The sequence below is a fragment of the Aquibium sp. ELW1220 genome, from assembly GCF_030398385.1.
Taxonomy (GTDB): Bacteria; Pseudomonadota; Alphaproteobacteria; order Rhizobiales; family Rhizobiaceae; genus Aquibium.
Map to the genome: position 1 here is coordinate 57,672 of NZ_JAOAOQ010000003.1, position 56,381 is coordinate 114,052.

At 66.4% G+C, this 56,381-nt stretch carries 51 protein-coding genes and 1 tRNA gene (2 of these 52 cut by a window edge); 24 read left to right on the forward strand and 28 right to left on the reverse strand.

Annotated elements, in window-relative coordinates; translation table 11 throughout:
• On the reverse strand, nt 1-1,450 hold the 5' portion of the coding sequence (gene glmS / locus N1F91_RS03570; RefSeq protein ID WP_289990366.1) for a glutamine--fructose-6-phosphate transaminase (isomerizing). Its footprint begins 374 nt before the window's first position; only the first 1,450 of its 1,824 coding nucleotides appear in the window; its start codon is at nt 1,448-1,450; the stop codon falls past the left edge of the window.
• Nucleotides 1,451-1,611: 161 nt separating this feature from the next.
• On the reverse strand, nt 1,612-2,982 hold the full coding sequence (glmU, locus tag N1F91_RS03575) for a bifunctional UDP-N-acetylglucosamine diphosphorylase/glucosamine-1-phosphate N-acetyltransferase GlmU (RefSeq protein WP_289990367.1): 1,371 nt from the start codon (nt 2,980-2,982) through the stop codon (nt 1,612-1,614).
• A gap of 107 nt (nt 2,983-3,089) precedes the next feature.
• Here glmU and N1F91_RS03580 point away from each other — a divergent pair, with 107 nt between their 5' ends.
• Nucleotides 3,090-4,010 (forward strand): DMT family transporter, encoded by a 921-nt coding sequence (locus N1F91_RS03580; RefSeq protein WP_289990368.1) that lies wholly within the window; start codon nt 3,090-3,092, stop codon nt 4,008-4,010.
• Here N1F91_RS03580 and N1F91_RS03585 read toward each other — a convergent pair whose 3' ends face one another.
• Together N1F91_RS03585 and N1F91_RS03590 are read right to left on the reverse strand one after the other, a co-directional pair.
• Entirely contained in the window at nt 4,011-4,757 is a 747-nt protein-coding gene (locus tag N1F91_RS03585) for a cytochrome c biogenesis CcdA family protein (protein ID WP_289990369.1), read from the reverse strand.
• A 220-nt stretch (nt 4,758-4,977) separates the two neighbouring features.
• Nucleotides 4,978-5,751 carry a hypothetical protein gene (locus N1F91_RS03590; RefSeq protein WP_289990370.1) on the reverse strand — a complete coding sequence of 258 codons (774 nt, stop codon included), beginning with the start codon at nt 5,749-5,751 and terminating at the stop codon, nt 4,978-4,980.
• Nucleotides 5,752-5,938: 187 nt separating this feature from the next.
• Here N1F91_RS03590 and N1F91_RS03595 point away from each other — a divergent pair, with 187 nt between their 5' ends.
• The 4 genes from N1F91_RS03595 (at nt 5,939) to N1F91_RS03610 (ending at nt 10,878) form a co-directional block, all read left to right on the forward strand.
• Nucleotides 5,939-6,682, forward strand: a complete 744-nt coding sequence (locus N1F91_RS03595; protein WP_289990371.1) for a class I SAM-dependent methyltransferase — start codon at nt 5,939-5,941, stop codon at nt 6,680-6,682.
• 501 nt (nt 6,683-7,183) lie between these two features.
• Entirely contained in the window at nt 7,184-8,158 is a 975-nt protein-coding gene (locus N1F91_RS03600) for a TAXI family TRAP transporter solute-binding subunit (protein WP_289990372.1), read from the forward strand.
• Nucleotides 8,159-8,254: 96 nt separating this feature from the next.
• Complete coding sequence (locus tag N1F91_RS03605) at nt 8,255-10,420, forward strand: TRAP transporter fused permease subunit (RefSeq protein WP_289990373.1); 2,166 nt, start codon at nt 8,255-8,257, stop codon at nt 10,418-10,420.
• Between the two features lie 382 nt (nt 10,421-10,802).
• Nucleotides 10,803-10,878: transfer RNA gene (locus tag N1F91_RS03610), tRNA-Lys, on the forward strand.
• Between the two features lie 89 nt (nt 10,879-10,967).
• Here the strand turns inward: N1F91_RS03610 and N1F91_RS03615 are convergent.
• The gene (locus N1F91_RS03615; protein ID WP_289990374.1) at nt 10,968-11,582 is read right to left on the reverse strand and encodes a hypothetical protein; all 615 of its coding nucleotides are present in this window, start codon (nt 11,580-11,582) and stop codon (nt 10,968-10,970) included.
• A gap of 477 nt (nt 11,583-12,059) precedes the next feature.
• Between N1F91_RS03615 and N1F91_RS03620 the strand changes: the two genes are divergently transcribed.
• Together N1F91_RS03620 and N1F91_RS03625 are read left to right on the forward strand one after the other, a co-directional pair.
• Nucleotides 12,060-12,380 (forward strand): hypothetical protein, encoded by a 321-nt coding sequence (locus N1F91_RS03620; protein WP_289990375.1) that lies wholly within the window; start codon nt 12,060-12,062, stop codon nt 12,378-12,380.
• Entirely contained in the window at nt 12,367-12,522 is a 156-nt protein-coding gene (locus N1F91_RS03625; protein WP_289990376.1) for a hypothetical protein, read from the forward strand. Before N1F91_RS03620 ends, N1F91_RS03625 begins: the two co-directional genes overlap by 14 nt.
• A gap of 611 nt (nt 12,523-13,133) precedes the next feature.
• On the opposite strand, the gene N1F91_RS03630 is transcribed toward N1F91_RS03625, so the two are convergent.
• The 4 genes from N1F91_RS03630 to N1F91_RS03645 form a co-directional block, all read right to left on the reverse strand.
• Nucleotides 13,134-15,686 carry a DEAD/DEAH box helicase family protein gene (locus N1F91_RS03630; RefSeq protein ID WP_289990377.1) on the reverse strand — a complete coding sequence of 851 codons (2,553 nt, stop codon included), beginning with the start codon at nt 15,684-15,686 and terminating at the stop codon, nt 13,134-13,136.
• Entirely contained in the window at nt 15,683-17,569 is a 1,887-nt protein-coding gene (locus tag N1F91_RS03635) for a site-specific DNA-methyltransferase (RefSeq protein ID WP_289990378.1), read from the reverse strand. Before N1F91_RS03635 ends, N1F91_RS03630 begins: the two co-directional genes overlap by 4 nt.
• 161 nt (nt 17,570-17,730) lie before the next feature.
• Entirely contained in the window at nt 17,731-18,903 is a 1,173-nt protein-coding gene (locus tag N1F91_RS03640) for a bifunctional DNA primase/polymerase (protein ID WP_289990379.1), read from the reverse strand.
• Between the two features lie 74 nt (nt 18,904-18,977).
• Entirely contained in the window at nt 18,978-19,184 is a 207-nt protein-coding gene (locus tag N1F91_RS03645) for a helix-turn-helix domain-containing protein (protein WP_289990380.1), read from the reverse strand.
• 64 nt (nt 19,185-19,248) lie between these two features.
• On the opposite strand from N1F91_RS03645, the gene N1F91_RS03650 reads away from it, so the two are divergent.
• Together N1F91_RS03650 and N1F91_RS03655 are read left to right on the forward strand one after the other, a co-directional pair.
• Entirely contained in the window at nt 19,249-19,524 is a 276-nt protein-coding gene (locus N1F91_RS03650; RefSeq protein WP_289990381.1) for a hypothetical protein, read from the forward strand.
• Nucleotides 19,484-19,717, forward strand: coding sequence for a hypothetical protein (locus N1F91_RS03655; RefSeq protein ID WP_289990382.1), 234 nt, complete (start codon nt 19,484-19,486; stop codon nt 19,715-19,717). The genes N1F91_RS03650 and N1F91_RS03655 overlap by 41 nt, the downstream gene beginning before the upstream one ends.
• Nucleotides 19,718-19,810: 93 nt before the next feature.
• Here N1F91_RS03655 and N1F91_RS03660 read toward each other — a convergent pair whose 3' ends face one another.
• On the reverse strand, nt 19,811-20,998 hold the full coding sequence (locus N1F91_RS03660; protein WP_289990383.1) for a site-specific integrase: 1,188 nt from the start codon (nt 20,996-20,998) through the stop codon (nt 19,811-19,813).
• Between the two features lie 630 nt (nt 20,999-21,628).
• Here N1F91_RS03660 and N1F91_RS03665 point away from each other — a divergent pair.
• The 4 genes from N1F91_RS03665 (at nt 21,629) to N1F91_RS03680 (ending at nt 23,965) form a co-directional block, all read left to right on the forward strand.
• Nucleotides 21,629-21,871 carry a type II toxin-antitoxin system Phd/YefM family antitoxin gene (locus N1F91_RS03665; protein WP_289990384.1) on the forward strand — a complete coding sequence of 81 codons (243 nt, stop codon included), beginning with the start codon at nt 21,629-21,631 and terminating at the stop codon, nt 21,869-21,871.
• Nucleotides 21,868-22,143, forward strand: coding sequence for a hypothetical protein (locus N1F91_RS03670; RefSeq protein WP_289990385.1), 276 nt, complete (start codon nt 21,868-21,870; stop codon nt 22,141-22,143). The genes N1F91_RS03665 and N1F91_RS03670 overlap by 4 nt, the downstream gene beginning before the upstream one ends.
• Complete coding sequence (locus N1F91_RS03675; protein WP_289990386.1) at nt 22,140-22,298, forward strand: hypothetical protein; 159 nt, start codon at nt 22,140-22,142, stop codon at nt 22,296-22,298. The genes N1F91_RS03670 and N1F91_RS03675 overlap by 4 nt, the downstream gene beginning before the upstream one ends.
• A gap of 293 nt (nt 22,299-22,591) precedes the next feature.
• Nucleotides 22,592-23,965: a glycosyltransferase family 2 protein gene (locus N1F91_RS03680; RefSeq protein ID WP_289990387.1), complete on the forward strand. Its 1,374-nt coding sequence runs from the start codon at nt 22,592-22,594 to the stop codon at nt 23,963-23,965.
• A 9-nt stretch (nt 23,966-23,974) separates the two neighbouring features.
• Here N1F91_RS03680 and ilvN read toward each other — a convergent pair whose 3' ends face one another.
• Genes ilvN through N1F91_RS03700 form a run of 4 tightly spaced genes read right to left on the reverse strand, consistent with a single transcriptional unit; the run spans nt 23,975 to nt 27,088 of the window.
• Nucleotides 23,975-24,547 carry an acetolactate synthase small subunit gene (ilvN, locus tag N1F91_RS03685; protein WP_289990388.1) on the reverse strand — a complete coding sequence of 191 codons (573 nt, stop codon included), beginning with the start codon at nt 24,545-24,547 and terminating at the stop codon, nt 23,975-23,977.
• 31 nt (nt 24,548-24,578) lie between these two features.
• Nucleotides 24,579-24,974 (reverse strand): type II toxin-antitoxin system VapC family toxin, encoded by a 396-nt coding sequence (locus N1F91_RS03690; RefSeq protein ID WP_289990389.1) that lies wholly within the window; start codon nt 24,972-24,974, stop codon nt 24,579-24,581.
• A complete protein-coding gene (locus N1F91_RS03695; RefSeq protein ID WP_289990390.1) occupies nt 24,958-25,296 on the reverse strand; it encodes an AbrB/MazE/SpoVT family DNA-binding domain-containing protein in 339 nt (112 codons plus the stop codon). Before N1F91_RS03695 ends, N1F91_RS03690 begins: the two co-directional genes overlap by 17 nt.
• A gap of 4 nt (nt 25,297-25,300) precedes the next feature.
• A complete protein-coding gene (locus N1F91_RS03700; protein ID WP_289990391.1) occupies nt 25,301-27,088 on the reverse strand; it encodes an acetolactate synthase 3 large subunit in 1,788 nt (595 codons plus the stop codon).
• Between the two features lie 357 nt (nt 27,089-27,445).
• Between N1F91_RS03700 and N1F91_RS03705 the strand changes: the two genes are divergently transcribed.
• Nucleotides 27,446-29,350 carry an ATP-binding protein gene (locus tag N1F91_RS03705; RefSeq protein ID WP_289990392.1) on the forward strand — a complete coding sequence of 635 codons (1,905 nt, stop codon included), beginning with the start codon at nt 27,446-27,448 and terminating at the stop codon, nt 29,348-29,350.
• Between the two features lie 58 nt (nt 29,351-29,408).
• Here N1F91_RS03705 and N1F91_RS03710 read toward each other — a convergent pair whose 3' ends face one another.
• Both N1F91_RS03710 and miaA read right to left on the reverse strand, forming a co-directional pair.
• Entirely contained in the window at nt 29,409-30,185 is a 777-nt protein-coding gene (locus N1F91_RS03710) for a GGDEF domain-containing protein (protein ID WP_289990393.1), read from the reverse strand.
• A gap of 95 nt (nt 30,186-30,280) precedes the next feature.
• A complete protein-coding gene (gene miaA, locus N1F91_RS03715; RefSeq protein WP_289990394.1) occupies nt 30,281-31,258 on the reverse strand; it encodes a tRNA (adenosine(37)-N6)-dimethylallyltransferase MiaA in 978 nt (325 codons plus the stop codon).
• Between miaA and serB the strand changes: the two genes are divergently transcribed.
• On the forward strand, nt 31,236-32,123 hold the full coding sequence (gene serB, locus N1F91_RS03720) for a phosphoserine phosphatase SerB (RefSeq protein WP_289990395.1): 888 nt from the start codon (nt 31,236-31,238) through the stop codon (nt 32,121-32,123). The two genes, miaA and serB, sit on opposite strands and share 23 nt — an antisense overlap.
• Nucleotides 32,120-32,674, forward strand: coding sequence for a GNAT family N-acetyltransferase (locus tag N1F91_RS03725; protein WP_289990396.1), 555 nt, complete (start codon nt 32,120-32,122; stop codon nt 32,672-32,674). The genes serB and N1F91_RS03725 overlap by 4 nt, the downstream gene beginning before the upstream one ends.
• A gap of 72 nt (nt 32,675-32,746) precedes the next feature.
• On the opposite strand, the gene N1F91_RS03730 is transcribed toward N1F91_RS03725, so the two are convergent.
• From N1F91_RS03730 to N1F91_RS03765, 8 genes are all read right to left on the reverse strand, one after another.
• Nucleotides 32,747-34,162: a DegQ family serine endoprotease gene (locus N1F91_RS03730; RefSeq protein ID WP_289990571.1), complete on the reverse strand. Its 1,416-nt coding sequence runs from the start codon at nt 34,160-34,162 to the stop codon at nt 32,747-32,749.
• A 220-nt stretch (nt 34,163-34,382) separates the two neighbouring features.
• Entirely contained in the window at nt 34,383-34,568 is a 186-nt protein-coding gene (locus tag N1F91_RS03735; RefSeq protein ID WP_289990397.1) for a DUF2065 domain-containing protein, read from the reverse strand.
• A 1-nt stretch (nt 34,569) separates the two neighbouring features.
• Complete coding sequence (locus N1F91_RS03740; RefSeq protein ID WP_289990398.1) at nt 34,570-35,595, reverse strand: protease modulator HflC; 1,026 nt, start codon at nt 35,593-35,595, stop codon at nt 34,570-34,572.
• On the reverse strand, nt 35,595-36,701 hold the full coding sequence (hflK, locus tag N1F91_RS03745; protein ID WP_289990399.1) for an FtsH protease activity modulator HflK: 1,107 nt from the start codon (nt 36,699-36,701) through the stop codon (nt 35,595-35,597). The genes N1F91_RS03740 and hflK overlap by 1 nt, the downstream gene beginning before the upstream one ends.
• Before the next feature lie 162 nt (nt 36,702-36,863).
• Nucleotides 36,864-37,397: a dihydrofolate reductase gene (locus N1F91_RS03750; protein ID WP_289990400.1), complete on the reverse strand. Its 534-nt coding sequence runs from the start codon at nt 37,395-37,397 to the stop codon at nt 36,864-36,866.
• A gap of 3 nt (nt 37,398-37,400) precedes the next feature.
• Nucleotides 37,401-38,420: a DUF4424 domain-containing protein gene (locus N1F91_RS03755; protein ID WP_289990401.1), complete on the reverse strand. Its 1,020-nt coding sequence runs from the start codon at nt 38,418-38,420 to the stop codon at nt 37,401-37,403.
• A 152-nt stretch (nt 38,421-38,572) separates the two neighbouring features.
• On the reverse strand, nt 38,573-40,615 hold the full coding sequence (locus N1F91_RS03760) for a TonB-dependent receptor (protein ID WP_289990402.1): 2,043 nt from the start codon (nt 40,613-40,615) through the stop codon (nt 38,573-38,575).
• Nucleotides 40,616-40,834: 219 nt separating this feature from the next.
• Nucleotides 40,835-41,434 (reverse strand): helix-turn-helix domain-containing protein, encoded by a 600-nt coding sequence (locus N1F91_RS03765; protein WP_289990403.1) that lies wholly within the window; start codon nt 41,432-41,434, stop codon nt 40,835-40,837.
• A 159-nt stretch (nt 41,435-41,593) separates the two neighbouring features.
• On the opposite strand from N1F91_RS03765, the gene N1F91_RS03770 reads away from it, so the two are divergent.
• Nucleotides 41,594-42,538, forward strand: coding sequence for a chlorophyllase (locus N1F91_RS03770; protein WP_289990404.1), 945 nt, complete (start codon nt 41,594-41,596; stop codon nt 42,536-42,538).
• Nucleotides 42,539-42,593: 55 nt separating this feature from the next.
• Here N1F91_RS03770 and thyA read toward each other — a convergent pair whose 3' ends face one another.
• The 3 genes from thyA to N1F91_RS03785 all read right to left on the reverse strand — a co-directional run bounded on the left by thyA (nt 42,594) and on the right by N1F91_RS03785 (nt 45,927).
• Complete coding sequence (gene thyA / locus N1F91_RS03775) at nt 42,594-43,493, reverse strand: thymidylate synthase (RefSeq protein WP_289990572.1); 900 nt, start codon at nt 43,491-43,493, stop codon at nt 42,594-42,596.
• Nucleotides 43,494-43,664: 171 nt separating this feature from the next.
• Nucleotides 43,665-44,825 carry a CoA transferase gene (locus tag N1F91_RS03780; RefSeq protein WP_289990405.1) on the reverse strand — a complete coding sequence of 387 codons (1,161 nt, stop codon included), beginning with the start codon at nt 44,823-44,825 and terminating at the stop codon, nt 43,665-43,667.
• A complete protein-coding gene (locus N1F91_RS03785) occupies nt 44,812-45,927 on the reverse strand; it encodes an amidohydrolase family protein (RefSeq protein WP_289990406.1) in 1,116 nt (371 codons plus the stop codon). The genes N1F91_RS03780 and N1F91_RS03785 overlap by 14 nt, the downstream gene beginning before the upstream one ends.
• A gap of 151 nt (nt 45,928-46,078) precedes the next feature.
• Here N1F91_RS03785 and N1F91_RS03790 point away from each other — a divergent pair, with 151 nt between their 5' ends.
• The 3 genes from N1F91_RS03790 to N1F91_RS03800 all read left to right on the forward strand — a co-directional run bounded on the left by N1F91_RS03790 (nt 46,079) and on the right by N1F91_RS03800 (nt 50,208).
• Nucleotides 46,079-47,017 carry a LysR family transcriptional regulator gene (locus N1F91_RS03790; protein WP_289990407.1) on the forward strand — a complete coding sequence of 313 codons (939 nt, stop codon included), beginning with the start codon at nt 46,079-46,081 and terminating at the stop codon, nt 47,015-47,017.
• Nucleotides 47,018-47,172: 155 nt separating this feature from the next.
• A complete protein-coding gene (gene dctP / locus N1F91_RS03795) occupies nt 47,173-48,192 on the forward strand; it encodes a TRAP transporter substrate-binding protein DctP (RefSeq protein ID WP_289990408.1) in 1,020 nt (339 codons plus the stop codon).
• Nucleotides 48,193-48,285: 93 nt separating this feature from the next.
• On the forward strand, nt 48,286-50,208 hold the full coding sequence (locus N1F91_RS03800) for a TRAP transporter large permease subunit (RefSeq protein WP_289990409.1): 1,923 nt from the start codon (nt 48,286-48,288) through the stop codon (nt 50,206-50,208).
• Nucleotides 50,209-50,245: 37 nt separating this feature from the next.
• Here N1F91_RS03800 and N1F91_RS03805 read toward each other — a convergent pair whose 3' ends face one another.
• On the reverse strand, nt 50,246-51,025 hold the full coding sequence (locus N1F91_RS03805) for a GntR family transcriptional regulator (RefSeq protein ID WP_289990573.1): 780 nt from the start codon (nt 51,023-51,025) through the stop codon (nt 50,246-50,248).
• A gap of 222 nt (nt 51,026-51,247) precedes the next feature.
• Here N1F91_RS03805 and N1F91_RS03810 point away from each other — a divergent pair, with 222 nt between their 5' ends.
• The 4 genes in view from N1F91_RS03810 to N1F91_RS03825 are tightly spaced (at most 7 nt apart) and all read left to right on the forward strand, a layout consistent with a single transcriptional unit that may run on beyond the window.
• On the forward strand, nt 51,248-52,765 hold the full coding sequence (locus N1F91_RS03810; RefSeq protein WP_289990410.1) for an ABC transporter substrate-binding protein: 1,518 nt from the start codon (nt 51,248-51,250) through the stop codon (nt 52,763-52,765).
• A gap of 7 nt (nt 52,766-52,772) precedes the next feature.
• Nucleotides 52,773-53,717 carry an ABC transporter permease gene (locus tag N1F91_RS03815; protein ID WP_289990411.1) on the forward strand — a complete coding sequence of 315 codons (945 nt, stop codon included), beginning with the start codon at nt 52,773-52,775 and terminating at the stop codon, nt 53,715-53,717.
• Complete coding sequence (locus N1F91_RS03820; RefSeq protein WP_289990412.1) at nt 53,714-55,645, forward strand: dipeptide/oligopeptide/nickel ABC transporter permease/ATP-binding protein; 1,932 nt, start codon at nt 53,714-53,716, stop codon at nt 55,643-55,645. Before N1F91_RS03815 ends, N1F91_RS03820 begins: the two co-directional genes overlap by 4 nt.
• Nucleotides 55,642-56,381: the 5' portion of an ABC transporter ATP-binding protein gene (locus N1F91_RS03825; RefSeq protein WP_289990413.1), read on the forward strand. 283 nt of this gene lie beyond the right edge of the window; the window shows 740 of its 1,023 coding nt (coding positions 1-740); the start codon lies at nt 55,642-55,644; its stop codon lies beyond the right edge, outside the window. The genes N1F91_RS03820 and N1F91_RS03825 overlap by 4 nt, the downstream gene beginning before the upstream one ends.

Genomic DNA, 56,381 nt, shown 5'->3' on the forward strand with positions numbered 1-56,381 from the left:
GCTTCAGCGCACCTTCCATGGCGAGCGGAAAGCTGGTGTCGCGGCCAAGATAGAGCACGTGGCGGTACTGCGAGAGCTTGCGCGCCACGCGGTCGATCTGCTCCTCGAGCTTCAGCGCCATGCGCACGAAGCGCGGCGCCTCCGACAGTTCGCGCACCATGCGCTTTTCGTCCTCGGCCGTGATCGTGCCGCGCTCGCGGCCGGCGCGAACCGCCAGCGAGGCCAGCACGGACAGCTGGCTGGTGAAGGCCTTGGTGGAGGCAACGCCGATCTCGGGGCCGGCAAGCGTCGGGAAGATGCAGTCGGCCTCGCGGGCGATGGTCGATTCCTGAACGTTGACGATGGCGCCGATCGAGATGCCCTGCGAGCGGCAGTAGCGCAGCGAGGCCAGGGTATCGGCCGTCTCGCCCGACTGCGACACGAAGAAGGCGGCGCTGGCCTTGGGCATCGGCATCTCGCGGTAGCGGAACTCCGAGGCGATGTCGATGTCGACGGGCAGGCGGGCGTAGCGCTCGAACCAGTATTTCGACACCAGTCCGGCGAGATAGGCCGTGCCGCAGGCCGAGATGGCGATCCGGTCGAGCTTTGCGAAGTCGAACGGCAGCGCCTCGCGCCGCGCCCTGCCCTCGGCGAAGTCGAGATAATGCGACAGGGTGTGCGAGATCGTCTCCGGCTGTTCGTGGATCTCCTTTTCCATGAAGTGCCGGTGATTGCCCTTGTCGACCAGGAAGGCCGTGCCGACCGACTGCTGCATGCGCCGCTCGACCGGTTTGCCCTCCATGTCGAAGATCTTCACGCCGCCCCGGCGCACGACCACCCAGTCGCCGTCCTCCAGATAGGTGACGGAATTGGTGAAGGGCGACAGCGCGATGGCGTCGGAGCCCAGATACATCTCGCCCTTGCCGTGGCCGACGGCCAGCGGCGGGCCGGAGCGGGCGCCGACGATCAGGTCCTCGTCGCCGCGGAAGAGGATGGCCAGCGCAAACGCGCCCTGCAGCCGCTTCAGCGCGTTGTGCGCGGCCTTCTCGGGCGCCTCGCCGCGGTCAAGTTCGCGGGAGACGAGATGCGCCACCACTTCGGTGTCGGTCTGCGAGACGAAGTCGTAGCCGTCCGCCTTCAGTTCGTCGCGAAGCTCGGCGAAGTTCTCGATGATGCCGTTGTGGACGACCGCGACGTCCTTGCCGAAATGCGGATGCGCGTTGGTCTCGTTGGGCACGCCGTGGGTCGCCCAGCGCGTATGGCCGATGCCGATCAGGCCCGCCAGCGGCTCGGCCTTCAGCCGGTTCTCCAGGTTGACCAGCTTGCCTTCGGCGCGGCGGCGGTCGAGCCGCCCATGCTCGATCGTGGCGACGCCCGCCGAATCATAGCCGCGATACTCGAGGCGCTTCAGCGCGTCGACGATCAACGGAGCGACCGGCGTCGAGCCGACGATTGCAACAATGCCGCACATATTCCAGCCCCCGGGGATTCGCGCCGTCCGATGACGCCGATGCTTAGACGTTCGATGGACGAACGGAACTAAATTTTCGTTTCAGAACCTTACGTTGTGGCCCCGCCCGGCAGGGCGGAGGTGGTGCCCGACGATACCCCCCTCTGCCCTGCCGCGCAGGCTCACCCCTTCGAGCCGCCGCCGCGGCGCTCCTTCTCGGCCTTGTAGAGGGCGCGCAGCACCGGAGCGCGGCCGGGCTTGACCTCCTGACGGGCGCGGCCGAAGGCCAGGCCGTCGTCGGGCACGTCCTTCGTGATCACGCTGCCGGACGCCACATAGGCGCGGTCGCCGATGCGGACCGGCGCGACCAGCGACGAGTTGGAGCCGATGAAGGCGCCGGCGCCGATCTTGGTGCGGTCCTTGGTATAACCGTTATAGTTGCAGGTGATGGTGCCCGCGCCGATGTTGGCCTCGGCGCCGACGGTGGCGTCGCCGATATAGGTCAGGTGGTTGATCTTGGCGCCGGCCTGGACGTCGGCCTCCTTGACCTCGCAGAAATTGCCGACCTTGGCTTTCTCGGCCAGCCGCGCGCCGGGCCTCAGCCGGGCGAAGGGACCGACCTCGCAATCCTCGCCCACGGTCGCGCCCTCCAGATGCGAGAAGGCACGGATGCGGGCGTTGCCGGCGACCGTCACCTTCGGACCGAAGACGACGTTGGGCTCGACGATGGTGTCGACGCCGATCTGGGTGTCATGGCTGAAATGCACCGTCTCCGGCGCCATCAGCGTGACGCCAGACAGCATCATGGCGCGGCGGCGGCGCGCCTGCCAGATCGCCTCGGCCTCGGCGAGTTCGGCGCGGTTGTTGATGCCGAGCACGTTCTCGTAGGGCGCTTCCGTCGCCACCACCGGCAGCCCGCGGCCGCGCGCGATCTCGACGATGTCGGTCAGGTAATACTCGCCCTTGGCATTGGCGTTGCCGACCGCGTCGAGCAGCGACAGCGCGTGCGCGCCGGCGATCGCCATCAGCCCGCCATTGCAGAAGGTGATCTTCCGCTCCTCGTCGGTGCAGTCGCGCTCCTCGCGGATCGCCACAAGCGCGCCGTCCTGCTCGATCAGGCGGCCGTAGCCGGCGGGACTGGCCGTGCGGAAGCCGATCACGGCGACGGCCACGCCCTCGGCCAGCTTCGACCGCGCCGTTTCCAGTGCAGCGGGCTCGATCAGCGGCGTGTCGCCGAACATCACCAGCACGTCGTCATGACCGCGCGCGATGGCCTCGCGCGCCGCCAGCACCGCATGCGCGGTCCCGAGCCGCTCGGACTGAAGATAGACGCCGGCGCCCGGCGCACGCGCCTCGACCGCCCTGCCAACCGCCTCGGCGCCGTGGCCGACCACGACTGCGAGCGCGCCGCTGCCGGCGGCTGCGGCCGCATCGATGACGTGGCAGACCAGCGGCAGGCCGGCGACGGCATGCAGGACTTTCGGCAGCGCGCTCTTCATGCGCGTGCCCTCGCCGGCGGCCAGGATGACGGAAAGACAGCTGCGTGCGCTCATGATGCGTATCATCCCAAGGCCGACGTCGGCCCATTGTTCGAAACCGCCGACGTCTCTATCACCGCTGCCCAGCCAATCCAATCGCCGCCCGGCGCGGAGAGCCCGCCTTGCTGAACCCCATCGGACGCCAGAGTGCCGCCATCGCCGTGATGGTGCTGACGCCGCTGTTCTTCTCCACGAACCTGATCTTCGGGCGCGGGGTCATCGGCGAGGTGGCGCCCTTCACGCTGGCCTTCCTGCGCTGGGGCGCGGTGGCGCTGGCGCTCGCGCCCTTCGTTCTCGCCGACCGCACGGCCGCGCTGCGGCTGATTCGCGGCCATGCCGGGTTCCTGGCACTTCTCGGCCTGCTCGGCATGTGGATCTGCGGCGCGCTGGTGTATCTCGCGCTGCAGCGCACGACCGCCACCAACGGGACGCTGATCTACACCACCTCGCCCGTCTTCATCATCCTGATCGACGCGGTCGCGAATCGCCGCCGCATCGGCCTGCGCGCGGCGGCCGGATCGGTGCTGGCGCTCGCCGGCATCGCCATGATCGTGCTGCGCGGGGAGCTTTCGGCGCTGCTGGCGCTCGATCTCAACGATGGCGACCTGATCTTCGTCTGCGCCGCGATCGCCTGGGCGGTCTATTCGCTGATGCTGCGCTCGCCGCGCGTCACCGGCGTGTCCAATCTCGCGCTGCTGCCGCTGATCGCTGCGGCCGGGGCGCTGCTGCTCGCGCCCTTCGCGGCCTTCGAATACCTCACCGGCGCGCCGATGCCGGCGACGGGCAGCGCCTGGGGCGGCATCGCCGGCATCGTCGCCTTCGCGTCGCTGGCGGCCTTCCTCGGCTTCCAGTTCGGCATCCGCCGGCTCGGCGCGCCGGTGGCGGGCGTGTTCATGTACCTGATGCCGCCCTATGGCGTGGGGCTGGCAGTGCTGTTTCTCGGCGAGACCTTCCACGCCTACCACGCGGCAGGCATCGTGCTTGTCTGCGGCGGGGTCATTCTCGCCACCCTGCCTGCCACATGGCTGCCGGGACGGCGCTGATCAGCCGAGCGTGCCGAGGATCGGGAAGGTCTCGAGCAGCCAGAAGGATGCGGTCTGGATTCCGCCGGTCAGGAACAGGATGCCCGCGACGACGAGCAGCCCGCCCATCACCTTCTCGACCCGGCCGAGATGCACCCGGAAGCGCGACAGGAAACGCATGAAGGCGGCGGAAAACAGCGCGGCGATCAGGAAAGGAATGCCGAGCCCCAGCGAATAGGCGGCGAGCAGCGCCGCGCCCTCGCCCACCGTCTCGCGCCCGCCGGCGAGCGTCAGGATCGGACCGAGCACCGGGCCGATGCAGGGCGTCCAGCCGAAGGCGAAGGCGAGGCCCATCAGGTAGGCGGCGATGCCGCCCGCCGGCCTCCCGCCGGCCTGAAAGCGCGCCTCGCGCGACAGGAGCGGGATGCGGATCACGCCGAGGAAGTTGAGCCCCATCAGGATGATCAGCAGGCCGGCGACGACCGCCAGTTCCTGCTGGTACGCCCGCAGCAGCCCGCCAATGGTGGAGGCGCCGGCGCCGAGCGCGACGAAGACGGTGGAGAAGCCGAGCACGAAGGCCACCGACGCGCCGATCAGCGCGAAGCGCGTGGTCCGGTCCTCGGCCTTCGCGCCCTCGCCGCGGAAATCGTCGACCGAGACGCCGGCCATGTAGCAGAGATAGGGCGGCACCAGCGGCAGGACGCAGGGCGACAGGAAGGAGATCGCCCCCGCCCCCACCGCGCTCACATAGCCGACATCGATCGCCATTGGCCTCGCCCCGTCCGGTTCAGTACCGCCGAGGGGCGGCTATAGACCGCTCACGCCGTATCGGCCAATCACCCTTGCGTGGGCATTTTGTCCCGCCGCCTGCGGCTTCATCCGGCTGGAGCAGTCATCCTCGACTGTCGGATGAAGCGGCTCGCAACCAATCCTGTTCCGGACGGCCACGTCTTCGCTTTCCGCTCCACGAAGCAGGAGCGGGGATTCCTCAGGTGGCGTGCTTCAGGAAGCTCTCGACGCCATCGGCGAGCGAGCCGTTCAGCGCGCGGACGCGTTCGGCGAGCACGCCGGTGCCGGAGAGGCTGCCGATCGTCTTGTTGGCGTCGAACAGCACCGCCTGTCCGTCCACCATGACGAAGTCGAACTTGCCGTAGTCGAAGCCCATCTGGTGGCGGATCATGCGGATGGAGTCGGGAACTTCGGTCGGCTCGCTGTGGAAGATGCCGTTGCCCTTGACGATCGGAGAGGCTGCAACATTGCGGCTGCAGCGCTCGGACGTGCCGCAGAAAAGATAGGTGCGCGCGACGTAGCCCTGTTCCGTCTCCTCGCCGACAAACTTTTCCACGACGGCGCCGGGATCGCCCCAGACGCTGGCCGGCACGTCGGAGATCGACCGGCAGACATTATAGTCGCCGAAGACCCGCAGGCCCGGATGCGGCCGACGCGCCAGTCGCCAGGCGGCGTTGCGGTTCTGATGGCGTTCCGGCTTGCCCAGGTAGTTGAGGTTCGACTTGATGATCACCTTGCCGCTCCAGTCGCTGTCCGGCCCGACAAGCAGCGTCGAGAAGGAGCGTTTCGTGATGTCGCCGACCTTCGCGTTGATCGCGGCCGGGAATCTCGCCGCGACGGCGAGGTATTCGGGCGGCACGACGGAACTGTCCACGTGGAGAATGAGGAGGTCGCCTGCAGGCACCCGGTCGGGGCGGCCCGTCTCGGTGATCCGGTGGCCACGCGCGGCGAGGATCGCCAGCAAGTCACCCATGATGTAGCGCGCAGCCTTGCCGGCAAACCCGACTCGCCGGCGGAACGTGTCAAACCGATGGTGCAGAAGGACGACATGTGCCAATGACGCAACCATTCCGAGAAGGTGATGGGATAAGGGGGTGTAGTTGCAGGTGAACCAAAAATCTATCCCTCACTTCCGCAGGCTCATCCCGCTGTGGCAGAAGATGGGACTGCCACTCAGACCGCGCGAACCGGTGCCGTCGGTTCTCGCGCGGCTCCTTTCGGGGCGGCCGGCGAAGCTCCTGATGCTCGGCGTCACGCCCGACTACGCCGGGTTCGGCGACGACCTGACGGCGCTCGACTGGTCGCCGGAGATGGTCGCCGAGATTTGGCCGGGCGACACGGACAAGCGCCGCGCCGTGCTGGGCGACTGGCGCGACATGCCGTTCGAGGCCGAGAGCTTCGACGCGGCGATCGGCGACAACGCCATGACGATGCTGGCCTGGCCCGACGATGTCGATGCGGTGCTGGCGGAGGTGCGCCGCGTCGTTAAGCCCGACGGAATCGCGGTGTTCCGCTGGTTCCTGGCGCCCGATAGCCCGGCGACCGACACGGAACTCAAGGCGCTTGCGCTGTCGCTTCGGGACAAGGCCTCCGACATCATGCGCTGGCGTTTCGTCATGGACGCCGTGCACGAGGCGGGCGAGCCGACGGTCCCGGTCAGGGCGGCGTGGCGCAAATATTCGCGGCTTTTTCCCGATTTCGGCGAGTTGGCGCGAGCCAATGACTGGGACGCCGCGGAACTGGCCGAACTCGACATCTATCGCGAGTCGACCGCGCAATTCACCTTCCCGACCCTTGCGCAGATGCAGGCCGCCGCGGGCCGGCATTTTTCCTCGATCGAGCTGGTGCCCAGCGGCGACTACCCGCTCGCGGAGTTCGCGCCCTTCGTCATCTTGGGTCGTTGACCGGATCCGGCGTTGGTGAGCGCGCCGGGAACGAGCCCTGCCGTGCAGATGGCGCTGCTGGCGCCGGCGCGCGGGCGGTGACGCCCGCGTCCGTCCAGGCGGCCGGCTTCAGGCTGACGGGCGAAGGGGTCGGACATGCCGCCGGCAGGACCGCTTTCCTCTGGCCCTTCGGATCGCGGCTGGCGGGAGGCTCCACCGCGCCCGTTCAGCCGGCATCGATCACCATCGCCTCTCCCCGTCCGGTTCGGTACCGCCGATGAGGCGCCCATAGACCGCTCGCGCCGCATCGGCCGATCACCCTTGCGTGGGCATGTTGTCCCGCCGCCTCCGGCCGCGGCGTGCCGCACGGGCTGTCCGCGCACGGCCGCGCGATGCGCGGTCACCCAAAACTTTCGGCCAAGAGGGACGTGCCCTCTCCAGCCTTCCCGATGATGTGGAATTCAGTTATGTGAATAGGGTCGGCGGCATGGAGGTGTCGGCGCAAACGGGAGGAGATTATCCGTGAACAAGATCAAGAAGTACCTTTCCGCGCTGGCGATCGCCGCGATGATGACCGCACCTGCGGTCGCGCAGGACCGCGAGGGCTGGCCGAACGAACTGACGATCGGCACCGCGAGCCAGGGCGGGACCTATTTCGTCTACGGCAACGGCTTTGCCAGCTACATCACCGAGAGCCTCGGCCTGAACGCCACCGGCGAAGTGACCGGCGGCCCGGTGCAGAATGTCACCCTGGTGGAGACCGGCGACCACCTGATGGGCCTCGTGACCATGGGCCCCGCCTATGACGCCTGGACCGGCAAGTCGGAACTGGCGCCCGGCCTCGAGCACAAATCGATCCGTGCCCTGTTCCCGATGTACCAGACGCCCTTCCAGGTGATCGCGCTGAAATCGTCGGGCATCAAATCGGTCTCCGACCTCGCCGGCAAGCGTGTCGGCGTCGGCCCCGCGGGCGGGACGCCCGGCACCTACTGGCCGCAATTCATGACCGCGCTCGGGATCGAGGCCAACATCTCGAACGCCGGCGCCTCGGATGCGGTCGGCCAGCTGGCCGACGGTCTCATCGACGCCTTCGCCTTCGCTGCGGGCGTGCCGATCTCGGCCTTCTCGCAGCTGGCCGCCGAGCAAGACGTGGTGATGTTCGGCCTGTCGGAATCCGAACTGCCCAAGGTGCTGGAGGCGTTTCCGGCCATGGCGCCGCTGACCATCCCGGCCGGCACCTATGCCGGGCACGACTACGACCAGCCGACCGTGGCGCTGTGGAACTTCGCCATTGCGCATCAGGACATGCCGGAGAGCCTGGCCTACGAGATCACCAAGCTGGCGATGGAGAACCCCGACCGGATGGTGCAGATCCATGCCGCGGCATCCGAGACCCTGGTTGCGAACTGGGACAAGAACACCTTCATGCCCTACCACCCCGGCGCCGTCCGGTACTTCACCGAAAAGGGCATCACGATCCCCGACAACCTGAAATAGGCCACGGCCCGCGCCGCCCGCCGCCGGCCGGTCACGGTGCGGCGTCGGGCGGCGCGTCGCCTCTTGCGGACGCAACCGACAGGCGGGGGGACGATCATGAGCGCCAGCACCGACAGCGACGGCCTTCTCGGCAAGGGTGTCGACGACGAGATCTTCACCGCCAACCAGCGCAAGCCCCTCGGCACGTTGAAGCTCGCGCTGGCCGCGCTGTGCGTCCTCTACACCGCCTTCCACATCGCGGTGATGAACCTCTATCCGCTGGAGACCTGGACCTATCGGCTGATCCATGTCGGCGGCGGGCTGGTGATCGGCTTCCTGCTGTTCTCGTCGGCGCTGTTTGCCGACGACGCGCCCGGCCGCGCGGGAACGCGCCCGGCCCTGCGGCTGGCGCTGCTGGCGCCGGGGGCGCTGGCGGTGACGCTGGCGTTTTCCCAGGCCGTCGGCTTCTGGCTGACCGGCGAAGGAGTGGGACAGGCCGCCGGCAAGACCGACCTCGTCTGGTCCTTCGGCTGGCCGCTGGTGGGCGGCTCGCTCTGGCTGATCCTGGTCGGATGGCTGATGCCCGACCGCGACCGCAGCCGGATCGACGTCGCCGACGCCTTCCTGGCGCTGGCCGCCGTGGCGGTGACGCTCTACATCATCTTCCACGCGCCGCTGCTGCGGCTGCGCGCCGGCACCGGGCTCGCCAAGGATGCCGACCTCTACGCGGCGATGGCCGGCGTGGTCCTCATCCTCGAGCTGACGCGCCGCCTGGCGGGCCTGGCGCTGGTCATCATCTGCGGCGTCTTCGTCGCCTACAGCTTCGTCGGCCCCTGGCTGCCCGGCATCCTGCAGCACCGCGGCTACACGGCCAGCCGCTTCTTCACCTACATCTTCACCGACCAGGGCATTCTGGGCCCGACGACGGCGATCTCGTCGACCTACATCATCCTGTTCGTCGCCTTCGCCGCCTTTCTGCAGGCGAGCCGCGTGGGCGAGTACTTTGTCAACTTCGCCTTCGCCGCAGCGGGCGACAAGCGCGGCGGACCGGCCAAGGTGGCGGTGTTCGGCTCGGGCCTGATGGGCATGATCAACGGCACCTCGGCCGGCAACGTGGTCGCCACCGGGTCGCTGACCATCCCGCTGATGAAGCGGGTGGGCTACGCTCCGCAGACGGCGGCGTCGGTGGAGGCGGCCGCCTCCTCGGGCGGGCAGATCCTGCCGCCGATCATGGGCGCCGGCGCCTTCATCATGTCGGAGATCACCGGCATTCCCTATGCCGAGATCGTGGTCGCCGCGATCATTCCAGCCATCCTCTACTTCCTGTCGGTCTATTTCATGGTCGACCTCGCGGCGCAGAAGTTCGGCATGAAGGGCCTGCCGCGCGAGGAACTGCCGAAATTCGCCAAGCTGGCGCGGCAGGCCTTCCTGTTCATCCCGATCATCATCCTGATCGGGGCGCTGTTTGCCGGCTATTCGGTGATCCGCGCCGGCACGCTGGCGATGGCGGCCGCCGCCGTGGTGTCCTGGCTGACGCCCTACAGGATGGGCCTGAAGGAGATCCTCTACGCTCTGGAGCTCTCCACCAAGATGAGCCTGCAACTCGTCGCCGTCTGCGCGGCGGCTGGCATCATCGTCGGCGTCATCGCGCTGACCGGAATCGGCACGCGCTTCTCGTCGCTGCTGCTCGGTCTCGCCGACCAGAACCAGGTGGTCGCGCTGTTCTTCGCCATGGTGGTGTCGATCGTGCTCGGCATGGGCATGCCGACGACGGCAGCCTATGCGGTGGCCGCCTCGGTAATCGCGCCCGGCCTGATCCAGATGGGGATCGAGCCGCTGACGGCGCATTTCTTCATCTTCTACTTCGCGGTCATGTCGGCCATCACTCCGCCGGTGGCGCTCGCCGCCTATGCCGGGGCGGCGATCGCCCAGTCCGACCCGATGAAGACCTCGGTGGAGAGCTTCAAGATCGGGCTCGCGGCCTTCGTCGTGCCGTTCATGTTCTTCTCCTCGCCGGCGCTGCTGATGGACGGGACCTGGCTGGAGATCGCCCACGTCACCGTCACCGCCACCTTCGGCGTCTACATGCTGGCGGCCTGCGTCCAGGGCTGGTACTTCGGAGCGGCCAGCGCGCTGGTCAGGGGCGGCACGCTCGTCGCCGGCCTCGCCATGATCGAGGGCGGCTGGCTGACCGACGTCGTCGGCCTGGCGATCGCCGCCTTCCTCTTCCTCGTCCAGACCCGCGTCGTGCGGCCGAAGCACCTGGCGCGAGGGCTGGACTGAAGCGCCGCACAGGCCGCGCAGCCGCCTGTCGCCCTGCTCGCGGCCGCACGGATCGAAGGCATTCCCGCCCCGGGTACAGCAGCATGCTCGTCCGCTGCGTGGCGCAAGGCCCGACCACGGGATCGCTGCACGCCGACCCGCTGCGCGGCAATCCCCCCTTGCCGGCCCCCCCGGCAGTGCGGCCAGCGCGCTGGTCAGGGCCGGCCCGCAGCCCGGCAATCGCCCTCTCCCGTCCGGCTAAGCGCCCGGAACGGCCGCCGCGCCGATGCGGGAACGCCCGACCGCCCGCGGCCGCCGGATTTCCGGCGTTTTTTCCGGTTGACCGCCCCTGACTGCCTCCCTATGTTCCGCCGCACTTTCCGGCGCGCACTGCGCGCTTCGGGAGCGCGTAGCTCAGCCGGTAGAGCAACTGACTTTTAATCAGTAGGTCCTGGGTTCGAGCCCCAGCGCGCTCACCATAAAATCAATGACTTAGCTGCATTTATGTGCTCATGGGGTTTGGTCAGTAAGCACATAGTAAGCAGGCGGGCAGGAAATCGGGCCGCTTTCAGCCGCGAGCAGCTCCGCCAAAGCGGGCCATCAACCCGCAAAGTTCGGCCGTGACAAGATCATCGAGACGCGCGCATTCATTCTCCAGCCGTTCATAGGTTGACCAGTGCATTCCCTTCGGCTTCGGTGGAAACGGATCGTCGAAGCAGCCTTCGCCTCCCAGCCGCATTCGAATCTCCCGTGACCTTGATGCCGCGCGCCCGAAGATATCTTCGCTCTGCGACGCATAGGCGAGGTTCAGGCATCTCCGGCAGCGGAAACGCGAGCCGCCATAGAGCACCATGTTTCGGCTGCCGCATCGAAGACAGCCGAGATAGACGCGCGAGCCCCCGAACGGCTGTTCTCTTCGCAGCAAGGGCACATGCTCGTTTACCGGTGTCCATTCTACCTCGCCCACCTGCCGGGTTCGGTAGTCGAGTTCCAGGCTGTTCGGATGGACCTTGTAGCGTATCCATCCCGTCTGTTCACCATGACGGGACCAGGACAGCGTTCCCTGAAACCCTGTCCGCAATAAGCTTTGCTTGCGCATGTATCGGACGTCGATCCTGAGGCTCGCTTCGCATGTGCTCCGCGTTCCATAGCGCCAGCGATTGCCCGATCCGCTACCGCCCATGACGACCTCCGATTTTACCGAAATCTTGTGTCAAGTTGCTAGCTCATCTTACAACAAGAGCGATCAGGGTGCATGCGACTTAAGGTGTTTCGTGTTGTCTCAGCTTGATATTTGTACTCCCCATGATATCGTGAGTTTGCGGGGGTAGGCGTTGCAATGGACAGCATTTCTATTGCGGGCGAGTCAGTCACGGCCGCAACGGCTCTTGCGGGCTTGATTCTGGTATACCTCGGCAGTCTCACTGCAAGTTTCAGCACATATCAGCCCCAAGAACGGAAGTCGGTTCTGGCAAGCTTTCAAAAGCGGGCTTGGACTGCTTTCGTTGGATTGGTCCTAGCCCTGCTATCGGCGGCTCTAGGCGTTATGGGCAAATGGCTTCCAAACGAATGCGTTGCCGACGTGGGCACCGCATTTCTGCTCCTGTCTTTCGCGTGGGGAGTTGGTATTGCGCTGATAACGGCAAGGGAGATTTCCTGAATGGCTCTCACGCTTGAAGCCGAGCAGCGCCTTTCTGACGTGGGCATTGTGGATTTTTACCAGAATGATGCGGCGGTATGGCTCGCCACGGTGCGCGATACGAAAAAATTTGTGAAAGGGAACTTTCCAGCGGGCGCGTTGATTCGTAGGGATGACATTGCAAAGGCGCTATCTCCGATCTTGGAGGTTCACGAGGGCTTCCGCGATTTTCGAAACAGCGAAAAGTTGCGTGGGAAATTTTGGATCAAGGACTTCGCAGACCTCCTAATTGACCGGACATGGGACCAACTGGACGAGGAGAACGCCAATGGGGAAAACTGAGCAGAATTTGAAGGCTTCGGAAGACTTCATTCGCCGTGTTCTGGAGAAGAATTTTCGCCAGAAAGTTGACCCTGACGCGCTGCGAACCGCTGCAGAGAAGCTATGCGACGCGCTACCTGAACCCAAAAAAGAGGCAGCCTAAGGCGGCCCCTTGTGGCAAGTCCGCGCGTCCAAGGCCTTGACGCAACTTCGTCCACCATCAGGCGCAGGTCTTCTAACGGCAAGCCCTGTGCCTGTCTGTGGTAAGCAGAACATGACTGGCTAGGAGAACCTCCACGTAGTGCGTAACGGCCTTCGTAATCGCCGTCAGGCATGCCACCCAGCCAAGGGTTCGCAGTCGTCGATCAAATCGTTGGATTTTTCGCCAGTGGCGATGCGTACAACGCGGGCGGCATTGCCGATTACGTTGGCGGGACGCTTTTGGCCTTGGTCTGGTTGGCATTCTTAGTTCCAAGAAGTTCCTCTAGTTCATCCATCGCGGCCATCAGTAGAGCGGTGGAACGCATGATCCGGAGCCGTTCTTCATCTGTCCGGATTGGCTGGGCGAAGTCCCAACGGTTCAAGGCTATGCTTTCCTTACATGTCTCGATATCACGCCGGAGTTTAGCGGCGTCGTAGTCGTTCGGATCTGGCTTCCAATCGTTAATAGGCATCGTTTCCTCCTAAGGTTTGTGGCAGGCGTATCGGAGTTCGGGCTGGCGCGCGACAGGTCGATCAAAGCCGGTATTTTCAGACTGAGTATTTAGGGGGTATTTAATTAAGCAAAACCATATCCTCAATCTCGAAAGGGCCGCTCGGGAAAATGCGGTTTCGGCTCTGGCTCCATAAGGCCTTGAGGAAGACGCCATCGGCCTCACGAAAGGTCCAAAAAACCGACTTGTACTCCTGATGAGTGGATCTGATTTTCACGCCGTTGCTGTCGGAGTGAAGCCTGCCGGTATCACCGTCGTCCTTGATCTCGACAAGTGCGATATTGTCCCTTGTCCGCCTCCCGTTTACTCCCACGACAAAATCAGGAAAGAACCGCTTGCCTGTCGGAAGGATTAGGCGCGTGGCCCATCTCTCGTTCTCCGGGTTGCGCAGCCACCATTTGACGCGTCCCGTATCATCATTGTCCAGCATCTCGGCGAAGGCCCGCTCAGGACGATTGAAGCGACCAATGAAGGCTCCATAGGCCCCTTTCTTCGCTTTAGGCGCGTCCATAGGCCCAAACTGCTCCACAGGGATCGTCTCATTGGTTTCGAGACGAATGTGCTGACTCTGAGCGATCCGAACGGCCTCTTTCAGCGCCTGCGGCTGGCGCAAGATGGCCAAATTGATCGTCCTGCGAATGTCGCGGCTCATCGCGGCGATGCCATCCTTTTGGCACAGGCGGGAAAGCTCGGCCTCTACCGCTTCGCGGATGCGACGGGGGTCGATCCCGTCATTGAACATAAGCTGCGCCTGCGCCTGTTCTGCGATCTGTGCCGCCGACATTCTGACACTCAGGCTGCGCTGATCCGTCTGACCCGCATTGAACAGATCGCGCATCGACAATTCGGCGTTGCTGTTCACCGCCAGCAACATCGAAGTCATGGGCACCATGCGGCAAAACTCGCGGGCGATCTGCGGGCAAAGGTCGCCCTCAATGTCGAATAGGTTCGGCAATTCCTCCCGCACAAGCGCAGTTGGAATGCCCAAGTCCGCCCGCAGCAGATACTTCACCTGATGCTCTTGCGGCACGGGCTGCGCGGGTGTCACGCGCGGCGACAGCACATCGGGCAGGTTCGGGAACAGCGGAGGGGCGGTCGGAGCCGAGAAGCCTTCTACAGCACTCAGGGCGCTTTGCTGGCGCAGGGTCGAGGCGGTGGCATAGTTCGGGTTCAGCAACCCCATCGACACCTGCCGTTCAACCCGGTCGCCCTCAGTCTCACCCGGCACAGCCTGCACAGGCGGGGGCGGCAACGGCGTTGCGCCATAGCTTTCCGCCGCCCGTGTATCGTTGCCCAACACGTTCACGTCGAGCGTATCGGTCAGAACCGCGATCCCCTCGCGCACAGCTTTCAGATCAGCGGCGGCTTCATCCAGCCCCACCTGCAACTCCGGGTCCGACATGAAGACATAGCCCCGGTCCAGCAGCGGCTCAGACCCATGCAGCGGGCGCACCAGCGGATGCACCCGCATGATCCGGCCCACGATCTGCAAACCGAAGTCCCGCCCACGCGACGGGCGCACGGAAACCAGCGTCCATGCCCGAGGTGCGTCGAACCCGGTCGCCACGGCCAGCTTGAACACCAGAACCTCGATCTCGGGGTCATAGGCCAGTGTATGAAACGCGGGGTCCGGCTCGCCCGAGGTGTGAACGGCAATCGCCTTTTCGGGCACCCCGATCTCGATCAGCCGCTCCTTCACCCGCGCAACCGGGTCTTCCTTGCCCTCTTGCTGATCCTCGACCTGCACCAGCATCAGCGGCGTCAGGCTGATCCCCTTCTCGGCCAGCTTGTCCTTGATGAACGAATGCTGCGACCACCCCGCCGTCAGGGTCGCCACTTCGGTGTCGATCAGCGCCCGGTCCTCTTCCTTGAACCGCAATACGCCGACCATCAGGCCGATCTTGTTCAGCCCCGCCTTCACCACCGCCTCACGGGCAACTGTCACGCGGCTGGCCACCTTCAACCCGGCATCGCGTTCGAACTTTTCCAGCTTGGCATCGTTCGGCGTGGCCGAGGCCAGCACCGTGAAATCGGGCGAGAGCACATTCAGGAAGAAATCCGCCGTCGCCGCCGCACCCGAGCCGAAGTTCAGATGCGCCTCGTCGATCACCACGCCGATACGGAAGCCCCGCTCGCGCAACTCGGCAATCATGCTGTCCACCGACAGCGACGCCTCCTTGTCACTGCGGACCTTGCGGCTTTCCTTCTTGACCACCGCGACCGAGGCCCAGGTCTGCACGAACACATCCCCATCCCGTGCGGCGCTGGCCTCACGGTCGGCATAGACATCGCGCTGGCGCAACGCGCCGCATTGGGCGGTCAGGGCGCTGCGGGTCTGCGCCACCAGCCCAGCATAGGGAGCAAACCAGAACCATACCGTCTTGGCGGAAAGCTGCCCGCGCACGGCTTCCAGCGCACGGCCCAGCATCAGGGTCTTGCCCGATCCGGTCGGGGCTTGCAGCAGGATCACCCCCAACTCACGCGAAATCCGCGTCCGGTGCTGGGGTTCGCGGTCATGCAGGGCAGATACGGTGCGCAGCGTCTCGGCCATCGCATCGACGGCGTTCAACTGATACTTGGCCAAGGATACCCGGAAATCAGCGTCACCCGTCATTGGCGGAACCTTCCGACCAGTTCGGTGCGCACGGACCGCACGTCCAGCACATCGCCAAGGGCGGCGGTGATCTGGCCCGGTGCCCATGCATAAACAAAGGCGTTCTCGCGCCGATCCACCACTCCGCGCAGATGGTCAAGCAGGTCTGTGCTGACCCGATCCGCGAAGATCAGGGTCTGGGCTTCCGTCTTGTGCTCCTGCCACGGCGCTTGGGTGTATCGGGTCATGGGCAGACGATGCAGCGTTTCCAAGGCCGCCCAAACCTCGGCAGGAGCAAGGTCTTGGTCGAGGTCTTCAAACTCGATCTCGCGGCAGCGCAAATAGGCAAAGTCGGCGGACAGGTCGGCGAATTGTGGGTCTTTGGAAGCGTTCAGTCTACGAATTCGTTCTGCTGTGAGGTCACGGCAAAGGTTCTTCTCCTGATCGTCGGTCGTCGCCTCTGTGGACGACACGACGATGAAGCGGCGTTCGCCACCATCTTCTGCGTTTAGTTCCATAACCGCTTGTGCTGTGGTCGCAGAACCAGCGAAGAAATCCAAAACCGTGTCAAAAGGCGATGCTGCCTGACGAACCATTTCGCGTATCAACGAAACAGGCTTAGTGTAATTAAATGCCTTCGAGCCGAAGATATCTTGAATTGACGTTGTGCCTTCTTGGTTCATCCCGGCTACAATGAAAGCGCTGGGGTCAACGTCTTCACCTTCGGGCACAGTCTTTGATTCCGACAGCGGAGTGATCCATGATGACAAAGGCTGATTTGCGTTCTTAAGCTCGGACTTGTATCTGACCCATTGCGGAATTCCAAAACCAACACGCTTGCCGACCCAGAAATCCAAGTGCGGCATATCCCGCCAAATCTTCTTTGTCTTTTTCGCAAGCGGAACGTCGTTCGCATCAATTGCGTTCAGCAATTCCTTCATGGTCTCCCAGACCACAACTTTCTGGTCTTCAGGAAACACGATCCGACCGGCCTTGATCCATTTTCCGATTTGATCACCAGAAGGCATAACTCCTTTTGTCGCTGCGTCAGGCGGAAAGACCTTCATGACGTCCTTGATCGCTTCGAGTTCAGCATCCTTGCGACCGCCCTTCGGGAACGGGGCGGGCCAAACGCGCTGGGGGTTTGGAGGGTAGTAAATGTCGCTCTTCGGATCATACATCGCGTAGAACCCATTCTCACGCTCTGTCATGTCCTTTGGTTGGCTAATGTCACTCAACCTATACCAGTCCTTGGCCTTCTCATCCCAGAAGATGTACTTCTCGTAAGTCTTTTCGTGACCCGAAAACCGAAACTGCGGCTTTGCGTAAATCAGAACATGCTCATGGTTTTCTGAAATGAATGCGCCCTTTGCATCGTTTCCTCCTGTCCTTGTCCGCCAAACAAACGAACCCACTCGCATCCCCGGCATTGCCTCGTCCATCAGCAATTCCAGCTTTGCTCGCTGTTCGTCATTGATCGACACAAGGATAACTCCATCCTCGGCCAGCAAATCCCGCGCCAGCGTCAGGCGGCGGAACAGGAACTCCAGCCATGTCGAATGGAAATAGGCATCCTCGGGGTTGGCGTAATGGTCGTTATAGACCCAGTCCTTCGCCCCGGTGTTATAGGGCGGGTCGATGTAGATACACTTGATCTGCCCCGCCATCGTCATGCGCAGCCAGCGCAGTGCGTCGTAGTTGTCGCCCTCGATCACCATGTTTCGCCACGGTGCGGGCTTGTCCGACAGGTCGGGGATGATCGTCGCTGCCACAAAATTGGCGTCCACGGCGTTGTCCGCCTCGATCTCGTCCCGCTCCCAGACCAGCCCCAGCTTTTTGGTGCGGTCCCGTTTTTTTAGCAGTTCGATCAACTGCTCGCGAGGGAGATCGTCATATTTGCTCATACCGTGGTTCCGGATCGCTAAAATGCAACAATGGCCAGTTCGTCGACGCGAAAGCAGCCAGGACGCCCGCCGCTGACACTTGCCTGGAGATAGGCGCGGAAGTCGCGATTCCGCCAGCCTTGCCGGTCGCCCCTGCTTCCGCTGAGACGGAACAAGGTAATCTAAGCCTCTCTCCGGGTGTTCTCACTATCGGGCGCGCTGAGCAAGGCGGGGTTCGCCAAGGTGAACAAATCCGCCTCCTTGTGCCCCCCCTTTCGAACCCTGATGACCAAGCCAAGCCCCAGGAGGCCAGATCGAGCAGCATAGCCAGTTGTCTTGCCATAGGGCAGTCGGCGGGATTTCGCCATTGCCTCAATCGCAATGGCGAATCGCCTATGCGGGAAATGGCCATGGCTGGCTAGAAGAACGGAATAGAGAAAAAGCGCGTTCGGCGCATGCTTGCCGAGGGTGGAAATCAGATCCAATGCAAACCGGTTGACTCCGAACGTCGAGTTCGCCCCGCCATACAAGCTATTGGCCATGCGCTTTGACCACGCCCACGCCGCGATCTTCGACAGTTCCCCTTCAGGAAAGCCATCCCACGACTGGAAGTTTGCGACGGCGTAGGTCCGGACCTGATTTTCCAGTTGCTGGACATCAGACGCACCCTTTGCGAGTTGGATCGCTTTCTTGACCAAGGTGGAATTCCGGGTCCCGGGCGCGACCGGACCAGATAGGGACAAAATGTCCGCCGACTTCTCCACTGCCGCTTCTGTCGCGCCTGGATTTTCAATCAGCGGCCGGAACACCGGCAGTTCCTCCCATGGCGCGGACGCTGCATTGATGAGTTCGTAGGATGCGCCATCGGGACGGACTGATCCCGGTCCCACCACATAGTGGTTTGGCCCGCTTTTGATGTCGATCTTGATCGAGGGCTTTTTGACAGCTGATGGAACCACACCGTCGGCTCGATAGTAGAAGTGCATCCCCCGTGAGGTTTTCACCTGGAAACTGGTCGGCGGGAAATGCGAATCGACATATTCACGCGTCTCAGCGTTCCACGTATCGCAATCGACGACCACCAAATCATCCAAACGAATCCCGTAGGTGCGTGACCCCCTATGCGCCATTATCTCTTCGCACTTGCTGAGCGGCAGTCTGTGGAACGTCGCTTTATTCCAATTCCGGCGCAATGCGCGCTTGCCGTCATCACCACCACAAGGAAGCAAGTGAAATCCACTGGAATACAGGTCCGCCATGAGTTCGGTCCGCCCGGGGGGCGGTGCGGCATCCGCCGAAAACTTGAGCGCATGGCTCATCGATGCTAGTGAAACCAAGCTTACGCCTTTCTTCATCGGGAGGGTCAGAGGCTTGCCCCGGGGTCGATCGGTCTGTTTGGCGACGTCCGATCGATCACCGGGGCGTTCGGCTAGGCGGCACCTTTGCCACAATACTCAGCCGTCGAGTTGAAGCTTTGCGTTTCGATCCAGGCCTCAAGATCGGCAGGGCGATAGGCGACCCGCCGTCCAAGCTTCACGTATCGAGGAGACGATCCACTCAGGCGCATCTTGGCCAACGTGGAGGACGAGATGTTTAGGAGGTTTGCCGCGTCTTCGGCGCAAATAAGTTGGTCCAATCAGGTGTTCCTTCATTAGCAACGGCGCATCGCCGTCCAACGCGCTGAATATACAGGAATCATCATGACCTTGCACGAGACCAAGCAACAGCTCGATTCAGATTTTTGGGTTTTCCCCAACCGCTTGGATGACGATTTCACGACCATGGAAGCTGCTTCTATCCGCGCGCAACTTGCTGAAAGGGGCACCAAGCAGCACCCAGCTTTTTGCTTCTGCGGACTAATCGAAGCGGATCGCATCCGCGACAAAGAGGAATTTCTTCCTCGCCTAGCGACGGTTGCCGGGATAAAGAACGCCGATGGAAAACCCGTTCTACGGTCTCGGCTTCGTCGTGTATGAAATCGACCCCCTCACCCATGATGACATAGGCATCGTCGCATTCGCCCGAAACGCACTCGTCGCACAGGCTGCCTTCTATGCCGCTCTGGAACGGATGCCGGGCTCGATGCTCATGACGCGCCACCGGGCCAGGATCATCCAGACGGGCGTGGGTAAGCGCCTTCTGGAGGAGGGCAACTATCGTCCCGCTTGATCAACGGGTTGCTCGCGATGGCGTCCGAGCCGGACACGGCCAATGGAGCCTGTTGAGCCGTTCGACGCGTTTAGTCGATCAACGACCAGAAAACTATTTCGCGACCATGGCGAGAGCTTGCGGATGGGCAAGCTGCATGGAAGCAAAGCGCTGGCCGATCTGATCAGAAGCCGCGCGCATCGGATCATCCGCCAGATGCGCATAACGGGCCGTCGTTTGCGGCTGCGAATGGCCAAGCAGCTTTCCGATCATCGGTAAGGACATGCCGCTCGCCACAGCGATGGAGGCGAAGGAATGGCGCAGGTCGTGAATGCGAACGTCGTTCAAGCCTGCGCGCGCACGGATGGCCTGCCACGGCTTTTGCAGGTTGATCAGCCGCTCGCCCTTCTTCTGGCCGCAGATAACATAGGGATTGTCGGCGAGGTGAGGAATGCGCGAGAGAACCTGAAGTGCGGGCGCATTCAGGAAAACGGTCTTCGCGCCCGTCTTCGAGTCGGGAAGGCGAACGAGCGAAGCTTCCCAGTCGATCCACTCCCAGCGCATGCCCAGCACTTCGTTGAGGCGCGCGCCCGTCAGGAGCAGGAGCCGGATCGCGGCGACGACATGCGGGCCGTGTGCGCCTTCCATTTCGATGGCAGACAGAACCGATCCGAGATGGGCGATTTCCGCCGGGGACAGAAACCGCTCCCGCTTGCGCTCCTTGAACGGCTGCACATGCAGAGCGGGATTCGAATGGTCGGGACGATAGCCGTCGCGTTCGCACCAGTTGAAGAACTTGCGCAGGACGGCGAGCAGGCGGTTGGCCTGATAGGGCGTGCCGGAAAGCGAATTGTGCAGCTTGGACAGGTCGGCGCGAGCGACTTCCGCGATCGGCATCCGCCGCAGTTTCGTAGGCACCAGGGTTTGCGCGAGCCGCCTGTATTCGGCGCTGGAACGGCCCTTCAGCTTCGCGTCGGCATGGTCGGCGAGAAACTGGTCCAGCAGTTCGCCCGTGGTCTTTTCGTCGCGCTTGGCTTCCCGCTCAGCCATCGGATCGTCGCCACGCGCCACCAGTCGGAGATTGGATTGAGCGAGGCTTCTCGCCTGATCGACCGTTAGCGCTCCAAAAGCCCCGAGCGTCATCCGGCGCGACTTCCGACCGATCCGATACTGAAGGACGAACACCTTCCGGCCGGCCGGCGTCACCTTGAGCCCGAAGCCGGCGAGGTCGCTATCCCAGACGAACAGATCGCTGGCCTGCCCTTCGGTCGCATCCACAAGGCGCTTGGTGATCTTCGGCATCGGGGACCTGCTTACTGGTTTCGATTTCAGTAAGCACATAGTAAGCGAACCTGCCGGAATGTGCAAGAATCCCAGGGAATCTCCTACACATTAATTTCCTGTTTTTCCTATGTTTTCTGCTATGCCGGGGAGCCTACGGGAATCCGCCAAGCGATCGGACCTTCAAACTTTTAATCAGTAGGTCCTGGGTTCGAGCCCCAGCGCGCTCACCAATCATACTCTGGTTCCCGCTACTTTTTTGAGCGACGTTCTCTTGCTCGACCCTCACCCTGCGGCGGGTGCTGTGACAAATGACACGGCAAGCCGCGCCCGCCAGGTGCGTCAGCGGCCACTCGGGATGTGCGGATCCGGCGGAACACCTCCCGGCCTGGCTCGCACGCGGCGCCGTGCGAGGCTTCATGAAGGAAGGTTGCGGCTGCGGAGGAGCCATGCCTCGCGGGATCGTCTATTCCTGGACTCGTCGAAGGCGGGCAGACATCGGTCGGCAGAAGGGATGCACGTCATCCTCGCCGACAGGTTCAGCGCCACCCTCGCAAGCCTTGTCAATGGCGAGCGGAAGCCGGCGCGGTTGACCCTCCCTGGCGTCGCGCCTACATGTCGTCTCAGGTCGTCGCCCATCGGAACACCGTCATGAAACACATGCAGGTTCGCGAGGCCAAGGCGGAACTCTCCGCGCTGATCGCAGCAGCCATGCGCGGCGAGCCGACAACGATCACGAAACATGGCAAGCCCGCCGCCGTGCTGGTGCCGGTGGCGGATGCGCGCAAGCTCTATCCGGAGAGCAAGCCTGATTTCGTCGAGCATCTGCTTGCCTTCCCCGGAGGGATCGAATTCGAGCGGGACGAAATGCCCGTACGGGACATCGACCTTTGAAAGGGTCTCTCCTCGATACCTCCATCATCTCGGAACTGGCGCCCGGACGGCCGTCCGGCGCACTGCCGCAATGGCTGCGCCAACATCACCCTTCGGTGTTCCTGCCGGTGGTGGCCGTCATCGAGATCGAGAAGGGGGTATCGCGGCTGGCGGGCGTGGGCGGTTCGCAGCGTGCGGGACTGCTTTCGCTGTGGCTTGATCGAGTATTGGAGACGTTCTCAGAGCGCGTGCTGGCGCTCGACGTGATCGCGCCCGGCGCGCTGGCACCATGAGCGACGCGGCGCGCGCCAGGGGGCGCGATCCAGGTCTGGCCGATGTGATGATCGCGGCCATTGCCGATGTGCACGAACTCACCGTGGCCACGCGCAACCTGCGCCATTTCGATCCGCTCGCCGTCCCCTGCCTCGACCGGCTTGCGGGGGATTGACGGTGCCCACCATCCTCGCCGGCAGCTTCACCGCCGTCCTCGCGAAGCCCGCCAGCTCCTCCGTGCCGCTGCGACCCGTCACGCGGCAGCGCCTCGGCGAAAGTTCTGGCATTGCGCGTCCGCGCCTGGGTTGCCAGGTTGACCCATCGGCTGTGACGTCGTCATGGTCGTGCTGCCTCTGAAGACAACCCGATGCGGCGCAACGTCTGGTCGTCCCCAACCCGGTCCATATCCACGCCATGACTGACAGTTCGACCGGAAGAGGCACGGAAGCGGCCAGGAACAGGCGACAGGTGGACCGGCTGCGGCGGCGGATCGAGACGCTGGAGCGGCGGCACCAAAGGTTGCGGCGATGGGTTCTCGTCGCCGCGTCGCCGCTGCTCCTCCTCGCATTGCCGGTGCTGATCCCGCTGGCGCTGCTGCGGCATGCGCGACGACGCGGCGCCGCGCATGCCCCGGGGACCCAGGCCACCGGACGGTCAGCGCGCGCATCGATACGGGAACCGGAACAGGGCCCCCTTCCCTCGCCGCAGCCGAACGCACGCACCATCATCCGCGATGCGTTCCTGCTCGAGCGCGACCGCGGCCATGGCGCGGCGATGGACCTGCTCGACGCGCATGCGGGACTTGTCTCTCCGGGCAGCCGGGCGATGTTCGAGGCGATGGGGGCCGACGGGGATGCGGCATGGACGGCGGCGATGAACCGCTGGGCGCTGGCGCGCGGCCTGCCGCCGATCCGCCTCGAGCCGGGCGATGGCCCGCGCTTCTTCCGGATCACCTTCGATACCGTGCCGGTGGCGCCCGCAGCGGAGACGATCACGGTGATCGTCTCCTGCTTCAACGCCGAAGCGAGCGTGGAGCGCGCCGTCCTCTCGATCCTCGGGCAGAGTTGGGATGCGATCGAGGTGATCGCCATCGACGACGCCTCGACGGACGCCACCGCGTCGATCCTTAGGAACCTGGCAGTGAAGGACCGGCGGCTGCGCGTGCTTCGCAACAGCCGCAATGTCGGCCCCTTCGTGTCGAAGAACCGGGCCCTGGCGATGGCATTGGGGCGCTACGTCACATGTCATGACGCCGACGACATCGCCTTTCCGGACCGGCTCGCCGTGCAGATGCAGCCCATCCTGATCAATCCGGGGATCAAGGCCACGGTCGGCACCATGGTCCGCCTGGACGCGTGCGGCCGCTTCTCGTTTCCCGCGCATGTTGGACGGATCAGCCAGGACGGCATCGAGCGCGCGTGCCCCGTCTCGCTGCTGGTCGAGCGGGACGAGCTTTTCCGCCTGGGCGCGTGGGATTCGGTGCGCTTCGGCGCCGACAGCGAGATGCTCGCGCGTGTCGGCGGCCAACTGGGCGAAGGTCTCCACAGGCTCCACCGTCCGCTGATGCTCTGCCTGACGGCAGCCACGGGGCTGACGGGCGATGCCGAACACGGCATCGACGTCGTCACCGGATTGTCGGCGACCCGACGCGCCTACGAGGCGGCCTGGCAGGACTGGCATCGGCGCACGGCGCCCTACGACCGCCGCCTCCCCTTCCCTCCGGCGGGAGCGCCGTTTCCGGTTCCGCCCGTGATGCGGGTGCCGGAGGACGACATCCGCGCGGTGATCGCGGACGGGCCCGACACGGCGGCGGGCGTGGTCGACCGGTCGCGCGCGGGGTAGGCCGCGAGCCTACATGCCGTCGGCGCCGCGGTTCAGGGCGGCGACGCCGGTGCGGCAGACCTCGATCAGGCCGAGCGGCTTCATGATGGCGATGAACTGCTCGATCTTCGACACGCGGCCGGTGATCTCGAAGATGAAGTGCTCGGTGTTGGCGTCGATGACGCTGGCGCGGAAGGCATCGGCCAGCCGAAGCGCCTCGACGCGGTTGTCGCCTGTGCCGGCGACCTTGACCAGCGCCAGTTCGCGCTCCAGCGGACGGTCCTGGCCACGCTCGCGCGCCACCACCGTCAGGTCGACGACGCGGTGCACCGGCACGATGCGCTCGAGCTGGTGCTTGATCTGCTCGAGCACGTGCGGCGTGCCGCGCGTCACGATGGTGATGCGCGACAGGTGCTTCTCGTGCTCGGTCTCGGAAACCGTCAGGCTGTCGATGTTGTAGCCGCGGCCGGAAAACAGGCCGATGACGCGGGCGAGCACGCCCGGTTCGTTGTCGACGAGCACCGAGAGCGTGTGCGCTTCGGGCTTGGCGGTTTCCCGCTCGATGAAATAGGCGGAGCCGGTGGGCTGTAGCTGGGCGTTCATGGGTGCTTCCGAGTGAGGGTTCTGATTGTTGCTAGGCCGGCACCACGGGTATGCCGTTGGAAAGGGCCTTGGACTTGCGCTGTAAGTCCTGATCGAAGGTCGCGAAGGCGTCGTTCCCGTCCGCTGAGAAGAGATGCAGCGCGTCGGCGAAATCGAGACCCATCTGCTGGGCCATGATGCAGTTGGCGATCCGCCGCCGGTCGGCGAACGAGACGTTCGTCGTGGCGACCAGCACGGAGAAGAGGCGGTCGAGGTCGACGCGCCCGACCTTCATGACGCTTCGCAACAGCCATTCGGTTTCGAGCAGGACCGTATCGCCGATGAAGACGTCTTCTTCCGCGAGCAATCTCCGTGCGCGCGCCGATTGCTCCGACCCGTCGTCGACCAGCGCCCTGGCCAGAACGTTCGTGTCAACCGCGATCGGCATCGAACCGCCTTGCCGCCTCGGCCAGCATCGCGTTCTCGATTTCCGCGTCGGTCGGGAACGGCCGATCTGCTTTGACAACATGCTTGAGGAATTCGCCGGGCGGCAGAGGCGGAAACCTCGGATCGAACGCGCTCACCGGCTGGACGAAGACTCCTCGCCCCTGCCGCACGAACTCGACCTCGGTTCCTTCCGTCAGCCCCAGTTCGTCGCGCACCGATTTCGGTACGACGATCTGGCCCTTGCTCGACATGCGTGCCCGCGCGTTCATCGCAGCCTCCATGTAAGACGCGGTAAGACAAATACGCCTTACCGCGCCATCCATCAACTCACACCAGCATCCGGCCCCTCGCGTCGATGGCGTTGGCGACGGCCTCGTCGGTGGCCTCGTCGGGCAGGAGCATCTCGTTGTGCGCCTTGCCGGACGGGATCATCGGGAAGCAGTTGGCGAGGTTGGCGACGCGGCAGTCGAAGATGACGGGCTTCCTCACGTCGATCATCTCCTGGATCGCGTCGTCGAGGTCGCCCGGCTTCTCGCAGCGGATGCCGTGGCCGCCATAGGCCTCGGCGAGCTTGACGAAATCCGGCATCGCCTCGGTGTAGGAGTGCGACAGCCGGTTTCCGTGCAGCAGCTGCTGCCACTGGCGCACCATGCCCATGTACTGGTTGTTGAGGATGAAGATCTTGATCGGCGCCTCGTACTGCACCGCGCAGGACATCTCCTGGATGGTCATCTGCACCGAGGCGTCGCCGGCGATGTCGATGACCAGCGCGTCGGGATGGGCGATCTGGACGCCGAGCGCGGCCGGCAGGCCATAGCCCATGGTGCCCAGCCCGCCGGACGTCATCCAGCGGTTCGGCTTCTCGAAGCCGTAGTGCTGGGCCGCCCACATCTGGTGCTGGCCGACTTCGGTGGTGATGTAGGTGTCGCGGTCCTTGGTCAGCGCATAAAGCCGCTGGATGGCATATTGCGGCATGATGATGTCGTCGTTCGGCTTGTAGGCGAGCGAATCGCGGGCGCGCCAGCGCTCGATCTGCTCCCACCAGGGCCGCAGGGCGGCCTTGTCGGCCCTGGCGCCCGCACGCCACAGCCGCACCATGTCCTCCAGCACCCGACCGACGTCGCCGATGATCGGGACCTCGGTGCGGACGTTCTTGTTGATCGAGGACGGGTCGATGTCGATGTGGATCTTGCGCGAATGCGGCGAGAACGCGTTGAGCCGCCCGGTGATGCGGTCGTCGAAGCGGGCGCCGATGCAGACCATCACGTCGCAGTCGTGCATGGCCATGTTGGCCTCGTAGGTGCCGTGCATGCCGAGCATGCCGAGCCAGCGCGGGCCGCTGGCCGGATAGGCGCCGAGGCCCATCAGCGTCGAGGTGATCGGGAAACCGGTCAGTTCGACCAGCTCGCGCAGCAGGTGGCTGGCTTCCGGGCCCGAATTGATGACGCCGCCGCCGGAATAGATGATCGGCCGCTTCGCCGACGCCATGAGTTCGACCGCGGCGCGGATCTGCTCGAGGTCACCCTCGAGTTTCGGCCGGTAGGAGGAGCGCGGCGCGGTCTGCGGCGGCGTGTACATGCCGCGCGAGAACTGGATGTCCTTGGGGATGTCGACGACGACGGGACCCGGGCGGCCGGTGGTCGCCACCTGGAAGGCCTCGTGCAGGATGCCGGCCAGTTCGTTGACGTCCTTCACCAGCCAGTTGTGCTTGGTGCAGGGCCGCGTGATGCCGACCGTGTCGCATTCCTGGAAGGCGTCGGAGCCGATCAGCGAGGTGGGCACCTGGCCGGTGATGCAGACGAGCGGGATGGAATCCATCAGCGCATCCTGCAGCGGCGTCACCGCGTTTGTGGCGCCGGGGCCGGAGGTGACCAGCATCACGCCAGCCTTGCCGGTGGAGCGGGCATAGCCCTCGGCCGCATGGCCGGCGCCCTGCTCGTGGCGCACGAGGATGTGCTGGACCTGTTCCTGCTGGAAGAGTTCGTCGTAGATCGGCAGGACTGCGCCGCCGGGATAGCCGAAGATGTGCTCGACGCCGTTGTCGATCAGCGCCTGCACGACCATCTCGGCGCCGGTCATCTCGCGCCGCCCGGTTTCCACATGTGCCTTGTTCATCGATCTCGTCCCGTATTGCGCGCCGCTGCGGCGCTGGAGGTTCGTCTAGTCCTGTTTCGGCCAATAAAAAAGGCCCCCGAGGGAGCCTGTTCGTCGCGCATGGGGGGATTTCGCCCGGCGGTTACACCGCCTTGCCCATGCGCGCGCCTACTACGAGAATGATCCTGTCCGTCATGGGGGCGGACACTAAGGCGACGCGGCAGGCGCTGTCAATCGCAAATCGGTTCCGCCGCACGCGACGGCCGGCCTCCGTTAACGGCACGTGAACCAAGGCGCCGAACCCGCCCTTAACCCGGCCCTGTCATCTTGCGTCCCAAACGACAAGAAAAAGAAGCGGACAGGGACGCGAAGCGAGACATGTTTGCCGGAGAAGGAGCCCGCGGGGAAGCAACAGCGCAGGAGCGCCGCGACCCACGGCAGCCCGATGCGCGGATGCTCGGGCGCGTCATCCAGTGCGACGGCGCGATGGCCGTCATCGCCTCCTACGCCGACGCAGCCGAAGGCGCGCCGACCAACCTGTGGAACATCGGCAAGCTGATCTCGGTCTCCACCGGCCAGACGCGCCTCGTCGGGATGGTGTGCTCGATCGAGATGCCGTCGGGCGTGTGGGCCGAGGACGAGCCGAACCCGATCAAGGTGCATCTGGAACTGATCGGCGAAGTGCGAGACGAGGAAGGCACCAGGCGGCCGATCTTCGACCGCGGCATCACCGTCTATCCCAACATCGGCGCCATCGCGCACCAGATCCGCGCCCGCGACCTCGAGGCCGTCTACCAGCTCGCCGGCCGCAAGTCGGTGGTCATCGGCAGCCTGTCGCAGAATTCCAACATCGATGCGCGCATCAGCGTCGATTCCATGCTCAACCGGCACTTCGCCATCGTCGGCACCACCGGCGTCGGCAAGTCGACGGCAGTCTCGCTCCTGCTGCACAAGGCGATCGAGGAGCGGCCGGACCTGCGCATCCTGATCCTCGACCCGCACAACGAGTTCGCCGCCGCCTTCAGGGACCAGGCGGCGCGGATCGACCAGCAGACCCTCGACCTGCCCTTCTGGCTGTTCCGGCTGGAGGAACTGACGGAGGTTCTCTTCCGCGGCCGCGAGAACGTGGCGGAGGAGGTCGATATCCTGCGCGACCTGATCCCGATCGCCAAGGTCTCCTATCGCAATCCCGGCGGGCAGCTGCGCCTGCGCCGCGCCTCCGACATGGGCTCCATCACCGCCGACACGCCGCTGCCCTACCGCATGTCGGACGTGCTGCGCCAGATCGACGAGCGCATGGGTTCGCTCGACGCCAAGCTCGAGCGGCCGGCGCTGAAGTCGCTGAAGAGCCGGATCGAGAGCATCGTCCACGATGCCTCGTACCGCTTCATGTTCGGAACCCACATGGTGGAGGACACGATCCACCAGTCGATCGGCCGGATCTTCCGCGTGCCGCACGAGGGACGGCCGATCATGTGCTTCCAGCTGGCCGGCATGCCGTCGGAGGTGGTCAATTCGGTCTGCTCGGTTCTCGCGCGGCTCGCGTTCGACCTTGCCCAGAGCAGCCAGGGCAAGCTCAAGCTGCTCGTGGTCTGCGAGGAGGCGCACCGCTACATGCCGTCCGATCCGCGGCTCGGCTTCGCGCCGACGCGGCATGCGCTGGCCCGCATCGCCAAGGAAGGCCGCAAGTATGGCTGCTACCTCGGCGTCGTGACGCAGCGGCCGGGCGAACTCGACCCGACGATCCTGTCGCAGTGCTCGAGCGTCTTCGCCATGCGGCTCGCCAACGACCGCGACCAGGAGATCATCCGCACTGCCATTGCCGATTCCTCGGCCTCGACGCTGGCCTTCCTCTCCTCCATGGGCCAGCGCGAGGCGATTGCCTTCGGCGAGGCGGTGGCGACGCCGATGCGGCTGAAGTTCGAGGAGCTGTCGGCCGACAAGATCCCCGGCGCCCATGTCGACAGTTCGCTGGGAAGCGTGGTCTCTCCCGAGGAGGTGGACCTGCAGGCGATCATCGACCGGATGCGGCGCATCGAACGGCAGCCTGCGGCCGAGGCGGAGGAGGACCAGTCCTTCTTCGGCGAAGGCAGCCCGCTGCTCAAGCGCCCGGTGGCCGAAGCCGCGCGCGACCTGACCGCGCCGCCCGAGACTTCGGGCACCGTTCCCGGCGCCTATGCGCCGGTTCATGGCGGCGCCCCGGCCTTCGGCATGGCCCCGGCTACGGCCGAACCGCGGCGGATGCGCCGCTTCGGCGACGGGCCATTCCGTTCCGGCGAGTAGGACAGGCCTTCACGGACGTGGCCGGGCAGACGTCAGACAGGCGGCACGCGCTGCCGGCTCAGGCGCAGACGCGGTTCCGGCCGAGCCGCTTCGCCTGATAGAGCTTGCGGTCCGCGCGGCGGAAGAACTCGTCCGCCGTCTCGCTGCGGTCCCAGACCGCGAGCCCGACGCTGGTGGTCACGCGCAGCGTGATGTTGCCCGTCGTGACCGTCAGCTGCGAGATGGCGGTGCGGATGCGTTCGGCGAGCTTTGCCAGCATGTCCTCGTCGAGGTTCGGCGCGACCACCGCGAATTCCTCGCCGCCCAGGCGCGCCGCGACGTCGTGGTAGCGCGTGAACTCGCGCAGGCAGCTCGCCACCTGGCGCAGCACCTCGTCGCCGACGTCGTGGCCATGCGTGTCGTTGACGGCCTTGAAGTTGTCGAGGTCGAGGATCATCAGGCCCACCGGCTTGCCGATGCGCTGGAATTCGCCGAGATATTCGCGCAGGGCGTCGTCGAAGTAGCGACGGTTGTGCATGCTGGTCAGGCCGTCGGTCAGCGCCGCGTGCTCCAACGTCACCGAGCGGGCGCTCAGCGTCTCGGTCATGGCGCGCAGCTTGCCTTCCTCGCGCACCTGGGTGCGGATCAGCGGAAAGATGAAGAACAGTCCGAAGATGATGGCGCCGGCATTGAGGATGGCGCCGCCGAACAGCATCCGGCTCGCCAGTTCGTGGGCGGCCGCATCGTCGATATGCTCGGCCGTCAGCGCCCGATAGGCGAACAGCATCAGGACGCACGTCACGAGGATCAGCGCCATGAAGACGAAGAATGCCGTTTCCGATCGATGGAGGCGCATGTAACCCGTACCGCGATGACTTGCGAAGGATTGCACGGCTCCAATTACGGCGGCGTTAACGGGCGCAACCTCTACGCGAAGCGTTCGAACAAGACCTAAGTCTTCACGGAGGATGCCCGCGTGGCGAGCAGATCCCCCTCCATTGGTCCTATGCGCTGCCATTCGGTTCCGAGCTGATGACGAAACCAGGTGTCCTGCCGCTTGGCATATTGCCGGGTGGCGGCCTTCGCCCGTTCCAGGGCCGCCTCAAGCGTCGACGTGCCCTGCAGGTGGCCCGCGAGTTCGGGAACGCCGATCGCCTTCATGGCAGGCAGGGCCGGGTCGAGGTCGAGTGCCAGCAGCGCCCTCACCTCTTCCAGCGCGCCGGCTGCCACCATCGCGTCGAAGCGGTCGTCGATGCGCTGCCGCAGAAGCGCCCGGTCCGGAGCGATGACGAGGCAGCGCGCCGTCGCCGGATCGATCAGCGAGGGCCCGCGCCGCGCCTGCCAGTGACCGATCGGCCGGCCGGTCGCCTCCAGGACCTCGAGGGCGCGAACGATGCGCTGGCCATCGGCGGGGCCGATCCGGGCAGCGGCCGCCGCGTCGCGCGTCGTAAGCAGCGCGTGCAGGGCGGCGGCGCCTTCGGCGGCAAGCCGCACCCGCCAGGCGTCTCGGACCTCCGCAGGCACCGGCGGCATATCGGACAGGCCGCCGGTCAGGGCGCGGAAATAGAGCCCGGTGCCGCCGACGAAGACGAAGCGCCGGCCGCTGCCCGCGGCGCCGGCGATGAGTTCGGCCACCTCGCGCAGCCACTGGCCTGTGGAATGGGCGGCGGACGGCGGCACGTGGCCATAGAGATGGTGCGGCCGTTCGGCTTCCTCCGCGGCAGAGGGACGCGCCGTCAGCACGCGCAGCACGCCGTAGACCTGCATGGAATCGGCGTTGACGATCTCCGCACCCGTATCGCGTGCAATGGCGAGCGCCAGCGACGACTTGCCGCTGGCGGTCGGCCCGGCTATCAGGGTTGCGCCCTTCAACGGCGCGATGCCGTCTCGCGGAGATATTGTCTCGATGTCGCTGGTCGCCACGCTCATCTCCAGCCCCGAAGCCGCCGTGCTGACGCGGGATGTCGCCGATAGCGCGACCCGCGCCCTTCGCGCAAGGGCGCCGCGCTGGCTTGCCGACGGCATCGCCTGCGACATCGACCTGCCGGAGGATGCCGATGCAACCGAGGCGGAAGCGCGCCTGCGCGAAGCGCTGGCCGGCCTGCCGCTGGACGTCGCCGTGCAGCCGGCCGAAGGGCGGCGCAAGAGAATCCTGATCGCCGACATGGACTCCACCATGATCGATCAGGAATGCATCGACGAACTCGCCGCCGAGGTGGGTCTGAAGGATCACGTCTCGGCCATCACCCGGCGCGCGATGAACGGCGAGATCGCCTTCGAGCCGGCGCTGCGCGAGCGCGTCGCGCTCCTGAAGGGGCTGCCGCTCTCCGTGATCGACAAGGTGATCGCCGAGCGGATCACGCTGGCGTCGGGCGGGCCGCAATTGGTGGCGACGATGCGACGACACGGCGCCTGGGCGGCGCTGGTTTCCGGCGGCTTCACGCTGTTCACCGGCCCGGTGGCGCAGCGGCTCGGCTTCGACGAGCACCAGTCGAACACGCTCGTGGCCGAGGGCGGCATCCTTGCCGGCACGGTCGCCGATCCAGTGCTCGGGCGCGAGGCGAAGGCGGAGGCGCTGACGGCGATCGCAGCCGGCCTCGGCGTGACGCCGGCCGATGCGGTGGCGGTCGGAGACGGCGCCAACGACCTCGCCATGATCGGACTGGCCGGCATGGGCGTTGCGCTGCACGCCAAGCCGACGGTGGCGGCACAGGCCCGCTTCCGCATCGACCACGGCGACCTCACCGCCCTGCTCTACCTCCAGGGCTATTCCGCCGGCGAAATCACCGCATGACGCTTCTGACCACCGAGCGCCTCATCCTGCGCAACTGGGAGGACCGCGACCGCGCGCTGTTCCACCGCATCAATTCGGACGATGCGGTGATGCAGTTCTTCGGCTTCCGTCGCAGCCGCGCCGGCTCGGACGCCATGATGGACCGCCTGACATGCGACATCGTCACGCGCGGCTACGGCTTCTGCGCCGCAGAGATTGCCGCGACGGGCGAGACGATCGGCTTCGTCGGTCTCAACCCGGCAGGCATCCCCGACATCCTGCCGGACGACGCCGTGGAGATCGGCTGGCGGCTGGCACCCGAATTCTGGGGCAAGGGCTATGCCACGGAAGCGGCCCGCGCCTGGCTCGCCTTCGCCTTCCGGACGCTCGGCCTCGACGAGGTGCTGTCCTTCGCCGTCTGGACCAATGCCCGATCTATCGCGGTCATGACGCGGATCGGCATGAGCCGCGTCGACGACGGCGACTTCGACCATCCGCGCGTCGCGGCGCCGAGCCTCAATCCGCACGTGCTGTACTGTATCACGCGCGACGAGTGGCGTCAGGAAGCCTGAAACGGAAACGCCGCCCGCAAGGGCGGCGCCCGAAGCGCGGCAGACCGGGGCGCGGCAGACCGGAGCGACCGGTCAATCCATCCTGAGCGTCACGAAGCGCAGCTCGCCGGTCTTCGACGACAGCATCAGCAGCGCGTTGCGGCGGCCCTGCTCCTTCAGCGCGGCGATGCGGTCGACGACCTGCTGGGGAGACGAGACCGATTCCTGGGCGATCTCGGTGATCACCTCGCCGGCAGCGATGCCCTTCTCGGCGGCGGCCGAGTTGGGTGCGACTTCCATGATCACCACGCCGGACACGTCGGGCACGATGCCGAATCGCTCGCGCGCGGCGTCGTCGAGAGCACCGACGGTCATGCCGAGCACGGCGGCGGTGGCCACGGCCTCGCCTTCCTCGCCCTCGGCAGCCTCGTTCTCGGCCAGTTCCTCGCTATCCTCGAGGCGGCCGAGCGTGACCTTCACCACCTGTTCCTCGCCCTTGCGGACGATGACGACGTCGACTTCCTTGCCGACCGGGCTGTCGGCGACGATGCGCGGCAGGTCGCGCATTTCCTTCACCGCCCGGCCGTCGAAGCGGATGATCACGTCGCCGGCCTGGATGATGCCGTTGTCGACGGGACCGCCCTTTATGACGCCGGCCACCAGCGCGCCTTCCGCCGTCGCCATGCCCAGGCTCTCGGCGATGTCGTCGGTGACGGGCTGGATGCGGACGCCGAGCCAGCCGCGACGCGTCTCGCCGAACTCGCGCAGTTGCGAGATGACGCTGACGGCAAGGTCCGAGGGAATCGAGAAGCCGATGCCGATCGAGCCGCCGGAGGGCGAGATGATGGCGGTGTTGATGCCGATCACCTCGCCGTTCATGTTGAACAGCGGGCCACCGGAATTGCCGCGGTTGATCGCCGCATCGGTCTGGATGAAGTCGTCATACGGGCCGGAATTGATGTCGCGGTTGCGCGCCGAAACGATGCCCACCGTCACCGTACCGCCGAGGCCGAACGGATTGCCGATGGCCATGACCCAGTCGCCGATGCGGATGGCGCCGGAATCGCCGAAGGGCACGGCCTTCAGCCGCTTCTTCGTCGGGTCGACTTTCAGCACGGCGATGTCGGTCTTGGTGTCGCGGCCGACGAGTTCGGCCTTCAGCTTCGAGCCGTCGGAGAAGTTCGCCTCGATCTCGTCAGCGTCGGCGATGACGTGGTTGTTGGTGATGATGATGCCCTGTTCGGCATCGATCACGAAGCCGGATCCCAGCGACTGCACCCGGCGCGGCACGGTGCTGCCGCCGCGGTCCTTGAAGAATTCGTCGAAGAAATCCTGGAAGGGCGACCCCTCCGGAAGCTGCGGCATCGGCACCGCGTCCTGCCCAGGGGCGCCGGCGTTCTGGGAGGTCGAGATGTTGACGACGGCTTCGAGCAGACCCTCCGCGAGGTCGGCTACGGAGGCCGGACCGGTCTGCTGCGCCACGGCCGGCGCTGCCGTCTGCGCCAGCATGGCGGCCGCCGCGGCCGCGAAGGCAAGGTTGCGCACCGCCGGCAGGAACCGCTTGAGCATCATCGTCACGTTCTCCCGATTGGCCTGATCGCGGCCGGACCGCGAAGGCCCCGCTGCCGCGGCAAGAAAGCGGACGCGACGGCGCCGCGCCCGCTCTTTCGTCAGCAAGAATTAGGGCCAGTTTGCGGTCGAGGATAGCGCAAAGCGGATAAAACCTGCGTTATCCCCGCGCCAGCCAGACGATGCCGACGCCGACGGCCACGGCGGCGATGCCGCCATAGCGCAAGGTGTTGTCGGACATGTCGAGCACGTTCGACGCGAGCTTCCGCGCGAGTGAGGGAAAGCCGCCATAGATGAGGCCCTCGATCACGAAGACGAGACCGAGGGCATCGATGAAGTCGCGCATGTCAGTTCGCGACGGGGGCCGCCGGCTCGGCAGCCGGTGCGGCCGGAGCAGCGGGTTCGGCTGCCGGAGCAGCCGGGATCGGCGCGGGCAGCGGGCTGCCTGCCGCCGCCGCGGCGTCCGTCGCCGCGCCGCTGGTCGGCGCCGGCATCCGCCCGGCGTCGTTGCCGAAGAAGCGAAAGAACTCGGAGTTCGGCGACAGCACCATCGACGTGCCGGTGCCCTCCAGCGCCTCTGTGTAGGCCGCCATCGACCGGTAGAAGTCGAAGAAGTCCGGGTCCCGCTGAAATGCATCGGCGAAGATGGCGTTGCGCTGCGCTTCGCCCTCGCCTCGCAGGATCTCGGACTCGCGGCGCGCTTCGGCGATGATCTCGACCACCTCGCGGTCGGCGCGGGCCCGAATGCGGGCGGCCGCCTCGCGACCGCGTGCCCTCAGGCGCTCGGCCTCGGCAAGGCGCTCGGCCGACATGCGGTCATAGGTCTGCTGCGAGACCTCCTGCGTCAGGTCGGTGCGGCGGATGCGCACGTCCTGGATCTCCAGACCGAGCGACGTGGCGTCTGGGCGGAGCTGGTCGCGAACCTCGAGCATCATCGACGTCCGCTCTTCGGACAGAGCGGATTCGAAGCCGCGCAGACCGTAGACCCGGCGCAGGGCCGCATCGAGACGGGTGCGCAGCCGCTGTTCGGCCAGCGTGACGGAGCCGGAGACCGTCTGCCGGAAGACGCGCGGATTCTCGATCCGGTACAGCACGAAGGCGTCGACCTCGTAGAACTTGCCGCCCGAGACCTGGACGCGGATGTCGTCGAGATCGAAGCGCATGATGCGGTCCTCGATCATCTGGACGTTGTCGGCCTCGACGAAGCCGAAGGGCAGCTTGAAGTAGATGCCCGGCTCGGACTTTACGTCGACGATCTCGCCGAAGCGCAGCACGATCGCCTGCTGGCGCTCGCTGACGACGAAGAAGGAGGAATAGGCGATGATGGCGATGACCGCCACGATGGCGGCGATGATGGGAAGCCGGTTCGACATCAGTTCGTCCCTCCCGTGGCGGGCGCGCGGCGCTCGAGTTCGGGAAGCGGCAGGTAGGGCACCACGCCCGGCCCGCCTGCGCCCTGCTCGATGATGACCTTGTTGGATCCCTTCAGGACCTGCTCCATCGTTTCGAGAAAGAGACGGCGCCGCGTCACGTCGGGCGCCTTGGCGTATTCGTCGTAGACGGAGACGAAGCGCTGCGCCTCACCTTCGGCTTCCTGGACGACCCGGGTCCGGTAGGCGGCTGCCTCTTCCCGCACCTGCGCGGCTTCACCGCGGGCCCGGCCGAGCTGCTGGTTGGAGTACTGGTTGGATTCCTCCACGAAGCGGTCCTCGTCCTGCTCGGCGCGCTGCACCTCGTCGAACGCGTCGGCCACCTCGCGGGGCGGCGCGGCGTCCTCGATCGAGATCGCATTGACCACGATGCCCGTGCCGTAGTCCTCCAGCGATCCCTGGATGATCTGGCGCACCTCGTCGGCGATGCCCTGGCGGTCGTCGCGGAAGATGTCCTGGGCAGGACGCCGGCCGACCACTTCGCGCACCGCGCTCTCGGCGATCTGGCGAACGGTGTCGTCGGGGCTCGCCACGTTGAAGAGATAGGCGGCCGGATCGGCGACCTGGTAGGCGACCGAGAACTTGACGTCGACGATGTTCTGGTCACCCGACAGCATCAGGCCCGACGAGCCGCCGCCGCGCACTTCGCCGATGTTGACCAGCTTTTCGGCCGTGTTCGCCTTCTCGACCGTCTCGATCGGCCACCAGTGGAAATGCAGGCCCGGCTGGGAGAGCTCGTCCTTCGGCTTGCCGAAGCGAAGCTCGACGGCCAGTTCGTCCGGCTGCACGGTGTAGACCGACTGGAAGGCCCAGAGCGCGACGAGACCGACCGCGACGATGCCGACGATCGCCGGCGAGAACCCGCCGCCGCCTGGCAGCGCGTGCTTCAGCCGGTCCTGGCCGCGGCGGATGATGTCCTCAAGATCGGGAGGCGTGCCCTTCGGGCCGTTCGGACCGCGGGGTCCCTGCCCCCAGGGTCCGCCGCCTCCGCCGTTGCCGCCACCGCCGCCCCAAGGGCCGCCGCCACCGCTTTGATTGCTCCAGGGCATGAATGTCCTCTCATTTGGTGGGTGCCGCCCGTCGACAGAGGGCGAAACCGATGGCCGTGTTATAGGGATACGCCCCTGCCCTTTCAACGCGACACGGAGCGTGAATGGGGCGAATTGCGCTGCCTTGTCGCGGAAAAGCGCCGAAAGCCGGCAAAACCCTCTCTAACGGAGGGCCTGCGGCGACGTTCCCGCGCGCTCATAGACGACATGACGCGTCGGGTGGCTGTCCCGCGGGCCTGCCGGAAGTTCCTCGGTGTGGCCAGCGCGCCAGAGAGCGGGATCGATCGCGGGGAACCGCGTGTCGCCTTCAACGGACGCCAGGACGTGCGTGACGTGCAGCCGGTCGGCCCGGTCGATCGCCTGCCGGTAGATCTCGCCGCCGCCGATGATGCAGGTTTCGTCGCCCGCAGGCATGCAACGGCCGCGAACGCGCGCGAGCGTCAGCGCATCGTCGAGCGAGCGGACGGCTTCCACCCCTTCGGCGCTCCAGCCGGCGTTGCGCGTCACCACGATGTTCAGTCGCCCCGGCAACGGCCTGCCGATGCTTTCGAAGGTCTTGCGGCCCATCACCACCGGCTTGCCCATGGTCTGCGCCTTGAATCGCTTCAGATCGGCCGAGAGCCTCCAGGGCATGTCGCCCTCGCGGCCGATGATGCCGTTCTCGGCCACCGCGACATGGATCACGACGTCCGCCATGGCTCAGCCTCCCGAGGAAGGTTCGGCGGTGAAGGGTTCGAGGATCAGGATCTCGACGTCCTTCTCCGGGAAGTGGTCCTTCGCGCGCATTTCGAAGGTCGTCGGCCCCGTCTTCTTCACGCCATCGCCGCAGAAGGAGACGAGGTTCTTCGGGTCGCCCTTGTCGACCGTCAGGCGGAAATCGCCGATCGTGCCGCTGGCCCAGTTGCCGCCGGTCTTGAGGATGTAGGACAGCCGCGTCTCGAAGAGGCGCGGATAGCCGTCGGGCGAGGCTTTCGCGGCCTTCAGCACCGCCTTCTCGAAGCCCTCGTCCATGCAGTAGCGGGCCTTGTAGTCGGCGTGGTTCCCTCCCTGGATGTTCCCGTCGCTGAAGAAGCTGATGCCGGCCGAGGAGCCGATACTCGGCGTATAGCGATGCGAGACGGCGACATCCCGCCCTGCCGGGAAGGTCATGCGCCACCAGTATGTCGAGGAAAGCCGCCAGAACGGCGTGACCACCCGCTTCATGCCCGATCCGTCGTCATACTCGTCGATGATGACGATGCCGCGGTCGAGCCAGTCGTCGACGATGTCCTCCGGCAGTCCGGCCAGCGCCGCTTCCGCCGCCCCGCCATAGGGAAACAGCGGAATTCCGCGCGATTCGAGGTCCTGCGTCACGTCGATGCCGACGGCGAAGGCGCGCTGCTCCAGCGCCGGCTCGACGGCGTCGCCATCGACGGAGACCTCGAAGCCGAGGAAGTCGTCGTCGGCGTCGAAGGGGATCGACACGTTCTGGTAGGGACTGGCCTCGATTTCGGGCATCGGGAAGGCGACGATCGAGGAGACGTCCGCGTCGGAGCGATTGCGGAAGACATAGTCGACCCGTACCGCTTCTCGCGAAAGAAAGAGGTCCTCGCGGGCCATCTCGATGACGTCGCTGCGTGACAGGACGAGCCCGCCCGCGCCGAGTTCGGCGGTCGAATCATTCGCCTCCGCGGCGCTTGCCGCGGCGAGCATGAGGATGGAGGCGACGGCGCGCTTCATGAAGTGACCCTCGACAGGCGACGGTTGACCGGAGCCCGTGCGGCAACGGGGCTCGGCAGATGCGCGCCCTGCATAGCCGATAACGCCATGGCCGTCGATTGCAGCGGCGCCGCCGTCCGCCGCGCAGCAGGCGGACGGCCGCGCCCGCGTCGTCAGAACTCGACGCGGGCGTTGAGGCGGAAGGTGCGGCCGGGCTCGAAATGCGGCTTCACGCCGTTGAAATCCTGGCCGTAGCTCGCACGGCTCGTGTAGGTCTCGTCGAAGATGTTGCGCGCCTCCAGCCGCAGCGTCAGGTTCTGCCGCGACGGCGGCGTCCATTCGGCGAAAGCGTTGAAGACCTGGTAGGCGGGCAGCGGCAGCTTGTCGGAGGTCGGGTCGGACGGGTGCTTGACCAGCGTGGCGTCGCTTTCGAGGCCGAACTCGGCATCGCCGCCCAGCGTCAGGCCCCAGGGTTCGTGGCGCCAGCCGGCCGTCAGCATGACGATCTGGCCGAGCGGCGTCGTCAGGTAGCGGCCGACCTCCGAGTCCGCCGCGACGCCGTCCACCTCGCCGCTGATGTCGGCATATTTCGCGGTGACGTAGCCCGTCCCCCAGTCGTAGCCGGCGCCGACTTCCCAGCCCCAGCTGTAGAGGTCGTAGCTGCGGGTGGCTCCGTCGGTGTAATTGGCGGAGCGGGCATTGCGGATGTCGGACTGGAAGACGCCGGCTTCCACGGAAAAACCGTTCCAATGCGCCTCCAGGCCGGCGGTCAGGCTGACCGAGGTGACCGGCGAAGGGCCGTCGCCATAGTCCCAGGCGGGGTTCTGGATGAAGTTCTCCGCCAGCGGCACGCCGCCCCAGACCCGCGACGCTCCGGCCTTGGCGGTGAGGAAATCCGGCACGAGGTCGTATTCGCCCGAGACGTTGCCGGACACGCCGACATTCTTCCATTCCGATCCGTCGGTGCCGGTGAACCACTGGTTGTCGACGCGGCCGCCGAAGGACAGGCGGGCACGGTCGGTCGGCTCGAGCCGCGCCTGCGCATAGGCGCCGACGTTGCGGGCCTTCTCCTCGGGATGTTCCTCCGCGCCGGGCTCGCTGTAGTCGAGGTTGGCACGATCCGAATAGAAGTCGACGCCGGCCGTCACGCTGCCCAGGTCGAGGTTGAAGCGGTTCTCGACCTTGCCGTTGAAGCTCTCCGTCGCACCGATGGACGGCGCGAGAAAGTCGCCCGAGCCGCGGCTGTACACGGGCGTCTCGACCTGCGTGCGGCTGTAGGCGAGCACCACCTTCGGGTCCCACCAGCCGGCCGGCTTGTCAACCGTGTAGGTGAATACCGTGTTCTGGCGGTCGAGCGTATACTGGCGCAGCACCGGTTCGTTGCGGATGTTGATGTAGACGTTGGCGCGGTACGGGCGCAGGTCGTCGTCGCGCACCTGCTCGTGGCTGAGCTCGAAACGGTGGCCGCCGAGCGTCTCGTAGGCGACCTTGCCGAGGCCGCTGATCAGATTCGTTCCGGTGCCGAGCATCTCCTCGCCGTTGCCGGCCTCGTAATTGCCGCCCTCCGAATAGTTGAGGAAGCCGAGATACTCGAAGCCGCCATGCCGGCCATAGCCGCTGACACCGGTGACGAAGGTGTTCGAATTGGTGTCCCAGGTGCCGCTGACGAAGCCGCCGAAGGCACGGCCCGGCTGGAGCAGGTCGTCGACGTCGACCGTCTCGAAGCCGATCGAGCCGGCGAAGGCGCCCGGGCCGGCATCGGCGGGGGCCACGCCCGGCTGCACGGTCACCGCCTTGAGCAGCGCCGGATCGAGCAGATAGGTGCCGTTGTGGTGGAACACCTTGTTGTTCTGGCGCGAGCCGTCGACGGTGACCGCGAGGTTGGTCTCGTCGACGCCATTGACGTAGAGCTTCTGCGTGCTCGGGATCGCACCGCCGACCGCCACGGCGGGCTCGCCGGCGAAAATCTCCTGCAGGTCGGTCGGCTGCTTGCGCTCGAGCTCTTCCTTGGTGATGGCGATCACCTTGGTGCCGGCGGTGCCTTCGGCACCAGCGCCGACGTCGAGCCGCGGCAGCACGGTCACCTCGTCGCCGGCTTCAGTTTCGGCAGCCTGCGGATCGTCGACCTGCGACTGCGCCAGCCCGGCCGTCGCCGAAGACATCAGAAAGACGAGGGACAGCGCGGTCCCGAGCGACAGGTGACGATAGGCGGCCATAGGCTTCCCCCCGGAAAGAGTGCGGTCGACGGTTGATGTGCTGCAGGTTCGAGACCCCTGCCGGTCGGGTGCGAGCCGGGCCTTGCGGCCGGTCGGTGCCTGTTCGTGGCCCTTAGCCGGAGCCGCGAGGCCGCGCAATGTTACATGATCGAATAAGTCAAGAAATGAAGCGTGCGATCCCAGGCATTGTTGCCATGGTGCAACAGCGCCCCGCGCGGGTCAGCCGTCGGCGCCGAAGCGCAACCCGTCGACGATGAGGTCGATCATCCGGCCGGTGTGATCCGCGCCGCCGCTTTCCGTCGCCACGGAAAGGTTGCCGATCGCCCGCAGGAGGTCGTAGGGGTCGACGCCGGCCCGGATCTGCCTTGCCGCCACCGCCGTCTCGAGCAGGCCAGCGAGCGCCGGCGTGAAGCGCTCGCGAAAATAGTCGGGCAAGGTGTCGAAGGCGGGGTCACCGGAATGGAGGGCAGCCGACAGGCCGCGCTTGGTGCCGATGAAGCCGGAATAGCGCCGCAGCCACCGCACCAGCGCCGCGAGTGGGGGATGGGCCGCCGCCAGCGCCTGCGCCTCTGCGGCACAGGCGTCGACTTCGCGGCGGAAGACGGCGGCCACGAGATCGGCGCGCGTGGGGAAGCGGCGGTAGAGCGTGCCCATGCCCACCCCTGCCCTCAGCGCGATCTCGCGCACCGGCGCATCGACGCCATGCTCGGCGAACACCACCCTGGCAGCCTCCAGCACCGCGTCCTCGTTGCGGCGCGCATCGGCGCGCAGCCGCCGTCCGGCACCGTGCTCGTCCTGCTGTGGATCGTCCTCGGCCAAGCCCGCTCCCTCCGTTTGTCCCCGCGCGACGACTGCCCGTGCCCGCCGCGCTTGATAAACGGAGCGTCGCTCCGTATATGCATGCAAGCGGAGCGTCGTTCCGTATAATCTCTATCGCGCCGGCACGACGCCGCCAACCCTTACCGGAGAACACCCTCGATGTCGCATGCCCTGCCCCAGGTGGCGCCGCTCCCGGCCACCGATCCATACCCCATCCTCTCCTTTGCGCCGGTCCGCCTCGCCGCCCCCGGTCGCGGGCACGACATCCACCTGCGGGTCTCGATCCCGGCGAATGGTGGCGCGCTGCCTGTGATCCTCTTCTCTCATGGCAACGGCCAGTCGCTGCACGCCTACGGGCCGCTCGCCAACCACTGGGCCGGCTCCGGCTTCGCCGTCCTGCAGCCGACGCATCTCGACTCCCGCCTGCTCGGCCTCACCGCCGACGCCCCGCGCCGGCGACAGTTCTGGCGCTATCGCGAGACCGACCTCGTGTATATCCTCGACCGGCTCGACGACATCGAGCAGGCGGTGCCCGGCCTCACCGGTCGCCTCGACCGCGACCGCATCGCCGTCGCGGGGCATTCCTGGGGCGCCCAGACCGCCAGCATGCTGCTTGGCGCCACGCATCCCGACCCCGATGACGGCTCGGTCGTCGACATCGCCGACGGACGGGTCAAGGCCGGTGTGCTGATGGCGGTGCCGGGCACCGGCGGGGCCAATCTCAGCCCCTTTGCCGCCACGCACTTCCCGTTCATGCAGCCGGATTTCTCCGCGATGACGCCGCCGACGCTCGTGGTGGCCGGCGACAGCGACCGCGGCGCGATGACGGTGCGCGGCCCGGACTGGTGGCGCGAGGCCTACGATCTCGCGCCGCCGCGCAAGGCGCTGCTGACGCTCGCCGGTGGCGAGCATTCGCTGGGCGGCATCCCGAACTACGAGGCGCGGGAGACCACCGACGAGAGCCCGGCGCGTCTGGCGGCCGTGCAGCGCCTGTCGACCGCCTATCTGCGCAGCGCGCTCCATCCGGGCGATCACGCCTGGGACGAAGCGCTCGCGGCGTTTCGGGCGGACGCAAGCCCGCAAGGGACCGTCGAGACGAAATGAGGGCGACGCGAACGGCGCGGGCCGGGCGCCATCCCCGGGCCCGCGCCGCATTGCGTCACACGGCGACGTCGGCTGCGATCGCCGGATGGCTGTCGTAGCCGGTCACCTCGAAATCCTCGATCCGGTAGTCGTCGATCGTCTCTGCCCGCCGGCGGAGCGCCAAGGTCGGGAAGGGTTTCGGATCACGGCCGGCCTGCATGCGGGCCTGGTCGAGGTGGTTGAGGTAGAGATGCACGTCGCCGCCCATCCAGACGAACTCGCCGAGCGAAAGGCCCGCCTGCTGCGCCACCATGGCCTGCAGCGCCACCGCGCCGACGAAATTGAACGGAAGGCCGAGCAGCGCGTCGCCGGAGCGCTGGTACATCAGCATGTTGAGACGGCCGCTCGAATGGACGTGGAACTGGTAGACCATGTGGCAGGGCGGCAACGCCATACCCGGAAGCTCCGGCACGTTCCAGCCGTGGAACAACATGCGGCGGCTGCCGGGGTTGTCGCGGATCAGGCGGATGACCTCGGCGATCTGGTCGTGCTCGCGCCCGTCGGCGCCCAGCCAGCGCCGCCACTGCTTGCCGTAGACGGGCCCGAGGTCGCCCCAGCGTGCGGCAAAGGCCTTGTCGGCCAGCACGCGGGCTTCGAAATCGGCCTGGCTGACCGTTTCGCCGGTCTCCCTGCGGTAGCGGGCGAGCGGCCAGTCGGTCCAGATCCGCACGTTCTCCTGGAGCAGCTCGCGGATGTTGGTGCCGCCGGTCAGGAACCAGAGCATCTCCTTGATCGCCGTCTTCCAGTAGACCTTCTTGGTGGTCAGCACCGGGATGGTGCCGTCCGACAGGTCGAAGCGAAGCATCGCGCCGAACACCGACAGGGTGCCGACGCCGGTGCGGTCGACGCGGCGGTCGCCGGTGTCGAGGATCCGCTCGATCAGGTCGAGATACTGCCGTTCGGGATGGGTCTGCATCATGCCGTCCGTTCGTTCCGCAGCGCCCGCGCCGCGATTCCCACGCGGCGCCCAGACTAGACGAGGATGGCCGATCACGCACCCTTGCCGGCCTGCGATCCCCAGCCGATTGCGGACCCGGCGCAAAGCCGGGCGCACGCCGCGGCGATCGCGCATCAGGACGCCAGAAGTTCAGTCCGGGCCGGATCGCTTCGCCGGGACCAGCCGTTCTGTATCCGCACCCAGCCGCGGCGCTGTCGGAAGCGTCGGCCTCTCCATGCCGGCCTGCCGGAAAGCCGGACCGAAGGCGAGCGGTTCGCCGTCCACGCCGATGCCGGGCGTCGCCGGATAGACCTCGGTCAGGAACTCCAGCAGGTTTCGGACCCGCGCGGCGGGCACGTTGGCGGCGTTGAGCCTGGTTTCGAGATCGGCTGCGCTTGCGGTGGCGAAAGCACTGCACAGCGCCCGGCGCAATTCGTCCGTGGCGACGTTGGCGAGGAAGGCATCGTCGGCAAGGCCCGCGGGAACCCATGGCGGGCCGGCCAGCTCGGGGCGGCCGAGCAGCCGGCAGAGCGCGGCGAACTGGCCCATCGTGTTGGCCGCGACCGAGATGTGTCCGTCGGCGGTGGCGAAGGTCTCCGCGCCCGGGCTGCCGACGAAGCCGCGATTGCCGACCCGGCCGGGCGGCTGGCGCGTCGCAAGCACCGTCGCGGCGGGTCCCGACATCAGCGCAACGGCCGAATCCACCATCGAGACGTCCAGCGTGATGGGACCGTTGTCGCCGCGCAGGCGCCGCACCACGGCCGCCAGGATCGCCTCGGCGGCGCTGATGCCGGTGGCGATGTCGATCACCGGGAACCCGACCTTCACCGGCCCCGCATCGTCTCCGCCGCCCTGCATCATCATCATCCCGGTCGCTGCCTGGACGACATGGTCGTAGGCCCCGCGCGCGGCATTGTCGCCCGACTGGCCCCAGCCGGAGATCGAGCAGTAGATGATGTCGGGGCGCACGGCACCGATCTCTTCGGGCCCGAGTCCGAGCCGCCTTGCGACGCCAGGACGGAAATTCTCGACGAAGATGTCGGCCGTCCTGGCGAGATCGAGAACCGACCGGCGGCCGGCCGGCTCGGCGAGGTCGATGACGACCGACTGCTTGCCGGCGTTGAGGGCGCGGAAGCCGGGCGCCAGTCCGTCGAGCTCCGGCTGCATGGCAAGCGCGCGCATGGCGTCGCCGCCGCCCAAGCGCTCGACCTTGATCACCTCCGCGCCGAGACAGCGCAGGTGATGCGTGGCGCAGGGCCCGGCCAGCACGTGGGTGAGGTCGAGCACCCGGTATCCTTCAAGCGGCAACATCGTCGTCTCCCCGACCTTGATGGCTCGTGCGCGCGGCGATCCGGTAGACCGCCCGGGCATTGTCCGCGAGCAGCGCACGGCGCCCGTCGGGACGGTGTTCGGCGGCCAGCGTCTTGTAGGCGTTCCACAGCGTCCGGTAGCCGATCGAGGCGCTGTCGACCGGAAAATTGCTCTCGAACAGACAGCGCTCCGTGCCGAACCTCCGGATCGCATGGCGGAAATAGGCGCCGCGCTCGGCCAGGAACTCCTCCGACGACGGCGGCCGCAGACGACGGTGCGCATCGTAGCCGGTAACCATGGAGGCGAGGCCGCCGAGCTTCACCACGAGGTTCGGCAGATCGGCGATGCGGTCGATCTGCCGGCCCCATGCGTCGAAGACGGGATCTCCCGGGCGTGCCGCGCCGGTGTAGCCCATGGGGGTGGCGGCGTGGTCGACGACGATCGTCGTGCCCGGCGCCTGGCGCGACATCTCGACGAGGTCGTCGAGCTGGTGGTGGAACAGGAAGGCGTCGAAGACGAGCTCGCGCTCGCCGACCATGGCCAGCCCGCGCAGGAAGGCAGGGTCGGCATAAAGACCCGGCCGGGCGGCGCCGGCGAGCAGGCGGGCGGCGGGATCCTCCAGCCGCGCTCCGCTCTGCCGGATGCCGCTGACGAATCCGCCCGCGACGTCGCGGTAGGCGTCAAGTATCTCCTCCAGGCGGGGATCGGCCAGGTCGGCATGCAGCACGGCCGCGCCGATGCGGGTGCCGGAGACCTGCCCGGCCATGGCTGCGGCCTGTCCGAGCGCGAACGCCGCCTCCCCCACCGGCCGCAGGTGCGGCGGCCCGTCGGCGCGATGGCCCGAGCCGCATTCGACGTAGATGACGTCGCCAACGCGATGCCCGGCGCCGAGGTCGGCCGCAAGCTCGGGAAGCATGTAGGTGCTGGTGCGCAGCGGCGTGGCGGCACCGGATGGATCCGGAAAATCCCGCTCCTCCCAGAGGTGGATATGGGCGTCGACGACCTCCCAGCCGGGCTCGACGACGTCTTCGGGGCGGCTGTCCCACCAGTCCCGACGGGCGCCCATGCGGCGAACCCAGGCCTGCCGCTCCTGCGGGGTCATGCTTCAGCGAACCTCGATCGTTTCGTTCCGCGCGCGGTGCGCGATTTTCCCGCCGCCAGGGCGACCGGCGGACCATAAGGCGGCTGGCGCTATCAGCGGTAGTTAATTATCCTGACGGTGGGATTACGTTTTTCTAACATCGGACCGCGTGATGATGGACCTGAGGCAGATCCGCTATTTCGTCGCCGCCTGCGAGACGGGCTCGCTCAGCGGCGCAGCCCTCCGGCTGAACTGCACGGCGCCGGGCGTCAGCCAGCAGATGAGTTCGCTCGAAGCACGCCTCGGCACCCGCCTGTTCGAACGCACCCCGCGCGGTGTCAGGCCGACGGCCGCGGGCAGCCGCTTCTACAGCCGGTGCCTGGCCGTGCTGAAGGCCGTGTCGGAGGCCGAGATCGAGCTGCAGGACTTCAAGGCCGGTCTGAGCGGATCGATCTCGGCGGGCTTCGCCCCGGGTCTCGCCAAGGCGATCCTGCCGCAGGTTCTGGCGCGGTTCACGCGCGAATTCCCACGCATCGACATCGAGATTGCCAGCGGCACGGCCGACGTCCTCGTCTCCGAAACTTCGGCCGGCGGCCTCGATTTCTATGTCGGCCAGTTCCGGCAGGACCACCTCAGTGTCGTGGCGACCCATATCGGCCGCTACCCGGTATCGCTGCTGTCGGGCGCCCGGCGCGGGCTCACGCCGATGCAGCCGGTCAATCTCGCCCATCTGTCGCCGCTGAAGCTGTCGGTCCCGTCGGGCACCAACAGCCTGCGCTCGAACATCGAGGAAGCGATCCGCAGCGGCGAGATCGTGCTCGAGCGCAAGATCTCGATCGACAGCCTGTCGGCCGGCTTCAACTTCGTCTGCCAGACCGACTGGTCGTCCATCCTGCCCTTCTGGGTCGGCCTGCAGGAACTCGGCAACGACCGGGTGACCGTCAACCCCATCGAGCAGCCCGCCTTCCATGTCGATGTCGCGCTCATCGTTCCGACGCAGCGGCCGATGGGAAGGCCGGCGCAGCTGTTCTACGATTATTTCCGTCAGGAGCTGCAGCGGATGGCGGAGGAGTGGCGCCGGATCGTCACGCCTGCCTTAAGCGCGGATTAGGGATCGCGTTAGAAGAAATAAGTGCCGCTAAACCATGCGGAGGCCTACGCTTCCGGCCGGAGGATGCGAGAACGGCTGCCGAGGAGGACCTGCGTCGGTCGGGGTCGGGCGGCCCGAGTTCATCGCGCTCCCTCGATACGATCCGGGAGGACACAATGACATATCGGACAATTCTCGGAGGCGCGCTGGCGCTGCTCCTGGCCGGCGGCGCGATGCTGCCGCAAGCCTCGGTCGCAGCCGAGTTCGAACTCAAGATGCAGTTCGCTTCGCCGGACGGGACGCCCTGGAACGCGATGGACCGGCGCTTCGCGGCGCAGCTGGAGGCGATCACGCACGAGCGGGCCAAGGTCGTCTTCTTCCCGCCGAACTCGGTCACCCCGTTCAAGGACTGGCTCCAGGCGACGGGCTCCGGCCTGCTCGACATCGGCTTCGTCTGGCACCCCGTCCTGCCCGGCAAGTTTCCGCAGCTCGAACTGCTGACCCTGCCGGGGCTGGCGAAGAACCAGACGATCGCCAGCACGGTCTACTGGCGCCTGCGCGAGACCTATCCGGCGCTGGGTGAACTTTTCACGCCCGAGGACAACGTCGTGGAGATCGCGACCTTCGTCGCCTTGGGCGCGCATATCCACTCGAAGTCGGCCATCGAAACGCTCGGCGACCTGAAGGGCAAGGTCTTCGCCGCCCAGGACGCGGCAGGCGTCGAGGTGCTGCAGAAGCTCGGCGCGAGTGCCAGCGTGATGGTCGGCCCCGACGCCTATCTGGCGCTGCAGCGGGGCGCCGTCGACGGGGTGCTGTGCGCCTGGGGCTGGGTGAACAACTTCAAGCTCAACGAGGTGACCACTCACCACACGCTGGTGAACCTCAATCCGGGCACCTACAGCACGGTGATGAACAGGGACGCCTACGACAGGCTGACCGACGACGAGAAGAAGCACCTGGCCGATCTCCTGCCGGTCTATTTCTACTACAACACGACCAACGGCGCGGCACAGGCGATGTCGGCGATCCCACCGGAGAACATCCACACCTTCTCCGCCGCGGACCAGGAGACGCTGGCGACGACGATGCGGCCGATGTGGGACGCGTGGGTGCAGAAGGCCGACGCGATGGGCCTGCCCGGCCAGGAGATCCTCGACGAAGCCGTCCGGCTGATGAAGCTCTACGACCAGAACTGACCGGCACGCGGACGAGGTGCCTCCGTCCGGTCGATGCGGCGGACGGAGGCTCGATCATCGGCGGCGCGCCGGGTCCGCACGAGGTTCGTATCCATGACATCCATCAAGGCGCCCATGCCGACATCCGCCGCCGCCCCCGCAGGAACCTCGTTCGGCATCGGCTGGCTGAACCGCGCGGCCCGCTATCTCGGCGGCGCATCGCTTGCCGCCATCATGCTGCTGACGGTCGCGGACGTGGTGATGCGCAATCTCTTCGCGACGGTGGTGCCGGGCGGGATGGAGCTGGCCGGGCTGCTCATGGTCTTCGTCGCGCTGTCGACGCTTGCCCTCGTCGAGCAGGAGAAGGGCCATATCCGGGTCGACGTGCTCCTGAACGCCCTGCCCGGCTTCGTGCGCACACCGCTGCTGGCCGGCGGGCTCCTGCTGACGCTGGCGACGATCTGCATCACGGCGCTGCAGATCGCCTTCCAGGCGCTCTACCTGCGCAGCAACGGCATCGTGACGGGCGTGCTCGCCATTCCCGAGTGGCCTTTCGCGGCGGCGGCGGCTGTCTTCATGGCGCTGTTTGCGCTGGCCCTCCTCGTCAACCTGATCGCGGTGATCGGAGAGGTCGTGGAAATACGGGACGGTCGCTCGCTTGCGATCCTGGCTTTGTGGACCGCCGTGGCGCTCGCGATCGTCTGGTTCGCGCTCAGGCCGGGCGACCTCCCGTTCGAGCTTCCGCGCGAAATGCGCGGCGCGGGCAGCATCGCGCTGTGCTTCGTCCTGATCTTCCTTGGGGTGCACATCGCCGCCGCCATGGCGATCACCGCCCTCCTCGGCATCAGCATGCTGATCAGTCCGGGCGCGAGCCTGACCAGCCTCGGCACGACCACCCTCGACGTGGTCGCAGACCAGACCTGGAGCGCGGTGCCGCTGTTCACCTGGATGGGGCTGATCGTGGTGGCCTGCGGCTTCGCCGAAAGCCTCTACCGGGCAGCCTACCGGTGGATCGGGCATCTTCCGGGCGGACTGGCCTCGGCCAGCACGGTGGCCAGCGCCGGCCTGTCCTCGATCGTCGGCGACACGCTCTCCGGCGTCTACTCGATGGGCTCGATCGCGCTGCCGCAGATGCGGGCCTACGGCTACGACATGAAGCTCGCCGCCGCCTCCATCGCCTGCGCGGCCACGATCGGCGTGATGATTCCGCCCTCGATCGCCTTCATCGTCTACGGCATGATCACCGAGGTCTCGATCGGCAAGCTGTTCGTCGCGGGCATCCTGCCCGGCATCCTCTTCGCCTTCATCCTGATCGCGATGATCACCGTCCGGGCGATGATCGACCCGGCGCTCGCCCCGCGCGGCGAAAGGAGCAGCTGGCGCGAGCGGCTGGCCTCGACCGTCGAGATCTGGCCGATCCTCGCGCTGATCCTGCTGGTGCTCGGCGGGCTCTATGGCGGGCTGGTGACGCCCAACGAGGCGGGCGGGCTCGGCGTCGGCGGGGCGCTGGTGATCGCCGCGCTGACCGGCCGGCTGTCGCGCGGGTCGCTCTGGCGGTCGATCGAGATGACGCTTCGCCTGTCGACGGCCATCATCATCATCTTCATGTTCGCGACCGTGTTCAGCCGGTTCATCACGATCAGCGGGCTGACCAGCCAGCTCGCCGACCTGATCGCCGGAATGCAGCTCGGGAAGTACCAGCTGCTCGCGGCGATCATCGCCTTCTACGTCGTCATCGGCATGTTCATGAACGCGCTGCCCGCACTCGTGCTCACCGTGCCGCTGTTCTTTCCTCTGGCGATGAACGCAGGCTTCGACCCGATCTGGTTCGGCGTGATCTGCGTGATCATGGTCGAGCTCGGGGTCGTGACGCCGCCGATCGGCGTCAACGTCTTCGCGATCGCGTCGCTGACGAAGGACGTGACGATGTACGAGATCTTCCGCGGCGTCTTCCCGTTCTGGTTCGCGTTCCTCGGCCTCGTCCTGCTGATCACCGTGTTTCCGCAGATCGTGCTCTTCCTGCCCTCGCTGATGTGACGGAGGATCGACGATGCAGCCGCAGCGCCGGGCGGGCTCAGGCTTCCGGGATACCGCCGAGTTCGAGCAGGCGGGTGCGGTCGTCGAGGTCGATGTTGATGTCGAAGACGACGCCGTCGGTGCGGTAGACGAGCTGCGCGAGGCAGATCACCTCGCCGGCAGCATTGAGGAAGAGGCGCCTGACGCGCATGACCGGCTCGTTCACCTGGATGTCGAGTTCGGCGGCGTCCTGCGGCATGGCGGAGACGACGCGCAGCGTCTGCCGCACCCGCGCCAGGCCCACGTCCTTGGCGTCGTAAAGCAGGTTGGAGATGAGTTCGGTGCCCCAGAGGCGGGCCGGGATCAGGTCGTAGACCCGGTCGGCGACGAGGTATTCGCCGACGATGAAAGGCCTGCCCGTCCGCTCGAAGATCCGCTTCATGTAGCGGTAGGGGCCGCACGGCTTCCCTTCCTCGGGGAGGATGCGCAGCTCGGCCGCCGCGGGCCGGCTCTCGACGACGCGGAAGCTCAGCGCCGCGCCGCGATTCCCCGGCGAACGGATGAGGCCGTAGGGAACGGACACCGCAGCGTCCGGCCTCGCGGTGACGAAAGTGCCGCGGCCCCGCTCGGCGCTGATCAGGCCTTCCTTCTCCAGGCCCGACAGGGCGTGGCGAACGGTCATCGGCGAGACACCGAAGGTTGCCACGAAGTGCTTCAGTGTCGGCAGCCGGTCGCCGACCCGCCACGTCTCGTCGGCGATGCGGCGCCGGATGATCGCGGCAAGCTGGACGTAGTAAGGCGTCCCGTCTTCGCGGAGCATCTGCTTTTCTGCGGTCACGCTCGGCAAGGCGTCCATCCTTCAAGCATCTTCCCGCTGCCTCGTTACGCACCGGCGCGGGCCGAAACAATCGTCGCGCCCGAAGAAGCCGACGAAAAACGGTTGAGTCAAATCACCAAAGTGATAATGTGCTATTATTAAATCACAATCGAGACAAGGGCTCGATGTGAGGTTGGACCGGCGCCGCCGTCTGCGGCGTCTCACAGGCTGGGAGGGCCGACGATGAGAAGCTGGATCACGGGATCGACGATCGCTGTCGCAATGGCGCTGGGCTTGGCCGCAAGCCCTGCTTTGTCGCAGGGAAGCGGCACGTTCAAGTATGCCGAGCAGGTGAAGCTCATCACCATGGACCCGCAGAAGCAGAGCGGCAGCGGCGTTCCCTTCCTCCGTCCCGCCTACGAGTCCCTTTTCGAGAAAGGCCCCAACGGCGAGAACCTGCCGTTGCTGGCGACGGACTATGCGGTCGACGGTCTCGACGTGACGATCACGCTGCGCCAGGGCGTCAGCTTCACGAACGGCGAGCCCTTCAATGCCGACGCGGCTGCGAAGAACATCAACCGCGGCGTCGAGATCGGCATCGTCGAGGGCCTGAAGACGGTGGAAAGCGCCTCCGCGGCGGACGAATACACGCTGATAATCAGGCTGAAGGAGTTCGACCCGGCGATCATCTCGACGCTCTGCTACACCGGCGGCATGATGATCGCGCCGGCGGCGATGGCCGACCCGGCGCTCGACCGCAATCCGGTCGGCACCGGCCCCTATGTCCACATCAAGACCGAGTCGCGCGAGGGCGAGGTGCAGGTCTACACGCCGAACCCGACCTACTGGGACAAGGACAAGATCGGCCTCGCCCGCTACGAGGTCTGGGAAATCCCGGACGACACGGCGCGCCTGAACGCGCTCAAGACCGGCCAGATCGATGCCGGCAACTGGCTGTCCAACCCCCAGGCCGCCATCATCGACCGCACGCCCGACCTGAAGCTGATCCGCAACAATGGCGGTCTCAACTACCACGTCATCATCTCCGACCGGGAAGGCACCGTCGTTCCCGCCTTCGCCGATCCGCTGGTGCGCAAGGCGATGGCGCTGTCGATCGACCGCGAAGGCTTCAACAAGGCGATCCAGTTCGGGCTGGCGGCGAAGTCGTTCCAGCCCTACGGCAAGGGCGACTGGGCCTACGATCCGGCCCTCGAAGGCGTCTACGACTACGATCTCGACAAGGCGCGCGACCTGATGGCGCAGTCGAAGTTCCCCGATGGCTTCAGCTTCGACATGCCGTCGATCCCGGTCTACCAGTCGCGTCTCGAGGCGCTCGCCGGCTTCTTCAAGGAGATCGGGATCACCATGAACATAGCGCCGCAGGAGCCGGGCACGCTGGCCCGCGTCAGCCGCACAACGGCCTATCCGGCGACGAACCTCGTGTGGAACACCATCACCGACCCGAAATTCCTGGCGCTGCGCTACGTCTACGACGACGCCAACTACAACCCGTTCAAGGCCAAGCCGAGCGAGACGCTGCTGGCGCTCGCTGAGGAGGGTCTGACGTCGGTGGAAACCGAGGTGCGGGCACCCGTCTACAGGAAGATGGCGGAGCAGCTGGCGGAAGAGGCGTTCCTGATCTTCGTCACCAATGCGCCGATCCTGATCGGCACCAGTGAAAAGACGGCGAACAATCCGACGGTCGTCTATCGCTACGGCGAGGATTCGGTCAACCTGCGCGGCCTGAAGGCCAACGACTGACGGTCCCATGCTCAGGCTCATCGTCCAGCGCCTTCTGGCGCTGATACCCCTGCTGTTCATCGTCTCGGTGATGACGTTCTCGTTCACGTCGCTGCTGCCGAGCGATCCCGTCGACCTGATCCTCGGCGAGACGGGGACGCAGGAGCAGCACGAGATGCTGCGCGAGCGGATGGGGCTCAACGAGCCCATCGTCGTCCGCTACGTGCAGTGGCTCGGGCGGGCGGTGCAGGGCGACCTCGGCACCTCCTTCTTCAACAGCGTGAGCGTGTCGACGGCCCTGATGCAGCGGCTGCCGGTCACGCTCTCGCTGACGCTCGTGTCGGCGCTGATCGCCGTCGTCGTGGGCGTGGCGGCAGGGATCGCGGCGGCGCTGCGCCCGCGCTCCCTCATCGACCGGCTCGCCACCGTCGGCGCGACGTTCGGCCAGGCGATCCCGAACTTCTGGTTCGGACTGCTTCTCGTCGCGATCTTCGCGGTGAACCTGCGCTGGTTTCCCGCCACCGGCTTCTCGCCGCTTTCGGCATCGCCCGTGGACTGGCTGCGCAGCGTCACCCTGCCGGCCATCGCGCTCGGGCTCTCGTCCAGCGCGGCCATCGCCCGCCAGGTCCGCTCGGCCATGGTTGGCGTGCTGCAGCAGGACTACATCCGCGCCGCCCGGGCGCAGGGCCTGTCGTCGCGCCGCGTCATCCTCAAGCATGCGCTGACCAATGCCATGGTGCCGGTCGTTGCCGTGCTGTCGTTCCAGATCACCGTCCTGCTCGGCGGCGCGCTGATCGTCGAACAGGTCTTCGCCATCAACGGGCTCGGCACGCTCGCCATCGGCGCCGTGCGTCAGCAGGACATTCCGATGATCCAGGGGCTCGTCCTCGTCATGGTGGGCCTGGTCGTGGTCGTGCAGCTGGCCACCGACGTGATCTACGGCCTGCTCAACCCCAAGGCGCGCCCGTCATGAAGACAGTTCCGAGCGACGGGCCGGCCGCGGCACCGAGCCGCAGGCGCCGCGGGGCGAGCGGATCGGCCGCGATCGTGGTCGTGGCGGGCGCCATCCTGGCGCTGCTGGTCTTCCTCGCGCTCTTCGCCGATCTCGTCTCGCCCTACGACCCGCTGCGGCAGAACCTGATCGCCTCGCTGCAATGGCCCTCGGCCGCCCACTGGCTGGGAACCGACGATCTCGGCCGGGACGTGCTGTCGCGCCTGATCCACGGCTGCCGCATCGCCGTCATCGCCGCCGGCGAGGCCACGACCATCGCCATTCTCATCGGCGTGCCGATCGGCCTGTTCATCGGCTATCGCGGCGGCTGGTGGGACTGGGTGGTGATGCGGGTCGTCGAGGCGGTGGTGTCGATACCCGGGATCATGGTCGCCATCGTCATCCTCGCTCTGCTCGGCACGGGGCTGCACAAGGCGATGATCGCGCTCGGCATCCTGTTCTCCACCTCGTTCCTCAGGCTGGCGCGCGGCGTCGTGCTGGCCGAGCGGGAGGAAGTCTATGTCCGCTCGGCGCGCGTCGTCGGCGCCTCCGGCGGCCGCATCCTGCTGGGCCACATCCTGCCCAACATCGCGCCGCCACTCATCGTCCAGACGACGCTGACCGTCGGCGCCGTGCTCCTGGCCGAGGCGGGGCTGAGCTTCATCGGCCTCGGCGTGCAGCCGCCGGACGCGAGCTGGGGCACCATGCTCAGCACGGCTGCGGCCTTCATGGACCTGCACTGGTTCCTCGCCATCCCGCCCGGCATCGCCATCATCCTGACGGTCCTGTCGATCAACCTGATCGGGGACGTGATCCGCGACGGGGTCGGACGGGGCATCACGGTCGCTGCGCGGCAGGACGCGCCCGTCGCGTCCTTCGCGGCGCTCGCGGACGTCGCACCCTCCGCCGCCGCCCTGCCGCCGCCCCGCCCCGACGAGGTGCTGCGCGTCGAGGGTCTGCGGGTGACGGTCTCCACCGCGGACGGCGGCGAACTGCCGCTGATCTCCGACCTGTCGCTGTCGATCTCGAAGGGCGAGACCCTCGGCCTCGTCGGCGAATCCGGCAGCGGCAAGACGCTGACCGGCCTCGCGATCCTTGGGCTGACCAGCGTGGCGCTGCGGACGACGCACGGCTCGATCGTGCTCAACGGCCGCGACCTGCGGACGCTGCCGCGGCGCCGGATCGAGGAGGTCCGCGGCAACGAGGTCGCGATGGTGTTCCAGGACCCGACGACCAGCCTCAACCCCGCCTTCACCGTCGGCAGCCAGATCGCCGAGGTGTTGCGGGCCAAGCACGGCCTGTCGAAATCCGCGGCCTGGGCGCGCACGGTCGAACTGATCGACCGCGTCGGCATCCCGCGCCCCGGCGAGCGCGCCCGCGCCTTCCCGCACGAACTGTCCGGCGGCATGGCGCAGCGCATCGCGATCGCGCGCGCGCTGAGCTGCAACCCGTCGCTGCTGATCGCCGACGAGCCGACGACGGCGCTGGACGTCACCGTGCAACAGGAGATCCTCGACCTGTTCCGCGACCTGCAGGCGGAGTTCGGCATGGCGATCCTGTTCGTCACGCACGACCTCGCGGTGGCCGCGGACATCTGCGACCGGATCAGCGTCATGTATGCCGGCGAGATGGTGGAGATGGCCGAGGTGGACGCCCTGTTTGCCCGCCCGCGCCATCCCTATACGCGTGGCCTGCTTTCGGCGATGCCACATGCCTCCGACCGCAAGCCGCCGCTGCCGACGATCCGGGGCAGCGTCCCCCGGCCGGGCACCTGGCCCGCCGGCTGCCGCTTCTCCAACCGCTGCGATTTCAAGGTCGCGGCCTGCGAACGGCGGATCCCGCTGACCGGAACGGACCGCCTGGTGCGCTGCATCCGGGCCGACGAACTGGTTCTGGAGGCGGCACAATGAGCGACGACGCACTGCTCGATATCCGCGACCTCAGGGTTACCTACTGGGGCAAGTCGCTGCTCGGATTCAGGGGCAAGGCCTTCGATGCGGTGAAAGGCGCGAACCTGTCGATCCGGCCGGGGCAGACGCTCGGTCTCGTCGGCGAATCGGGCTCTGGGAAGTCGTCGATCGCCAATGCGGTGCTCGGCCTCGTGCCGGCGAACGGCGGCACGATCCGCTTCGGCGACGTCGACCTCGCCGCGATGAAGACGCGGTATCCGCCCGACGTGCGCGGCCAGATCCAGGCCGTGTTCCAGGACCCCTACTCCTCGCTCAACCCGTCGATGACCGTCGAGGACATCGTCACCGAGCCGCTGCGCGTCCACACGACGATGAGCCGCGCCGAGCGGCGCACGCGCGCGGTGGAGCTGCTCGGACTGGTGTCGCTCTCGGAAGAGCATCTCGAGCGCCATCCGCACCAGTTCTCCGGCGGCCAGCGCCAGCGCATCGCCATCGCGTCGGCGCTGGCGCTGGCGCCGAAGCTGATCGTGCTCGACGAGCCGGTGAGCGCGCTCGACGTCTCGACCCAGAACCAGATCATCAACCTGCTCTACGAGCGCCGCGACGAACTCGGCATCGCCTACCTGCTGATCGCCCACGACCTGGCACTGGTGCACCACATCTCCGACCGGATCGCGGTCATGTATCTCGGCCACATCGTCGAGGAAGGGCCGTCCGACCGCGTCTACAGGGCGCC

Bases quoted from the DNA above. Each gene is read 5' to 3' on its own strand.
- N1F91_RS03695 (WP_289990390.1), bottom strand. From the start codon at position 25,296: ATGGATGGCGCGGTAAGGCGTATTTGTCTTACCGCGTCTTACATGGAG.
- glmU (WP_289990367.1), bottom strand. From the start codon at position 2,982: ATGAGCGCACGCAGCTGTCTTTCCGTCATCCTGGCCGCCGGCGAGGGC.
- N1F91_RS03770 (WP_289990404.1), top strand. From the start codon at position 41,594: ATGTCGCATGCCCTGCCCCAGGTGGCGCCGCTCCCGGCCACCGATCCA.
- N1F91_RS03620 (WP_289990375.1), top strand. From the start codon at position 12,060: ATGGCTCTCACGCTTGAAGCCGAGCAGCGCCTTTCTGACGTGGGCATT.
- N1F91_RS03785 (WP_289990406.1), bottom strand. From the start codon at position 45,927: ATGACCCCGCAGGAGCGGCAGGCCTGGGTTCGCCGCATGGGCGCCCGT.
- N1F91_RS03700 (WP_289990391.1), bottom strand. From the start codon at position 27,088: ATGAACAAGGCACATGTGGAAACCGGGCGGCGCGAGATGACCGGCGCC.
- N1F91_RS03810 (WP_289990410.1), top strand. From the start codon at position 51,248: ATGAGAAGCTGGATCACGGGATCGACGATCGCTGTCGCAATGGCGCTG.
- N1F91_RS03630 (WP_289990377.1), bottom strand. From the start codon at position 15,686: ATGACGGGTGACGCTGATTTCCGGGTATCCTTGGCCAAGTATCAGTTG.
- ilvN (WP_289990388.1), bottom strand. From the start codon at position 24,547: ATGAACGCCCAGCTACAGCCCACCGGCTCCGCCTATTTCATCGAGCGG.
- N1F91_RS03800 (WP_289990409.1), top strand. From the start codon at position 48,286: ATGACATCCATCAAGGCGCCCATGCCGACATCCGCCGCCGCCCCCGCA.
- N1F91_RS03590 (WP_289990370.1), bottom strand. From the start codon at position 5,751: ATGGGTGACTTGCTGGCGATCCTCGCCGCGCGTGGCCACCGGATCACC.
- N1F91_RS03585 (WP_289990369.1), bottom strand. From the start codon at position 4,757: ATGGCGATCGATGTCGGCTATGTGAGCGCGGTGGGGGCGGGGGCGATC.
- N1F91_RS03660 (WP_289990383.1), bottom strand. From the start codon at position 20,998: ATGCCGAAGATCACCAAGCGCCTTGTGGATGCGACCGAAGGGCAGGCC.
- N1F91_RS03625 (WP_289990376.1), top strand. From the start codon at position 12,367: ATGGGGAAAACTGAGCAGAATTTGAAGGCTTCGGAAGACTTCATTCGC.
- N1F91_RS03760 (WP_289990402.1), bottom strand. From the start codon at position 40,615: ATGGCCGCCTATCGTCACCTGTCGCTCGGGACCGCGCTGTCCCTCGTC.
- N1F91_RS03615 (WP_289990374.1), bottom strand. From the start codon at position 11,582: ATGGGCGGTAGCGGATCGGGCAATCGCTGGCGCTATGGAACGCGGAGC.
- miaA (WP_289990394.1), bottom strand. From the start codon at position 31,258: ATGAGCGTGGCGACCAGCGACATCGAGACAATATCTCCGCGAGACGGC.
- N1F91_RS03675 (WP_289990386.1), top strand. From the start codon at position 22,140: ATGAGCGACGCGGCGCGCGCCAGGGGGCGCGATCCAGGTCTGGCCGAT.
- N1F91_RS03750 (WP_289990400.1), bottom strand. From the start codon at position 37,397: ATGGCGGACGTCGTGATCCATGTCGCGGTGGCCGAGAACGGCATCATC.
- N1F91_RS03820 (WP_289990412.1), top strand. From the start codon at position 53,714: ATGAAGACAGTTCCGAGCGACGGGCCGGCCGCGGCACCGAGCCGCAGG.
- N1F91_RS03730 (WP_289990571.1), bottom strand. From the start codon at position 34,162: ATGCTGGCGCAGACGGCAGCGCCGGCCGTGGCGCAGCAGACCGGTCCG.
- N1F91_RS03690 (WP_289990389.1), bottom strand. From the start codon at position 24,974: ATGCCGATCGCGGTTGACACGAACGTTCTGGCCAGGGCGCTGGTCGAC.
- N1F91_RS03655 (WP_289990382.1), top strand. From the start codon at position 19,484: ATGGAAAACCCGTTCTACGGTCTCGGCTTCGTCGTGTATGAAATCGAC.
- thyA (WP_289990572.1), bottom strand. From the start codon at position 43,493: ATGCAGACCCATCCCGAACGGCAGTATCTCGACCTGATCGAGCGGATC.
- hflK (WP_289990399.1), bottom strand. From the start codon at position 36,701: ATGCCCTGGAGCAATCAAAGCGGTGGCGGCGGCCCTTGGGGCGGCGGT.
- N1F91_RS03780 (WP_289990405.1), bottom strand. From the start codon at position 44,825: ATGTTGCCGCTTGAAGGATACCGGGTGCTCGACCTCACCCACGTGCTG.
- N1F91_RS03665 (WP_289990384.1), top strand. From the start codon at position 21,629: ATGAAACACATGCAGGTTCGCGAGGCCAAGGCGGAACTCTCCGCGCTG.
- N1F91_RS03735 (WP_289990397.1), bottom strand. From the start codon at position 34,568: ATGCGCGACTTCATCGATGCCCTCGGTCTCGTCTTCGTGATCGAGGGC.
- N1F91_RS03740 (WP_289990398.1), bottom strand. From the start codon at position 35,595: ATGTCGAACCGGCTTCCCATCATCGCCGCCATCGTGGCGGTCATCGCC.
- N1F91_RS03605 (WP_289990373.1), top strand. From the start codon at position 8,255: ATGAGCGCCAGCACCGACAGCGACGGCCTTCTCGGCAAGGGTGTCGAC.
- N1F91_RS03595 (WP_289990371.1), top strand. From the start codon at position 5,939: ATGGGACTGCCACTCAGACCGCGCGAACCGGTGCCGTCGGTTCTCGCG.
- N1F91_RS03725 (WP_289990396.1), top strand. From the start codon at position 32,120: ATGACGCTTCTGACCACCGAGCGCCTCATCCTGCGCAACTGGGAGGAC.
- N1F91_RS03755 (WP_289990401.1), bottom strand. From the start codon at position 38,420: ATGAAGCGCGCCGTCGCCTCCATCCTCATGCTCGCCGCGGCAAGCGCC.
- N1F91_RS03635 (WP_289990378.1), bottom strand. From the start codon at position 17,569: ATGAGCAAATATGACGATCTCCCTCGCGAGCAGTTGATCGAACTGCTA.
- N1F91_RS03640 (WP_289990379.1), bottom strand. From the start codon at position 18,903: ATGAAGAAAGGCGTAAGCTTGGTTTCACTAGCATCGATGAGCCATGCG.
- N1F91_RS03710 (WP_289990393.1), bottom strand. From the start codon at position 30,185: ATGCGCCTCCATCGATCGGAAACGGCATTCTTCGTCTTCATGGCGCTG.
- serB (WP_289990395.1), top strand. From the start codon at position 31,236: ATGTCGCTGGTCGCCACGCTCATCTCCAGCCCCGAAGCCGCCGTGCTG.
- N1F91_RS03705 (WP_289990392.1), top strand. From the start codon at position 27,446: ATGTTTGCCGGAGAAGGAGCCCGCGGGGAAGCAACAGCGCAGGAGCGC.
- dctP (WP_289990408.1), top strand. From the start codon at position 47,173: ATGACATATCGGACAATTCTCGGAGGCGCGCTGGCGCTGCTCCTGGCC.
- N1F91_RS03815 (WP_289990411.1), top strand. From the start codon at position 52,773: ATGCTCAGGCTCATCGTCCAGCGCCTTCTGGCGCTGATACCCCTGCTG.
- N1F91_RS03650 (WP_289990381.1), top strand. From the start codon at position 19,249: ATGACCTTGCACGAGACCAAGCAACAGCTCGATTCAGATTTTTGGGTT.
- N1F91_RS03790 (WP_289990407.1), top strand. From the start codon at position 46,079: ATGATGGACCTGAGGCAGATCCGCTATTTCGTCGCCGCCTGCGAGACG.